A 48,343-nucleotide genomic window follows, 5' to 3' on the forward strand; every position below is an offset into this window, starting at 1 on the left:
CCGCCATAACCGCTGCCCTGGCCACCACCACTAGAGCCACCACCGTAACCGCCGCCCTGATTGTAGCCATCGTCACCGCCATAGCCGCCACCCTGGCCGCCACCGCCCTGCCCGCCGCCTTCGTTGCGGCCGTCGAGCATCTGCAACTCGCCACGGAAACGCTGCAGCACGACTTCGGTGCTGTATTTCTCCTGACCCGACTGGTCGGTCCATTTGCGTGTCTGCAACTGGCCCTCGACATAGACCTTCGAGCCCTTGCGAAGATACTGTTCGGCGACCTTCGCCAGGTTCTCGTTGAAGATCACCACCCGGTGCCACTCGGTTTTCTCCTTGCGCTCACCGCTATTGCGGTCGCGCCAGGATTCCGAGGTTGCGATGGAGAGGTTCACCACCTTGTTGCCGTCCTGCATGCTCCGGATGTCCGGATCGCGTCCGAGATTGCCGACAAGAATGACCTTATTGACGCTGCCTGCCATGGTTCTATTTCCACTCTGCGAATTTGTTTGCCGGACTGTCCCATATCCGGGACAGCTAATCCAGTCGGGATCGATTGCTGCCGGCTTCTCTCCGGAATTGCTGCACCTGCAAAATGCGGGTGGTCAAGTCCGGTCGCGCGCCTTATAAATGTTTCTGTTTCGTTCTTAGTCCGGATTCCGCCAATGTCAGCCTCTTCCGAACCGAAAGATATCCGTGTCCAGGGCGCGCGCGAGCACAACCTGAAGAGCGTGGACGTCTCCATCCCGCGGAACAGCCTGACGGTACTGACCGGGCTCAGCGGCTCCGGCAAATCGTCCCTAGCCTTCGATACGATCTACGCGGAGGGGCAACGCCGTTATGTGGAGAGCCTGTCGGCCTATGCGCGGCAGTTCCTGGAACTGATGCAGAAACCGGACGTGGATCTCATCGAGGGCCTGTCACCGGCAATCTCCATCGAGCAGAAGACAACGTCCCGGAACCCGCGCTCCACGGTCGGCACGGTGACGGAGATATACGATTACCTGCGGCTGCTCTACGCGCGGATCGGTATCCCCTACTCGCCCGCGACCGGTCTGCCGATCGAGAGCCAGACTGTCAGCCAGATGGTCGACCTGATCCTGGAGATGGAGGAAGGCACCCGGCTCTATCTGCTGGCGCCGATCGTGCGCGGCCGAAAGGGCGAGTATCGCAAGGAGATGGCGGAGCTGCGCAAGCAGGGCTTCCAGCGCCTCAAGGTCGATGGCGAACTCTATGAAATCGATGATGTTCCCGCGCTGAACAAGAAGCTGAAGCACGATATTGAAGTGGTGGTGGACCGGCTTGTCGTCCGGGAGGGAATCGCCACCCGGCTCGCCGATTCCGTCGAGACCGCGCTGGAACTGTCGGATGGCCTGCTGATCGCAGAGGATGCGACCAGTGGTGAGCGCAAGACCTTCTCGGCAAAGTTCGCCTGCCCGGTTTCCGGCTTCACCATCGATGAGATCGAGCCGCGGCTGTTTTCCTTCAACAATCCGTTCGGCGCCTGCCCGACTTGCGACGGCCTCGGCAACAGCATGTACTTCGATCCGGACATGATTGTGCCGGATGGCAGCAAGAGTCTGCGCAAGGGCGCCATCGCTCCCTGGGCCGGCTCTTCCTCAAAATATTACATGCAGTCACTGGAAAGCCTGGCGAAACACCTGAACGTCTCTCTCGACACCGCGTTCGAGGATCTGCCGGAGGTGGCGCAGCGTGCCCTGCTCTACGGTACCGGCAGCGAGCGTGTGGTGATGACCTTCGACGACGGCTTGCGGAGCTACCAGACCAACAAACCGTTCGAAGGGCTGGTGCCGAATATGGAGCGGCGCTTCCGGGAGACCGATTCCGCCTGGAGCCGCGAGGAGCTTTCCAAATACCAGTCGGTGGCGCCGTGTGAGGTCTGCCATGGCCAGCGCCTGAAGCCGGAAGCGCTGGCGGTGAAGATCGAAGGCCGCAATATCAGCGAACTGACGGAACTGTCGATCTCCGAAGCGGTGAAATGGTTCACCGGGCTGAGCGAAAGCCTGACAGGCAAGCAGGCGGAAATTGCCGAGCGCATTCTGAAAGAAATCAACGAACGTCTTGGTTTTCTTAACAATGTCGGGCTCGACTATCTCACCATGTCGCGGGCGTCCGGCACCTTGTCCGGCGGCGAAAGCCAGCGTATCCGGCTCGCCTCCCAGATCGGCTCCGGCCTGACCGGTGTGCTTTATGTGCTGGATGAGCCCTCCATCGGCCTGCACCAGAGGGATAATGACCGGCTGCTGACCACTCTCGTCCGGCTGCGCAACCTCGGGAACACAGTCCTTGTGGTCGAGCATGACGAGGATGCGATCCGGGCCGCCGACTATGTGGTCGATATGGGCCCCGGCGCCGGGGTGCATGGCGGCACAGTGGTCGCCGCCGGCACGCCGGAAGAAGTCATGCGGGCACCGCAGAGTCTGACAGGACAGTATCTCACCGGACTCCGCCAGGTGCCGATCCCGGCGGAGCGGCGCAAGGCAGTCAAAAAGCGCCATATCCGGCTGACCGGTGCAACGGCAAACAATCTGGACGATGTCACCGTCTCAATCCCGCTCGGCACCATGACCTGCATCACCGGGGTTTCTGGCGGAGGCAAGTCTTCGCTGATTATCGAGACGCTATGGAAAGCCATAGCCAAAAAACTGCATGGCGCCCGCGAACACCCGGGACCCTATGATTCAATTACCGGGCTCGAGTTCATCGACAAGGTGGTGGATATCGACCAGTCGCCCATCGGCCGCACGCCGCGTTCGAACCCGGCGACCTATACCGGTGCCTTCACGCCGATCCGGGACTGGTTTGCCGGCCTGCCGGAAGCCAAGACCCGTGGCTACAAAGCCGGCCGTTTTTCCTTCAACGTGAAGGGTGGTCGCTGCGAGGCCTGCCAGGGCGACGGCGTCATAAAGATCGAGATGCATTTCCTGCCCGATGTCTATGTTCAGTGCGATGTCTGCAAGGGCAAGCGCTACAACCGGGAAACGCTGGAGATCACCTACAAGGAAAAATCCATCGCCGACGTGCTCGCGCTCACGGTCGAGGAAGGCGTGGAATTCTTCATGGCGGTGCCGTCCATTCGCGACAAGCTGGTGACGCTGGAACAGGTCGGGCTCGGATATGTCCAGATCGGTCAGGCGGCGACGACCCTTTCGGGCGGCGAGGCCCAGCGGGTGAAACTGTCCAAGGAACTATCCCGGCGGGCGACAGGCAAGACGCTCTACATCCTCGACGAGCCGACGACCGGGCTGCATTTCGAGGATATCCGCAAGCTTATGGAAGTGCTCCATACGCTCGTGGATCAAGGCAATACGGTGATTGTGATCGAGCATAATCTCGAGGTCATCAAGACCGCCGATTGGATCGTCGATCTCGGTCCTGAAGGCGGTTCCGGCGGCGGCAGGATCATCGCCGAAGGCACGCCCGAGGCTGTTGCCGAGACGGCTGGCAGCTATACAGGCAAGTATCTTGCGCCTTATCTGGCCGCTTCCGGAGCGAAGAAGTCGGCCTGAACCAGCGACCTATAGGGAGCGTGTCCAGTCCGCGGCCCAGTCGCCAAGCGGCTCCAGATGCTGGAATAGTGCGGTGCCAGCACCTGTCAGGACATATCCACTCTCTGCTTTCTCAACGAGCCCGGCAGTTCGCAATTCTTTCAGGCGCGTATTGAGCACGGTCGGCGAGACCGTGTCACAGCGGCTCTGCAATTCTCGGAACGTCAATGCCTCCGCGCTTAGGTTCCATAGAATACCCAATGCCCAGCGGCGTCCAAGCAAGTCGAACAGGACCATGATCGGCTGACCTGTGCGCGATCCGCGTACAGGTTCTCCGGGGCGTGGGATTTTTGTCAGATTTTCTCTTGTCATGTCGCTATTAAAAACGTAGCAATATCGCTATCTTTTTTGTAGCGCATTTTACTGCGCCCCGCCACCCCTGATACCGGAGGCCGCGATGCATTTGATTTTTCTTTGGATAATCCTGGCCCTGTTCTGGAGTGGTTCCTATACGGCAGTGAAAATAGGCCTGGATGGTTTCGGGCCATTCACCATGGTCGCCGCACGCCTGCTGATCGGTGCGGGATTGCTCTATCTCATCCTGCGCTTGAGATCGGGACACTTGCCACTCAACGGGCGTGCACTGCTCGCCTATACCGTTCCGGCGGTCTTCGGAAATCTGGTCCCGTTTCTTCTCATCGGATTCGGAGAGATCCACGTAGATAGCGGGCTGGCAGCCTTGCTGATGGGAATTGCACCAGTAGCAACGGTTTTCCTCGCCCCGCTCTTGATCCCAGACGAGCATCTAACACCGCGCTCCCTTTTCGGGGTTGGTTTTGGCATCGGGGGCCTGCTGGTGCTGGTCGGAGCGACTGCGCTTTCCGGCCTCGGGCAACATGTCACGGGGCAATTGGCAATCCTCGGCGCGGCACTATGTTACGCGGGGACCACACTCTATGTCCGCCGCTGGATCGCCCTGCCTCCCTTGCAAATGGCGACCGGCTCCCTTGTCGTCGGCGCAATTCCGGCAACGGTCGGGGCATTTATGCTCGAACAACCCTTCAGCGCCGTGAGCGCATACATGGCTCCCATCCTGGCCATCCTCTATCTCGGCGTCTGTTCGACAGCCATTGCGACCCTAATCTATTTTTATCTGGTGCCGCATCTCGGGGCCGGACGGATGCAGCAGATCAATTTCATGGTCCCTGCCGTGGGAACCTTGTTCGGGGTTGCCTTGCTGGGTGAGCCGCTGGAGGCGAAGAGCCTTGTCGCTCTCTCCCTAATCACCGTTGCGGTCTATCTGGTGACATCGGCCCGCCGTCACATTCCAACCGTCACCCCAAACATCCAGGAGACTTCATAAATGCTGCTCGGCGCGCTTGCGGCAACCAGTGCTTCTTTTGGCTGGGCAACGGGAATGATGCTCGCTCACGCACCGGCCCGGCGATTGGGTGCATTCGAATTCACCCGCATACAATTGCTGTCCTCCGGTTTCACGATGGGGCTCATCGCAGCCCTTCTCGGATATTGGCCAAGCGTCACTTGGGCAGAGTGGCCTGCCTTCCTCGTGAGTATTCTGTTTGGAGTGGTTCTGGGGAATCTGGCGATGATTGAATGCCTGCGCCGTTGCGGCCCGCAGGAGACCGAACTGGTCATCTCCCTGAAAGCGCCGCTTGTCGCGCTTATGGCATTTATCTGGCTCGGCGAAACACTCGCGCTACCCGACATGGCAGGCGGTGTCGTCGTGCTTTTGGGGATCGGCCTGGCTGTAACATCTGGACACAACCAAACGGGAAAGAAGCCCGGGCGGTATATCGGTGCTGCTCTGTTCTTCGGAGGAATAGCCGCAACCTTGCAAGGATTGGGATTTCTGGCATTGAAGCCAGCCATGCTGGCCGGCAGTGAGCCTGTCGCACTCGCTGCGATGAGGTTGCTCGGCGCTGCACTCCTTGTATCGCTCGCAGGCCTCTGGTCGGATGCTGTCGCCACGAAAGGCACAATACTGACCCCTGCTCTGCTTATTCGCACCATTATCCCCGGACTGCTCGGCTACGGGCTATCCACTCCGTTGCTGCTATATGCCTTCGCTCAAACAGACGCCGGGATGGCCGCAGTTCTCGGATCGCTTGCGCCAGTTCTCATAATACCGATTGCCTGGATAACCGAGGGCCGCCGGCCATCGCCTCGGGCTTTTCTTGGCGCGCTGCTTTCTGTATTGGGCTGCGCAATAATAGTTCTCTGGTAACGGTCGCGTGGCTCAGGCGATCTTGAAGACCGGTCCGAAAGCACTGAGCGCCGGAGCCACTCCGGGCCCGTCTACATAATCATAATGAACTTTGCGTGCCGTGGTTGCCGTATCGAGGTCAGGGGCTTCAAATATGAACGTCCGTTTCTGGCCGCCATTATTTTTCACGACGAAATTGCTCAGCTCCTCAACCAGGGACGGTGTGATCCCTTCGGTATCTCCAGTGCTGCAACCGGTCCCGATCAGGCCTGCCCCCTGCAATTGCTCCGCACGGGCGAATGTCCGGGAGAAGGCTCCAACAAACCCGGCGCAAAATGGTGAGATGTAGGCGAAAGTATTGTGCAGCACCGTCTGAGGGACGTCATCGTCCAGCCCCTTGATCAAAAGCATGAGTCGGCGCTCAGCCCACTCAGGGAGCAGCTTGAGTTCGGAAAGGACTGCTTCCCGGAATTGCTTGCTGGTCAATGAGCTCATGTGCAGAGGCAACAACAGCAATGGTTTTGCTCTGGGCATGTCCTTCATCATGGCCTGAGCCAGTTGAAGCGCGGCTACATCCATGGCGCATTCAAGCGCACCTGTTTCACTTCCTGCCTCCGGCATCGTGCCGTCCGGTATCGACAGCTCAGCGCGATACATTGAAACCAGGCGCTTGCGAATATTGGTGACCGGCCAATAGACCAGTTTGATCGTTTCCCGGGCCTGCTCGAATGCCTCGGTCTCTTCCGCCTGCTTTTCTTGTCGCGCTTCTTCCACTGTCTCGGTCAATGCTTTGACGTCCGCGAGCTTTTCCGGCTCGTCGCGAGGGATCTCGAAGACCATGGATTTGACTGTGACGCCGTGGAACCCGCTATCCGCACTGCTACCATGCAGGCGCCTGTTCACCTCCTTGGCGATTTGCTGTGCCTTCTTGTTGGCAGTTTCCTTGTCGCATTGGCCGAACAACACGATGAACTGCTCCGCGTTGGCGAGCACATAGACATCATTCGGCGTTATGACCTGCTTGATGATGGTCTCTGTCAGCAGATGGACCTTGCCGCGAACCTTGCCCCAGTTAGGGCCGAATTTTTCCTTCAGGCTCTCGAGGCCGAGCATCTCGACATTGCCCGCCATCAGAGCATCTGCCGCCATCGCGTTCGTGCGGCAAAAATCGATCATGGAGGATTTGAAACCGTCCTTGTCGGCCGGGTCCAATTTCTGGCGATCGAAACTCTCGAAATAGCCTGTGTTGCTCATCTGATCTTTGGCCGGTTTTCCGCAAGTCGCTAAGGCTTTGCATCGTATGGGCAATATGATGCAGAAAAGTAATAAAAACAGGGTTAACGCAGGTGCATCTCTGCTGTGCCGCGTTGATGTTGGCGCTTTTAAGGTCTATCTGTCTGCCGATTGCCACCTGCAGCCAGAATATTGGAAGTTCCATGGATAACATGCGCCCGGTTCACGTCATCGGCGGCGGTCTTGCCGGATCCGAATCGGCCTGGCAACTGGCCGAGGCCGGCGTTCCGGTTGTGCTGCATGAAATGCGCCCGGATCGCTCGACCGATGCGCACCAGACCGACGGGCTCGCCGAGCTCGTCTGCTCCAATTCCTTTCGCTCGGACGATGCGGAAGGCAACGCCGTGGGCGTTCTGCATGAGGAGATGCGCCGGGTCGGCTCCGTGATCATGACCGCGGCTGACGCTCACAAAGTACCTGCAGGATCCGCTCTCGCGGTCGACCGGGACCATTTCTCGGCAGCCGTAGAAGAGGCCCTTACCGGGCATCCGATGATTACGGTCGAGCGCGGCGAGATCGACGGTCTCCCGCCGGAGGACTGGGATTCCGTGATCGTCGCGACCGGGCCTCTCACCTCACCTGCGCTTTCGGATGCGGTGGCGAAACTGACCGGCCAGGAGTCTCTGGCCTTTTTCGATGCGATTGCCCCGATCGTGCACAAGGAAAGCATCGATTTCGACAAAGCCTGGTTCCAGTCCCGCTACGACAAGGTCGGCCCCGGCGGAGACGGCAAGGATTACATCAACTGCCCGATGGACGAGGCGCAGTACGAAGCCTTCATTCAAGCCTTGCTCGACGCGGAAAAAATGGAATTCCGCGAGTGGGAGAAAGACACGCCCTACTTCGAAGGCTGCATGCCCATCGAGGTGATGGCGGAGCGCGGATCCGAGACCCTGCGCTTTGGCCCGATGAAGCCGGTTGGCCTGACCGATCCGCGAACAGGGACAAGGGCGCATGCCGTGGTCCAGCTGCGTCAGGACAATGCCTTGGGTACGCTCTACAACATGGTCGGTTTCCAGACCAAAATGCGCTATGGCCCGCAAACTGAGGTCTTCCGAAGCATTCCGGGGCTGGAAAAGGCCGAGTTTGCACGCCTTGGCGGCATTCACCGCAATACCTTCATCAATTCGCCGCTGTTGCTGGACGGCACCTTGCGCATGAAGGCCATGCCGCGCCTTCGTTTCGCCGGTCAAATCACCGGCGTGGAAGGTTATATCGAAAGCGCGGCTATCGGCATGCTGGCCGGCCGTTTCGCCGCCGCCGAGCGCCTGAACGGCGAGCTGTCTCTGCCGCCGCAGACCACGGCGCTGGGTGCCCTGCTCGCGCACATTACCGGCGATGCCGATGTTGAGACCTTCCAGCCGATGAACGTGAATTTCGGTCTGTTCCCGCCAATTGGGCCGGAAATTACCCCCAACGGGAAAAAGCGGAAGCTGAAAGGTCGTGACCGCAAAGCCGCGATGGCCGGGCGCGCCCTGCGCGATATCGACGAATGGCTAGCGGGAAACAAGGTTGCCGCGGCGGAATAACTCAATAGCGCCGGATCAGCCGGGCCAGCCAGAAACGCCAGATATCCAGCGGGTTCTGGTCCGCGAATTCCGGTCTGAACGGATCGTAGTCCAGTTTGGCCAACAGCCGGGTTCGGGCGCGGGCCTGGCTGGCGGGAAGCAGCAAGGGCGCAAGGTGCGGGCGCTTACCTGTTTGCGATAATCCCTGCTCAATCAGGGTTTCCGCGCGCTCCGAAAGCGCCTTCATGGCCTTGCGCGCACCCTCGTCCGCCTTCAGCTCCGCAAAATTGCGGCTCTCGCCGCCATGCTCTTCAAGAACGGCACGCGGCAGAAACGGCCGCCGGACAGATTCATCAAAAGCCGCCGCGCGGAGTTTCCCGACCAAGGCATGACCGACCGCAATATCGGCAAGAGCATTTAGCTCCCGAGGCTCGACGGGGGCGAGTATGCCCGCCAGTAGAGCGACCAAGGGGGACGTTGTTGCCCGGAGATAGGCCTCCGTTTCCGCCAGATCCTCCATCGGGCGGTCTTCGAGATCCCGCTCCCGTGCATTGATCAGGCCGTCGAATGGCGCACGCGGCAACCCGTATGCCGCAATGCAGGCAGCCAGTGGCTCAATCACCTCGTGCTGGCGCGGTGTGCCGACATAGATCCCCTCGATACTGTCGCGCCACCATTGCAGCCTGATCGCGCCGATCATGGTCTCGCTTACGCTCTCACGGGTCTTCGCTACCTCGTGATTGAAGGCGTAAAGAGTGAAGACAGCCTCACGATGCCGCGCCGGTGCAAAGAGCGCGAACCGGAAACGGTCCGGATCGTGCCGCCGAACGAGAGCCGCCGGCGCGGAAAGTTGAGAAGATCGAGAGGTCATGACTCGCTTTGCGAGGGCAACAATTTCTTGCGAAGAGCCTGTTCCAAGGCCGGAGCATCGGCCATCCCCGCGAAATAGTCCGCTGAAAACCGGTCGAAAAGAGACTCGTATATACCGATCAGTCCGGACAGTGCCAATTGCTCACGCGGACCGATGAGCGGCTTCAAGGACTGCAAAACGCCCCGCCCTGCCTGAAGGTGCGAGGACGCACGCTGACGAAGATCCGCAGCCAGAGAGCCGACACCCGGGTTGCGGGATCGGATTGCGGCCGTGAGATCTGTCTTTTGCAATCCCGCCTGCCGGATCAGGGAATCGGGTACGGTGACCAGTCGCTCCGATCGTTCCGCATCTTTCGCCAAATCGCGCAGGATATGAACCAGATAACAGAAGATGCCGAGGTCGGCGGCGTAGTGCACCGGCAGTTCAGGCAGCTCCCACGAAAACCCTGTTGCGCCGGGTTTCGCGCCGAGCAAATAAATGAATATCGTCGCCGGAGCCACGGTCGCGCCCGCTGCGTAGGCGAGGAAATCCTCCCAATCCGGCATCGGTTGCTCACGCACATCACGCCGCATGGCGTCGGCGAGACCGGTCCAGGGTGTCTCACCAAGGTCGGAACAATGCGCCGTCGTCCGCAGGGCGCGATAAACCTGCGCCGGAAGAGGCCCCTCTTCCATCTCGCCGAGACATTGGCCCTGCCATTTGTCGATGTCAGCCAGCATGGCGTTGCGCTCTTGAGTGCGGACCTCGGCCGGGCGGCAGAGAAAGTCATCGTCGACCGTATCGTCGATCAGGCGCATGGCGGCATAGGTTGCGAAGAAGAAGTTCTGCCTCGTGCCCGGAAGCAAACGCGCGGCATGCAGAAGATTCGCATTCGCGCGTCCGGCGATCTCGCGGCAGAACGCGAAATCTTCCTCTGTTGCGTGGTTCGATTTGCTGGAATCAGTCAACGGGCAGCAGCGCGGCGGCGACGCGGCGCCCTTCGGCAAGCAGCACATTGTAAGTCCGGCAAGCGGCACCGGTATCCATGATATCCACAACCGGTCCCTTATCCCGAACGGCCGCGCGGATGGAAGGCAGGATGAACTCGGTGCGTGCGCCAGTGCCCAACAACAGGATTTCGGGGACCGTCTCCCGGTCCGTGACCGACGAGAATGTGGCGGCCGTCAGGTCCTCAAGACCAGCATGTTGCCAGACCAGCGTTTCATCCGGGAAGACAAAGACCGCGCTCTCATAGCGGACGCCCGTGATCCGGAACCCCCCGTCGCCATAGGCCTCGATAAGCTGAAGGCCTTCCGGGATCAGGGGCGTTACATCCATTGGATCAGTCCTTTTTGTCGGCAGCTCCCTGCCGCTCGTATTCCGGCATCTGGACCGGGGAGTCCGCGTCGTCATCCTCATCACCACGGCGCGGCTGCATGTAGAGCAGCAGCGGCACGGCAATGAAGATCGAGGAATAAGTCCCGATAAATACACCCCAGATCATGGCCAGGGCGAAGTCCGCCAGTACCGCTCCGCCAAAGAAGTAGATCGCCAGCAATGCAAGCAACGTGGTGATCGACGTCATGGTCGTGCGCGACAGGGTTTCGTTGATCGAGAGATTGAACAGATCCGCGAACGACATCTTCTTGTACTTGCGGAAGTTCTCCCGAACCCGGTCAAACACGACCACGGTATCGTTGATGGAGTACCCCGCGATGGTCAGGATGGCCGCGACGGTCGGCAGGTTGAATTCATGCCCGTTGAGAGCGAACAACCCGAGGGTCGATAACACGTCGTGGCTGAGCGCAATCAGGGCGCAGACACCGAACTGCCACTCGAACCGGAACCAGATATAGATCAGGATGGCCGAGAGAGCGCAGATAACAGCGATCAGTCCGGCTTCCTTCAACTCCTCACCCACGGTAGGCCCGACAAACTCGGTCCGGCGGTATTCGACGCCCTCACCCAGTGTCTGTTTGACCTTTTCGACCGCGGTAAGCTGTTCCGCTTCGGATCCGTCCTGTCGCTGGATACGGATCAGGACATCATCTTCGGCCCCGAATTCCTGGATGCTGACATCGCCGAGTTCGAGGCTACCGAGCGAATTCCGGAGAGACTGAATGTCGGCCGGACCATCGGTCTTAACCTCCATCAGGATGCCGCCACGGAAGTCGATGCCGAAATTCAGGCCGTTGACGAGCAGGCCGCCAAGGCTGACCAGCATCAGCACAACGGAGAAGGCAAAGGCCTTATAGCGGTTGGCAACGAACGGCAGCTTGGTGCCGTGGGGAACGATGCGAAGTGGTCTGAACATCTGTCTATTCCCTCAGATCGGCAGTTCGCTCGGCCGGCTGCGCCGCATCCAGAGCACGATGAAAAGGCGGCTGACCAGCGTTGCCGTAAAGAGCGACGTCAGAATGCCGATGCCCAGTGTTACCGCGAATCCCTTCACCGGACCTGACCCCATGAAGTAGAGGAACAGTGCCGCGAACAGGGTCGTCAGGTTGGCGTCGAAAATTGTCCGGAAAGCGCGCTGGTAGCCCGCCTCGATGGAAGCCATCGGCGTTCGGCCGTTACGGACTTCCTCGCGAATACGCTCGAAAATCAGGACGTTCGCATCCACTGCCATGCCGACCGTCAGGACAATACCCGCGATACCCGGAAGGGTCAGGGTTGCCTGCAGGCTGGAGAGTACGGCAACGATGAGAGCCATATTGAAGAACAGGGCGACATTCGCCAGCAAGCCGAAGAATCCGTAGGCGACGATCATGAAGACAATCACCAGCAGCATACCGATGACACTGGCAAACTTGCCGGCGGCGATGGAATCGGCACCAAGCCCCGGTCCGACAGTCCGCTCTTCAAGCACCTGCAGCGGCGCTGGAAGTGCACCGGCACGCAGCAGCAACGAGAGATCCTGGACTTCCTGAACGGTGAAGCTGCCGGAAATGATGCCCGAGCCGCCGAGGATAGCGGTCTGGATCACCGGCGCGCTGATGACCTTGCCGTCGAGCACGATTGCAAAGGGACGTCCGACATTTTCGCTGGTTGCCTTGCCGAAACGGCGTCCGCCAACCGTATCGAAGCGGAAGCTGACGACAGGCTGTCCATCCTGGAAGCTCGGCTGGGCATCGACGAGGTTCTCGCCACTGACCATGACCCGCCGCTTCACGACGTAATTCTGCGGCGCACCGGGACGCTCGTCCGCGGCCGGGAGCAGTTGCGAGCCCGGAGGCACCCGGCCCTGCAACGCGTCCTGAACCGAAGCGGTCGCATCGACCATCCGGAAAGTGAGTTTCGCCGTCTGGCCAAGCAGTGCCTTGATTCGTTCCGGATCGTCAACGCCCGGCAGCTGTAGCAGAATACGGTCGTCACCCTGCCGCTGGATCGTCGGCTCGCGCACACCGGTCTCATCGATGCGTCGGCGAACAATCTCGATCGACTGGGCGATCGCCCGGGCCTTGAGATCGCGCAACGCGACCTCAGTCAGCGTGATGCGGATGGTGTTTCCGGCACCGGTCTCAGTGTCCGTCTCCGGATCGATCCTGCGAACGGTATTCCGGGCTTTTTCGAGATCCTCGGGATTGCGGACGGTGAAATGGACCGCGTCTCTCGCCACGCCAAGGCCGCGATAGCCGATCCGCTCCTGACGCAGATTGCGCCGGGTCTGATCGACGATGGCTTCCAGCCGCTCGGCGACGACGACGTCGACATCGACTTCGAGAAGAAGATGGGACCCGCCCTGCAAATCAAGACCGAGATTGATCTTCTTTCCAGGAAGCCAGGAGGGAAGATCCTGGGTCAGATCGCGCTCGATCGCGTTCGGCAGTGCGTACAGCACACCCAGAGCGCAGACCAGCGCTACGAGAGCGGTTTTCCAAGGCTGAAATTGGAGCATCTTTAGGTGCCTCTAGCCATAACGGGCATCGCCAAAACGGACATCGGATATGTCTGCGGCGCCCGTGAGGGCGCCGCAAGGACTCTTACTTTTTGTCGGTCGATTCCGCCGCCGCGGGTTCGGTCTTGGCCCGAACGTCGGAGAGCATGCTGCGGGCCACACGGACCTTCACGCCTTCGGCGATTTCCACAAGGATCTCGTCTTTATCTTCGATGACCTTGGTAACGGTGCCAATCAGGCCGCCATTGGTAACAACGACGTCGTTCCGGCGGACCTTGGAGAGCATTTCCTTATGCTCTTTGACCCGCTTCTGCTGCGGGCGGATCAGCAGGAAATAAAAGACGACGAAAATCAGAACCAACGGCAGGAACGCCATCACGTCGAAGCCGCCGCCGATGCCGCCAGCCGCTTGGGCGTAGGCCGGTGAAATGAACATCAAGTTCTCCCAATCAGACGCAAAGGTCTGCGCGATCCTTACTCGTTTCCGCGCATACTTCGCTCACATAGTCGCTCCCAGGCGTCTCGGCCAGCGATTTCCGCTGAAACACCCCGAAAACTCGGAACGGCGGACTATACCGGTACAGCGAGCAATTTCAATGGCCGGAAAGAGCGTGGAAAAGACGGCCCCGGGAATTGACGGACAGACGGCGTATGATACTTTCCGGCCGCTCCGGTTTTTACAGCCGGAAGAAAGTTCGACGATTCTTCTTTTCAAGGTCCAGTGACATGTCCGACGCCCGAGAGCTTGAGATTCTCGCCCGTATTGCCGATGCCCTTGAGCGCATCGCGCCGCCGCCGGCCAAGGCTGCCGATCTCGGCGACGCCGAAGGCTTTGTCTGGAATGCTCAGGCGGGACAGGTCGATCCGGTCAGGAAGATCAATCGCGTTGATATCTCGCTCCTCAAAGGCGTCGGCCCGCAGCTGGACCAGTTGCGTGAGAATACGGACCGTTTCGCCCGTGGCCTGCCCGCCAATAACGCGCTGCTCTGGGGCTCGCGCGGCATGGGCAAGAGCTCGCTCGTCAAGGCTGTGCACGCTGAGGTCAACGAGAAGCGCGATGGCATCCTCGCTCTTGTGGAAATTCACCGCGAAGACCTTGAGACCCTGCCGCGCCTGCTCAATCTGGCGCGAGATACGGAGCGCCGCCTGATCGTGTTCTGCGACGATCTCTCCTTCGACTTCGCCGACAATTCCTACAAGTCCCTGAAGGCGGTCCTGGAGGGCGGCGTCGAAGGCCGGCCCGACAATGTGCTGTTTTATGCGACGTCCAACCGCCGCCATCTGATGGCCCGCGATATGATCGATAACGAGCAATCTACGGCGATCAATCCAGGCGAAGCTGTCGAGGAGAAGGTGTCGCTCTCCGATCGCTTTGGCCTCTGGCTCGGCTTCCATGCCTGCGACCAGGATACCTTCCTCGCCATGATCGAAGGCTACGCATCAGCCTATGACCTGCCGATCAGTTCGGAAGATCTGCGCGCCAAGGCCAAGGAATGGCAGGTCACCCGCGGCGCGCGCTCCGGCCGCGTTGCCTGGCAGTTCATTCAGGATTTGGCTGGCGATCTCGGCAAGAAGCTGGCCTGACCGGCTAAAGAGCTCAGGTTCTGTCGAGATACTGGCGCGGATCGACCGCACGCTTTTCCCTGCGCACTTCGAAATGCAGCTGCGGCTGATCCACGCTGCCGCTTGAGCCCACTGTCGCGATGGTCTGGCCGCGCCGGACGATTTCGCCGCGCTTTACCAGCAGGCGATCGCTGTGGGCGTAGGCGGTAATCCAGCCATTCGCATGCTTCAGCAACAGCAGCTTGCCGAATCCGGGAAGCCCGTCTCCGGCATAAGCCACCACGCCATTGTCGGCAGCCGTCACAGGTGCGCCGCGCGGGGCGGCGATATTGATGCCGTCATTATGAAGTCCGCCCTTTCTCGGGCCGAAATTGGCAATCACCCGTCCCCGGACCGGCCAGCGGAATTTGGAGCCGGCCCGTTGCGGCGGACGTATTTTCGCGACCTCTAGGCCTGTTTTCGCCTTGGGAGCGGGCGCCGATGACGGCTGTGCCGCGCGTGGTTTCGGCGCTGGGGGCCGCAGAACAACCGTTTGTCCAGCAGCAGGAGCCGGATTCCGTGGATTTAGCTCCGGCAAGGCGACGGTTCCCGGAGAAAGCAGTGCAGTTCTGGTGCTGTTTCCGCGAACGCCTGGGCCTTTAGGGAGCTGCGGTACGCCGAGCGACGTTCTGGTGTTGGAGCCGACGGCGCTGCCTTTCGCAATCTCACGCGACGGCAAACGCATCTCCTGCCCGACCCGGATCTGGAAAGGCGGTTTGATGTCGTTCATCTGAACGACCGTCCGCATATCGACATTAAAGCGTCGCGATATCGAGAAAACAGTGTCACCCGGCCGCACCACATATCGGCTTGGCGCCGGCAGACGGAGGTCCTGCCCGACATATAGCTTGTAAGGCGGCTGCAATTGGTTCGCGAGGATGATGTCCCGTACCGGCACACCGTAGCGCCGGGAAATCTCATAGACCGTGTCGTTCGGGCCGGCGCTGATCAGTCCACCCGATGGAATCGCAAGATGGGCCGATGACTTTCCCGATGGGCTATAGGCAAGACGTGGTCCTCCTGCGCCGCAGGCCGACAGCAGCCCCGCCACGACAAGAAGAGCCGACCAGTTTCGAAAGTGTGAAGACATCATTGCCATGGGGCGAGTTTAGGTTTTGCAAACCGCCTGCTCAAGCGGCACCCGCAGGCCCGCGCCAAGAGCCACTGAACGCTGGAACAATCAGACGCTGTCGCGTACTTCGCTTTCGACCAGAGGCACGAATCGCACAGGTAGAAGGCATTCATCCTCAATTCCGTCCTCAGTCCGGGTGAAACGATGAATATGCTGGGTACCGTCCTGCGGGCCGATCGGAACGACCATGATACCGCCCTCGCCCAGCTGCTCCAGCAAGGTTTCCGGCATGCTTTCCGACGCGGCCGTGACAATGATCCGGTCGAATGGCGCCTGTTCCGGCCACCCCTTGCTCCCGTCGCCCACACGCGTCACCACCTTGTGCAGATCAAGAGCCTCGAACCGCTCCTTTGCTTCGTCCGACAGGCTGGGGTGCCGCTCTATGGTGTAGATACGGCGAGCCAAGCGGGCCAGGATCGCGGTCTGGTAGCCGGAGCCGGTGCCGATTTCAAGAACCTTGCAGCGATCATCGAGCTTGAGAGCCTGGGTCATGAAGGCAACCACAAAAGGCTGGCTGATGGTTTGCCCCGCCCCGATTGGAAGGGCCCTGTTATCGTAGGCAAAGGTCTTGATCGGCGCTGGGATGAAGATCTCCCGGGGAACGCGCTCGATAGCCCCCAGAACTGCGCTGTCGGAGATCCCCTCGCGCCGCAGCTCCATGATCAGACGTATCTTGCTTTCCTCAAGAGTCATCGCGGCTCAATCGGTTGAATGTTCCAGTTGAAAGGCACCATGAAGCGACTTCAGCGTCTCGTAGTCTGTCATGTCCATTTTGACCGGTGTGACAGAGATATAACCTGCATCAATCGCGGCGAGATCAGTACCTTCCGCATAGGGCTTCATGCTCTGCATATGTCCAATCCAGTAGTGCCGTGCCCCGCGTGGATCTGTCACCTCCATAATATCGTCCCCGCTTTTGCGGCGCCCCTGGGAGGTCAAATGAATGCCCTTGACCTGATCTGCCGGAACCGGAGGAAAATTCACGTTTAACAGTGTGTTCTCCGGAAAACCTTCATGCAGAATTCGGCGAAGAAGATTGGGACCAAAAGTCTCCGCCGGGGTCCAGTCCGCAGCTTCACCTTCGATCAGTTCCTGGCTGAACGCAACGGCAGGAACGCCAAGTATGGTTGCTTCCATGGCTGCGGAGACCGTGCCGGAATACGTCAAATCATCCGCGAGGTTGCCGTGCCGGTTCACTCCGGACAACACAATGTCCGGGAGCTTCCCTTTCATCAGCGAGTTTACTGCGAGCAGCACACAATCCGTCGGTGTACCGTTCACCGAGAACCAGTTCGGTTGATGCTCCCGCGCGTGCAGCGGCCGCCGGAGGGTCAGGGAATGCCCTGCCCCGCTCTGCTCGCTCTCCGGCGCCACCACCCAGACATCTTCCGATAGCAACCGTGCTATCCGCACCAGGACCTGAAGCCCCGGTGCGTAATAGCCGTCATCGTTCGTAATCAGGATCCGGGCGTTGCCGACATCAAGCGGCCAGTTCATCTCGCGCTCTCCTGTCAGCTCTCGGCCGAGATCTTTTCCAGCCCGCCCATATAGGGGCGGAGCACCTCCGGAATGCTGACGGAACCGTCTGCTTCCGCATAATTCTCCAGCACAGCGATCAACGTCCGGCCGACCGCGAGGGCGGAGCCGTTCAGGGTATGCACGAATCCGGTCTGCTTGCCGCCATCGACCCGGTAACGGGCCTTCATCCGGCGGGCCTGGAAATCGCCGCAGTTCGAGCAACTGGAAATTTCCCGGTACATACCCTTGCCGTCGTCCTGCCCCGGCAGCCAGACCTCGATATCGTAGGTCTTGCGCGCACCGAACCCGGTATCACCGGAACACAGCGTCACGACGCGATAGGAAAGCCCGAGGCGCTTCAGCATTTCCTCGGCGCAGCCGGTCATACGCTCGTGTTCTTCCATCGACTTGTCGGGATGGGTAACCGAGACAAGTTCGACCTTGCTGAACTGGTGCAGCCGGATCATGCCCCGCGTGTCCCGGCCGGCCGAACCTGCTTCCGACCGGAAACATGGCGTGTAGGCCGTGAAACGCAGCGGCAGTTCCTCTTCCGCCAGAATCTCACCTGACGCAATGTTGGTCAGCGGCACTTCGGCAGTCGGGATCAGCCAGTGATCGCCTGTGGTCTTGAACAGATCCTCACCGAATTTCGGAAGCTGGCTGGTACCGTAAAGCGCTGTATCCCGCACGAGATAAGGCGGCGATACCTCCGTATAGCCGAACTCGCCCGTATGGATGTCGAGCATGTAGTTTGCCAGTGCCCGTTCCAGGCGGGACAACTGGCCGCGCAGCAACGAGAACCGGGCGCCGGAGAGTTTCGCGGCCGTCTCGAAATCCATCATCCCGAGACTTTCACCGATGGCGACATGATCCGGAGAGGCTGTGTTCGTCCGGGGAGCGTCGCCGACGGTGCGCAACAACACGTTCGCGCTCTCGTCCGGGCCATCCGGCACATCGTCATCCAGCACGTTCGGCAGACCGGACAGCACGGCATCCAGCTTTTCCGAATGGGTGCGCCCCTCTTCCTCAAGGCTCTGCATCCGGTCCTTGATATCGGCGACTTCCTTCATCAGGGCATCGGCATCGCCGCCCTGGGACTTCACCTTGCCAATTTCCTTGGAGGCTTCGTTCCGCCGCTGCTGCAGGCTCTGCAGCTCGGTTGTCGTATCGCGCCATTGCTTGTCGAGAGTCTGGATAGCGTCAGCCTGCGGGGCAAACCCGCGGCGCGCCATGGCCTTGTCGAAGGCCGCTCCGTCCTCGCGAATCCATCTGATATCGTGCATCTCACACGTCCATTCTGTTCGGAAAACCGGTTTGATCTTATAGGCAGTGCCACCCGACGGGTCCAGCGGCAGGCCCCGGTCCGTTGCCGGGGCGCCGCTCGGTCAGGTGGCGGTGCTAGACGAGGTCTCGTCTTCGTCCTCATCATCATCGTCGTCATCGGCCTGCTGGCCGCGCTTTTTCTCGATGATGCGCGCGCCGATAATCGAGATCTCGTAGAGAATCGCGACCGGAATGGCGAGCAGGACCTGGGAGATAACGTCCGGAGGAGTCAATATGGCGGCCACAACGAACGCGATGAGAATCGCATATTTCCGCTTCTTGGCGAGACCGGTGGAACTCACCATGCCTACCTTGGCCAGCAGAATGATCAACACCGGCAGCTCAAAACAGACACCAAAGGCAAAGATCAGACGCATGACCAGCGAAAGGTACTGATCGACCTTCGGCTCAAGAACCAGCGGCAGCGAGCCGTCTGTGCCCGGATGCTCAAAGCCGAGAAAGAACTGCCAGGCCAGCGGAATGACCAGGTAATAGACCATGGCCGCGCCGATTGTGAACAGGATCGGCGTGGCGATCAGAAACGGCAGGAATGCCGTCTTCTCATCCTTGTAGAGACCAGGTGCGATGAAGCTCCAGAGCTGCATCGAGATGATCGGAAAAGCCAGGCAGGCCGCAGCGAAGAAGGCGACTTTCAAATAGGTAAAGAAAGCCTCGTGCAGCGCCGTATAAATCATCCGCCGGCCGGGCTCGCCCTCGGTCAGGCTGGCCAGCGGCTCGACCAGGAACGCGAAAATCGGCTCGGCGAACGCATAGCAGATGAAAAACGCGACAATGAAAGCGGCAAAGGAATAGATCAGGCGGCTGCGCAGTTCGACCAGATGGTCCAGCAGCGGCATCCGCTTTTCTTCAACATCCTCAGTCATGGATTATTGTCCTGCAGCGGCGCTTTTCTGCGCGCTTTTATCGTCTGGTTCGGAGGGTTTAGCATCGGCCGGTTCAGCAGCACCCGGGGCTTTCGCATCCTGTATGCTCTCGGCTTCTATCTCATCCGGCGCCGATTCGACCGGGCGTGACGACGCCACATCCCGCGCCTGACCGGCGATCCGCTCCATCTCCTTCTTGGTGTCCCCACCCGGGTCCACCAACTCATTGACACGCTTCTCGATGTCGCCGCTGGTGAAGTTTTTGGCTTCCTTACGGAGATCGTCGAGCTCGGCCTCACGGGCGACTTCTTCCAGACTGTTCTGGAAATCCCGGGCCACCGAGCGTGCCTTGCGAAGATAGGTGCTGACCGAGCGCACGACGCGCGGCAGGTCGCGGGGGCCAACAACGACCACCGCGACAAACGCGATCAGCATGAATTCCTGCCAGCCGAGATCAAACATCAGCGCATACCATCATTCACGCCACGGCACCTGACGGCCCGCGCGTGGTCTGTTTCCGGCACATGGCCGGATAACCAAGAGAGGTCCGTCAGCTCTTTTGAGCTTCGTCAGCCTTCGGCTGCGCAGCAGCGGACTGTTCGGAATTCAGGGTCTTTGCGGAATCGCCTTCGGATGCCTGATCCCCGTCCTCGTCCTTGATGCTTTTCTTGAAGTTGCGCAGGCCTTTGCCGAAGTCGCCCATCAGCGAGGAAATCTTCCCGCTTCCGCCGAAAAGCACAACGACAACAAGCAGGACAACGAGCCAATGCCAGATACTACCGAAACCCATGAGCGTACGCTCCCGTCTGTCTACATTCGTTACGTCCCGGACCGGGACTTTTGCCGTATATAGGCATGATCATAGGCCCTCTGCAATGTCCGGTAGGGCTTTTCTCCTAACGAATTCAGCCTTCCTGCGCGGGAAACACGAAGATTTGCCCCAGGTCGAACTCTATCCGCAGCCGCGTACCGGCATCAGGCAGGAATATTCCGGGCATACGGGAGTGGAAATGCCACTCCTTCATGCTGCCATTCTCACCGGACTGAACATGCAAATGAATCAAGCTGCTGCGTCCCAGCAAGCGCGCTTGCATCACCCGCGCCGTGTAGTCGCTCTGACCGGCCTGCAGCGTGGTCACGCGCAGCCCTTCGGGGCGCATGATCACCGTTGCTCTCAAGCCGTCCGGAACGCCCTCCGCAGCGACCTGCCCGATCGGTGTCTCAACATGACCGTCTCTCACCAGTCCGGTGAAGCTGTTTACCTCGCCGAAGAATCCGGCGACGAAAGCGGAATTCGGATAGCAGTATAGCGTTTGCGGAGAGCCGTGCTGCACGATTCGGCCGTCGCGCATCACTGCGATCCGGTCCGCCATGAACATGGCTTCCTCCGGATCATGCGTTACCATGAGTGTCGCGGCGCCACTTTCTTTCAGCAGATGCAGAACATCGTCGCGAACCTGGGCGCGGAGCGCGCTATCAAGACCCGAATAAGGCTCGTCCAGCAGGATAATGTGTGGATTGGGGGCAAGCGCCCGCGCCAGCGCGACGCGCTGCTGCTGACCGCCCGACAACTCATGCGGATATTTTTCCGCAGCGCTGTCCATACCGACGCGGCGTAATTCCGTGAGTGCTTTTTCACGCTGGACCGGCTTGGCAAATTCCGTAAGCCCGAAAGCGACATTGTCTGCCACGCTCAGGTGCGGAAACAGCGCGTAATCCTGAAACACCAGACCGATTCCGCGCTGCTCGGGCGGGATTTGCCGATCCGGCGACGCGACCTCGGTGTCCCCCATCAGCACACGGCCGGCTTGCAGTGTCTCAAGGCCCGCCGCAATGCGAAGCGCCGTGGTTTTCCCGCAGCCAGACGGCCCCAGAAGGCAGACCACCTCCCCGCGACCAATCTCAAGGGTAAGGTCATCAACAACGCGGATACCATCGAACTGATGGCTGACGCTTTCGAGGCGAAGTACTGACGTCATTCTCTATCCCAGCCCTGAATTGCGGCTGAGCGGGATTCTGCGCGGTGAAACGCTATTCATTTGCGAAATCATGTCAGACAGGGAGGTATCAGAAGGCATTCGGGGGCTCAAGCGCGGAACCAATCAAATCTGGTAATGGTAGCTCATCAGGAAGGCGGCTTTATGCCCCGTCTTCGCTCTCCAGAAGCTCGAACTGGCCGTCATCCTCGTTATCGCCTTCCTCCGGCTCTACATCGCTCTCATCGCCCATGGCAATCGAGGTAAGCCCCGGCCGCTTGTCCAGCATGCCGGTTGCCTTCAACTCCTCAAGTCCCGGCAAATCACTGAGAGCAGTCAGTCCGAAATGATCCAGAAAATCCTCTGTCGTGCCCCAGGTCAGAGGCCTTCCCGGCACCTGGCGCCTGCCACGCGGCTGGATCCATCCGGCCTCCAGAAGCGCGTCTAGCGTCCCCTTGCTGACCGCGACCCCACGAATTTCTTCGATATCCGCGCGGGTGACCGGCTCGTGATAGGCAACGATGGACAATGTTTCGATCGCCGCGCGCGACAGCTTGCGCCGCACAGCTATCTCGACCTGCAGGGCCTCTCCCAGATCAGGGGCGGTACGAAAGGCCCAGCGGTCCTTGATCTGCACCAGGTGAACGCCGCGCGTCGCGTAGCGAAGCTGCAACTTCTGGAGAATATCTTCGGCGGAAACGCCGTCTGGCAAACGTTCGGCAATTTCAGCCGACGGCAACGGGTCCTTGCTGGCGAACAGCAGGGCTTCGACGATTCTCTCTGACCGGCTCGGTACGGAATTTTCGGGTGTTTCGGAACTCACGCATCGCCCTCCCGGGAGCGAAAATAGATCGGGGCAAAGGTGCCTGCCTGATTGATCTCGGCCTTTCCGTCCTTCACCAGTTGCAGTGAGGCAACAAAGGTCGAGGCAACGGCTGAACGCAGGCGAAGTCCTTTACGCAGGCCGCTCGGCAGAAAGGAAAACAGGGTCTGCCATTCCGGCACAGCGCCGAGCACACGGCTGAGACGCTGGACCGCATCCTCCACGGAATAAAGGTGTGTCGCCTCAATGCGTAGCGCCAGCCGGTCGTGCCGCACCCGATGATCGGCATAGGCGCGCAGCAACTCATAGAGTGTCACATCATAGATCGGACGCTTGCGGACGGAGATGCTTTCCCCCTGCCCTCTGGCGAAGAAGTCTGAACCGAACTGAGGGCGGGCCATCAGGGCTTCACCAGCCTGCTGCATGGCCTCAAGGCGCATCAGCTGGAACCGCAGGGCCTCCGCCATTTCCTCAGGACTTTGCTCTTCCTCTTCCTTCTCGTCGGGCGGCAAAAGCAGGCGTGACTTCAGATAAGCGAGCCAGGCGGCCATCACCAGATAATCGGCGGCGAGTTCAAGGTTGAGTTTCTGGGCCTGATTGACGAAGCCGAGATACTGTTCCGCTAGCTGCAGGACGGAGACATGGACGAGATCGACTTTCTGATCCCGAGCCAGTTGCAGCAAAACGTCGATCGGGCCTTCAAAGCCATCGATATTCAGGAACAGCGAAAGCTGAACCGGCTCCCGCCTACGGCGGTGTTCCGGAACAGGACTTTCGAAACCGTCGCTCATTACCTGCCTCAGAGTTGTCCCGTGAGCATCAGGATGAAGTGTAGCAGATTTTTGACGCCAAACATGACGAGCCGCATGGCGTAGCCAAGATCGATACCGATTTCCCGACCGATAAAGGGTAACAGGAACATCAGGCCGATAACGATGAAGAGGCCATAGCGCTCGAGACGCGCGTAGCGGACGGCCAGTTGATAAGGCAGCAGGCCGGTCACGATCCGGCCGCCATCAAGCGGAGGAATCGGCAGCAGATTAAAAACGGCCAGCACAAGATTAAGCAGAATTCCGTTGATCAACGTTGCTTGCCACCAGGCGGCGAACCACTCGGGAAACCAGGAGACGGTGTGCAACATGGCTGCCGCGAGGAATGCCAGCACGATATTTATGGCTGGTCCGGCCGCGGCGACCAGCATCATGTCGCGGCGCGGATTGTTAAGGCGAGACATCGCTACCGGCACCGGCTTGGCATAGCCGAAGACGAAAGGTGTCCCGGCCAGCGCCCAGCCGGAAATCAGGCACAGCATCGGCAGGATGATCGTGCCGAACCGGTCAATATGGGCGAAGGGGTTCAGGGTCACGCGCCCCATCAGGCGCGCGGTGGGGTCCCCCAGCATGTTGGCCACATAGCCGTGCGCCGCCTCATGCATGGTGATGGCTATCAGAACCGGGAGTGCCCAGACCGACGCTGTGAAGAGGACGTTGGAGATCAGGTCTTCCATCAGGAGGACGTCTGTTCAGTGCCGGAAAGCTCAGCAAAAGAGGCGAGAAGCTCCTCGCGCACCGCCGGACGGGCCTCCCTCCGGATGCGCTCAAGGAAGCCGAGTACCGTTTCCGCGCGGGAAAGAGCCTTGCCGGACAGAATTGGAGCCGCACCGGCGACCGCCCGCATCTCCGTCATATCGCCATTGCAGTGCAGCACCACATCGCATCCCGCCTCAAGCGCCCGCGCAGAGGAAACCTCCAGCGGGTCCGCCAGCGCTTTCATGGAGATATCATCGGTCATCAGCAGACCGTCGAAGCCGATCTCCTTGCGGATAACCTCGCCGATCACCGCAGGGGACACTGTGGCTGCCCGGTCCGCATCATATGCCTCGTAAACGACGTGGCCCGTCATAGCCATCGGCAGATCCTTAAGAGCCTTGAACGGGGCAAAGTCGACAGAGGCAAGTTCTTCGCGTCCCGTGTCTGCCCGGGGCAGCGCGTGATGGCTGTCTACGCCCGCTCTGCCATGGCCCGGAATATGTTTCATCACCGGCGCAACGCCGCCGGCCGCGAGGCCCTCTGCCTGCGCCCGCCCCAGACGGGCAACGACTTCCGGTTTGTAGGCAAATGCGCGATCACCGATAACGTCATGCGCACCGTCCTGCCGGACATCGAGCAACGGCAGACAATCGACATCGACGCCGCAATCCGTGAGTTCCGCGGCAATCAGCCGGGCATTGACCCGTACGGCCTGCTCCGCACGCACCGGATCTACTGCATAAATCTCGCCGAACAAGGCTGCCGGTGGCGCAGAGCGCCATTGCGGCGGCTTCAACCGCTGGACGCGGCCGCCTTCCTGGTCGATCAGAACCGGCGCGTGGCGCCCGACACAATCGCGCAGGTCTTCGGTCAGCATCCGGATCTGTTCCGGACTTTCGCAGTTCCTCTGGAACAGAATGAACCCGAAAGGATCTGTATCGACGAAGAACTGACGCTCGGCCCGGCTTAACTCCGGACCGGCACAGCCGAGGATCAACGCGCGCATTGGCGGTTCCCGTCTAGCGTTTGACTACGAGGCAGGCCTGACCCTTGGCTTTCAGGGCCGTGCAGATGTCACGCGCGGCATTTTCGCTCAACGGACCGCCCTGCACCCGGAAAAACACGCCGTTGGAGGTCGTGACCCGCTGGTAGGTCGGCCCGAGAGCGGCAAGCAAAACAATGTTTGCAGCTTTTACTCTATTCCATTCCTTCGCGGCGGCATCCTCGCTCCGCAGGGCGGCAACCTGAATGTTGAATCCTCCGGTCGCAGCCGGGGCCGGCGCTGGAGCAGGAGCCGGTTTAGGTGCCTTTGCCACAGCGGGCTTCGGCGCGGGAGCCGTTGCCGGTGTCTCGACCTTCGTAGCAGGAATAGCGGGCGGAGGAGGCACAAGCGTTTTCGTCGCACTGTCTGCCGGCTTCGTCGCAACCGGTTTTGTGGCTTCCGGTTTCGTAGCTGGCGGGATCACGGCGGTTGCCGAGGGGGCCGGGGCCGGAGTTGGTGTTACAGCCGGTGCACTGGGTGCCGGCGCTTCCGCCGTCTGAGTCGCGTCATTCGTCGGGATCGACAGGGGCTCCGGCGGCGGCAGCGGTGTCTCCGGAGGCGGCAACAGCCGCTCCACCCGGCTCTCGCCGTTCTGGGCTCCTCTTCCGGAACCGAGATCGTCGAGCACCAGCTTGTCCTGATGCGGAACTTCCATCCCGCCCGGAGAGTCCGGCCGGACTTTGGTCGGCGCGGTATCGGCCTTGATCAGCGGTGCGGCAGTTTCGCTGCCTATCCGGCGGCCCTGGTCGTAGGCGTACCAGACGATCCCCGCGAAGGCTGCGACCGCAAGTGTCGCGGCAAGGATGGTCAATCCCCTGCCCTTGGTCTTTTCTTCGGACATGAGCGGCGGCGGGCCGGGACGGTCCTCTTCCTCGATCATCCGCGGCCGTTCCGGCGCTCCCGAATGCAGACTCATGCGCGCAGCTCCTCCACGGGCTCAACCCCGATGACCGAGAGGCCGGACGCAATGACCGTCTGTGTAGCCCGGACCAGAGCCAGCCGGGCCATGGTCAATTCGCGATCATCATCGACCAGGAACCTCAAAGTCGTGTCTTCCTTGCCTTTGTTCCACAAACCGTGGAAACCGGCAGCGACCTCGCCGAGATAGAAGGCGATCCGATGCGGTTCGTGCGCTTCGGCAGCGCCTTCAACCGTGCGAGGCCATCCAAGTAACAGTTTCATGAGACCAAGCTCGGCCGGATCGGTCAAGCCGTCGAGCACTACCGGTGCCAGCCCGTTGGTCGAAAGATCGGCCCCATCAAGCGCTTCAGCGGCATGCCTCAAGACGGAATGGCAGCGCGCATGGGCATATTGCACATAAAAAACCGGGTTTTCCCGACTCTGCTCCGTCACTTTCTTGAAATCGAAATCCATCGTCTGATCGTTGCGGCGGGTCAGCATGATGAAACGCAACACGTCCTTGCCGACCGAATCGATGACATCGCGCAGGGTCACGAAGGTTCCCGCACGTTTGGACATCTTCACCGGCTTGCCGTCATCCATCAGATGGACAAGTTGGCAGAGCTTGATGTCGAGGTCGCCCTCGCCGCCGGTTACCGCCTTCACCGCAGCCTTCATGCGTTTCACGTAACCGCCATGATCCGCGCCCCAGACATCGATCATCTCGGCAAAGCCACGATTGTACTTGTCGAGGTGATAGGCGACGTCATTGGCAAAGTACGTCCAGCTGCCGTCCGATTTCTGGATCGGCCGGTCGACATCGTCGCCAAACTGCATTGCCTTGAACAGGCGCTGCGGGCGCGGCTCCCAGTCATCCGGAGTCTTGCCCTTCGGCGGCTGCAGCACGCCGGTATAGAGCAGGTCGCGCTCCTCCAGTGTCTGCATCACGGCATCGACCGCACCGGCATCGACCAAAGCCTTCTCGGAGCTGTAGATCTCCATATCGACGCCGAGACCGGTCAGGTCTTCCTTGATCCCTTCCATCATCATGGAGATGGCAAAGGACCGCACTTCAGGTAGCCATTCCTCGTCCGGCGACTGCATCCATTTCCCGCCGTCGCGCGCCGAAAGCGCCTCACCGACATCCTTCAGATATTCGCCCGGGTAAAAGCCTTCCGGAATGGTGCCGATATCCTCGCCCCGGGCCTCGCGGTAGCGGAGATAAGCGGAACGGGCCAAAACGTCTACCTGAGCACCTGCATCGTTGACGTAATACTCCCGCGTCACATCGAAACCGGCCTTGGTAAGAAGCGAGGCCAGCGCATCGCCAACCACAGCACCGCGGGCATGGGCCGCATGCAGAGGTCCCGTCGGGTTGGCGGAGACATATTCCACCATCACCTTCTTGCCAGCGCCAACATCCGACTGGCCGTAATCCAGGCCTTCCTTCAGCAATCCGGCAATGGCATTGCGCCAGAAACCGTCGACGATCCGCAGATTGATGAAACCGGGCCCGGCGATTTCGGCCTCGCTCACCTCTTCCCAGTCGCGCATCTTGGAGATCAGCAACTCGGCGATGTCGCGCGGTTTCATTTTCGCGGGCTTGGCCAGCACCATAGCAGCGTTCGTGGCAATGTCCCCATGGCTCGGATCGCGTGGAGGCTCAACGCTCGCCCGGCTGATATCCAGGCCGGCGGGTAGTGCTCCCTCGGCGGACAGAGCCTCTATTGCTGCATCAAGTTTGTTCTGAAAGTATCTGAAAACGTTCATTTAAGTCTTCGCGTTTAGATCAAAGAGACGGGCATGCTCAATCACCGCAAAGCGGTCGGTCATGCCTGCGATATAGTCGGCGACAAGGCGCGCTTGCTTGGTATCGTCAATCTGCCCCGGCTGATCGTTGCCGGTGCGCTGCCATTGTGCCGGAAGACAGTTCGGTTCCGCCATCAGCAGCTCGAACATGTCCGTTACCACCCGGCGGGCCTTGCTGGCCATGCGATTCACTTTGTAGTGACGATACATGTTGTGAAACAGAAACGCTTTCAATGTGCGGTTCTGTTCCTCCATTTCGGCGGAGAAAGCAATTAGCGGAACAGGCGCGCTGCGGACTTCATCGGCTGAATTCGGTCGGTATTCCGCTAGTCTTCGCCGAGTTTCCCCAAGCAGATCCTCGACCATCGCACCGATCAGTCGTCGAACAATTTCCTGCACCATCTTGGCGCGGGAGAGCGTACCGTAACTATCCATCACTTCGGATACGATAGGGCCGATAAGCGGCACATCGAGCATTATTTCGATATCGAACAGATCGGCATGCAGCGCGTCGTCAATATCATGAGCGTGATAGGCGATATCGTCGGAAAGTGCCGCAATCTGGGCTTCCGCGCTGGCAAAACCACTTAACTGCAATGAAAGTTTCGAATCTAACTCGGTAATAATCGGGGGTACATCACTGGTTCCGTCCCTGTCTGTGAGCGGCCCGTTATGTTTGATGATCCCCTCAATGGTCTCCCAGGTCGGGTTAAGGCCGTCAAAGGACGCGTAGCGCTGTTCCAGCAGGGTCAGGACCCGAACCGTCTGCACATTGTGATCAAAGCCCCCATAAGGCTTCATCACCGCGTCCAGAGCATCCTCGCCGGCATGGCCGAACGGGGTGTGGCCGAGATCGTGCGCCAGGGCCAGAGCTTCCGCCAGATCCTCGTTCAAGCCGAGCGAGCGGCTGATAGACCGCGCGATTTGCGCCACCTCAAGGCTGTGGGTCAACCGGGTACGGTAATAATCACCCTCGTGATAGACGAAGACCTGCGTCTTGTATTCCAAGCGCCGGAAAGCGCCGGAATGCAGAACCCTGTCCCGATCTCGCTGGAACGGCGTGCGCTCGCGCGCTTCCGGCTCCGGGAACTGCCGGCCGCGGCTGTTCCTGAAATCCGCAGCATAGGGCGCGAACTGCTGTTTGAACGTCCAGTTTTGAGACTCGGGCATATACAGGGACCAAGTGCGATTCGAACTGCGCGGAACCTACTCTCGGGCGCCCTTCCGCGCAATGCCAAGGGCCCGAAAACAGTTGAATTCAGGGCCTGAAGCATTACTTTTCCTTCAGGGATCGTATTATGATCACGGTCAGAAATTCGAACGCGACGAATGGAGCGGCGATGAGCCTCGCTGAAAACCATGACGACAGTGGTGCCGCAGTACCTCCGGGTGCCGGCGAACGAAGCTTCGGATTGAGCGAAAGCGCGGCCAAGCGGATCAAGGTCCTGCTTGAGCTGGAAGAGAACAGCGACGGTAAATTCATGCGCGTCGGCGTCGAAGGTGGCGGCTGCTCCGGTTTCCAATACGATTTCGGTTTCGACGATGTGATGAAAGAAGACGACCACGTCTTCGAAAGCCACGGCATGAAGGTTATCGTCGACGATACGTCCCTCGATTTGCTGAATGGCGGCGTGCTCGATTATGTCGACGAATTGCTCGGCGCCTATTTCCAGGTCACGAATCCGAACGCCTCGTCTTCCTGTGGCTGCGGTACCTCTTTCTCCCTCTGACAGACGCTAACGCGCCAATTTCCTAGATATCCGGCAAAGTGTCTTGGCCGCGCGATGCCGCGCGGGCAGACTGCCTGCTCGTCACACTTCAAGCTCTTCGCGGAACGGACTCCCCATGAAAGCGGCCACCTGGAACGTCAATTCGATCAAGGCGCGGCTCCCGAACCTGCTGGAATGGCTCGACAGCTTTCAGCCGGACGTCGCCATGCTCCAGGAAACCAAGACCGTGGACGAGAATTTCCCGCGCCTCGAAATCGAGGAACGCGGCTACAAGATCCTGGCGCACGGCCAGAAGAGCTATAACGGCGTTGCCATCCTCTCAAAGCACGAGATAAAGGATCCGCTGGTTGGACTTCCCGGCGATGACGCTGATGAGCAGGCCCGTTATGTTGAGGGCACCATCGGCGGCATCCGCTTCGCCTCGATCTATCTGCCGAATGGCAATCCGATCACGACCGAGAAGTTCACCTACAAGCTCGGCTGGATGAAGCGCCTGAAGGCCCGGGCTGAAACCCTGCTGCAAAGCGAGGGGCCGGTCGTGCTGGCGGGCGATTACAATGTCGTGCCAATGGATGAAGACGTGCATGACCCGGCCGGCTGGGCCGATGACGCGCTGTGCCAGCCGGAATCCCGCGCCGCGTACCGCTCCATCCTCAATCTCGGCTATGCGGACGCCTACCGGATTTTCAACACCGCGCCGCACCGCTACAGCTTCTGGGACTATCAGGGCGGTGCCTGGCAGAACGATCACGGCGTTCGTATCGACCATCTGCTGCTCTCGCCGCAGGCGGCCGACCGGCTGAAGGCGTCCGGCATAGATTCAGGCCCACGCGGCAAGCCCAAAGCCTCGGACCATACCCCGGTCTGGATCGAACTCGCGGCGTAATTAAGTTGATAATTTAAGTAAACGTCATCCCGGCCGGAGAGCCGGGACCTAGTCGATCATGGAGCGCGTTCTGACTTCCCTGGGTCCCCGCTTGCGCGGGAATGACGGTTTGAGGGACGTTTCTCACCCCGCTTTAAACGGCTCTCCCAGCGGCCGTGTCCGCAGCCCTTCGCGCAGATGTTTCCACGGTAGCGCCGCGGGATCGGCCAAAACCGGCCCCGGAGACGCACATTCGATGATTTCCGCGGCAATCGGTGCAAAATCGGCGCGGTAGTGCACCGAGCTTTTATTCACCAGAATCTTCATTTGTTCCGGCTCGACGCCGAGGAAACGATACATCATCCGGTCGGCCATCTGCACCTTGCGGGAGCCGACCAGAACCTGCACCCCATTGATGCTGAGCCGGGCTGACGGGCCAAGCCGCATGTGGGAGCCGGAATAGAACGGTCCGGTCGCCGTGAATTCTCCATTCGACAACGCCTCGACCCGGAACGTGCCTTCAAAGGGTGCATCTCCCGGCACGCGTGACTTGCCGCCGAGAGCCAGCCTGATCTCCGCCCCCTCACCGGCTTCATGCGCAGCCAAGGCAGCCTCGGCATCGACCAGAAGGCCAATCGCCGCTCCCTCGGCAGCGTTACTGACCAGGGCCCGTAATAGCCCCGTCGTGTCGCTGTCGGCGCCGCCGCCGGAATTGTCCTGCACATCCGCTATGACAACCGGACGGTCCGCTGTGGCGGCGATGCGCATCGCTTCACGTACTGCCGCGTCCGGATCGGGCAGCACGGCCGCAAATTCCGATTCCTTGGCGCAGATAGCATCAACCAACTGTTTCACCGACTGTTTCACGCTCTTCTCGTCGTCTCCATATGCGAAAACAGAGGCCCCGCAATGATGTATATCGGCTGCAGGGAAGCCCGTTGCGAACGAAAGCGAGACGTTATGCGCCGCCTCCAACTCCGGAATCATCGCGTAGAGACCTGCGGCAGGTTCGGCCATCGTGCATTGCCGGACCAGCGGCATCAGGAACGGGATTTGCTCGAAAGTATGGACAGGCTTGCGGCCAGATTTGATGAGAGCATCCAGCCGGCGTGCTACTCGGGCGCCGGTATCGGCCATATCGATATGCGGATAGGTCCGGTAGGCATCGAGGCCATTCGCCCATGAAACCATTTCCGGAGTGACGTTCGCGTGCAGGTCGAGGCTGGCCAGAAGCAGGAAGTCGTCTCCGACAAGCGCCCGTACCCGGCGCAGCAACTCGCCCTCGCCATCCTCATAGGTCTCCGTCGCCATCGCGCCATGCAGGCAGAGATAGATCGCGTCGGCCGGCAGGGCAGCCTCGATGCCCTTCAGGATCAATCCGGCGATATGCTCGTAGGCTTCGTCTGTTACATGAGCTGAAGGGGACGCCGCGGCCCAACTCGTCGGCACCAACTCATGCCCGAGCGCCCGGGCCTGCTCGATGAAACCCGCGACAGAAATATTGATCCCCTTGACCGCTTCGAACAGGGGCGCACCGGTGACCAGTGCCGGCCAACTCCCGGGGCTGGTGAAGGCGTCGAGTGCCGCCTTGCTAGGGCCGAATGTGTTGGTCTCGTGCTGAAAGCCGCCGATGATAATCCGCGCCATTCGGGCTCTCCCGTCCGAAGGTTATGTCTAAGCTAGTTGATGCCGATGGCGCCGCAGAGCGAAACCCAGACATCCTGGAGGATGTAACTGTCCCGCACGAAAGGCAGAACGGCCACGCAGATGAGAATAAAGACGACAAGACCGACGAACTCGGCGCTGCGCCAGCGGCGCGGCTCCTGCTCAGTCCCGGTCCTGCATTTGTATTGTATCATTCAGATTCCGTGCCCTCGGAGATGAGGGGGCGTTGGCAGAGGGTGCATCTGCCTGTAATCAATGCCTGACATCTTACTCATGGGCCATGCGCGATGGCAATTTGCCCGGATGAATTCTTCTGGAACCGCTCCGGTTCCAAAATCCGATCGAATGAAGGACTGACAGGCATGTGCGCGAGGGAATATCTGACGTTCGACGATAGCTGGGCCGGATATCTGCGCTGGGCGCACCGGCTGCCTCCCGCACCGCCGCCTGTCACGCCGCGCCGTATATCCGGAATTGCCGAGATCATCGAAGAATTCGATGCTGTCATCCTCGACAATTTCGGGGTGCTCAGCCTCGGCCCGCCGGTCATCCCCGAAGGTCCGGCGGCTTATGATTGTATCCGCAAAGCGGGCGTTGCCGTCCGCGTCGTCTCGAACGACGGCTCAAAGAGCATCGCGGCGATGTGTGAAAGCCATCGCGCGCGCGGATATCTGTTCGAGGAATCTGAGATTTTCGCTGGTGTCAGTCTGCTGGAAGATATGCTTGAGAGCGGCAAGGACGGTTTCTGGGCCGCGATAGGTCTTGATTCCCGCCTCATTCCTCCGGGGGGCCATGACATCCGAGCCTGGCCGGATGACACCGTCGAAATTGATGAGGCAGCCGGTCTTCTACTGCTGGATTGCGATAATTTCTGGAGAAAGGATTTCGCGCCGATCCTCGAAAGCTTCAAGCGCCACCCCCGCCCCGTCATTGTCGGAAACCCGGACCTGACAGCCCCCTATACCGAAGCAATGAGCCTGGAGCCCGGGTATCTGGCGCATCAGCTTGCGGACGAAGCCGGGATCGAGCCGGTCTTTCTCGGCAAACCCTTCGGCCCGGTTTATGAGATGGCCATGCGTGACCTGGCCCATATTCCCCCGGAGCGGGTACTCTGCGTTGGCGATACGCTCCATACGGACGTGCTCGGCGGACGGGCCCGGGGCATGAAGGCCCTGTTGGTCGAAACCGGCTTCACACGTGGAAAAGATCCCCTCACCCTTGCAGAAGAAAGCGGAATCTGGCCTGATTTCATCGCACCGTCGATTTAATCATGGAGCGACCGCATGCATGCGCCAGTCCTCTTGCTATCGATGCTCCTCTGTCTGACCGGCTTTTCAAACGCCGCAATGGCAGCGGACAAGAAGCCGATCGTCATCGAAGGCGAAGCCCGCGTTATTGATGCCGGAACCATCCAGATAGACAGAAGCGTAATCCGGTTGTTCGGGATCGTTGCACCGAGCCCCCGTCAGAAATGCCTGCGCGGCGCCCTGCCCTGGCTCTGCGGCGCCGCCGCAAAGAAGCATCTGCAGGAACTGGCGGACCGAAAGCAGGCCCGCTGCGTGGCCGTGGAAACCTTTAACGCCCGCTGTATCGTCAATAAGAAGGATCTGTCGAACGAGATGGTGCTGTCCGGCTGGGCCGTTGCCGATGAAGCGGGCGATGCCTACAGGCCGGCCGAAGAAAAAGCCCGCGCCGGGAAGCGCGGGCTTTGGGAAAGCGTTCTGGATTAGGTTGTTAACACCCTAGAGTGCGGCGATCCGTTCCAGCGCGGCAGACAGCTTGTCCCGTCGGGCCTTCTCGTCAGCCAGCCGTTCACGGTTTTCTTCGACCACTTCGGCCGGAGCCCGGGAGGTAAAGCTCTCGTTCGAGAGCTTCTTGTCCAGCTTCATGATCTCACCGTCGAGTTTGCCGAGATCCTTTTCCAGCCTCACGCGTTCCTGGGCCAGATCGACCACATCGGCGATCGGCAGAACAATCATTGCCTCGTCGATCACACCCTGAACAGCGCCGGTCGGAATATCGTCCGTCGCCGAAATATTCTCCAGACGGGCCAGACGAATGATCACATCCCGGTTCCGCTCCAGACGTTCCACTGTTTGAGCGGACATGTCCTTCAACAGCAGATCGATTTTCGCAGCGGCAGGGACGTTCATTTCCGAGCGGATGGAGCGCACTTCGGAAATCAGCCGAACCACCCAGTCCATCTCGGCGATGGCATCCGCGTCCGAAGCTTCCCGCAATCCCTCCGGCCAGGCCGTGGTGATCAGCTGACCCTCGCCACCAAAGGCAGACCACAGCTCCTCGGTAATGAACGGCATCAGCGGGTTCAGCAAGTTGATGGCCTGCATCAGCACCCATGCCGTTGCCTTCCGGGTTTCTTCCGCGGCCGCCTTGTCGGCGCCAGAGAGAATCGGCTTGGTGAATTCCAGATACCAGTCGCAGTAGGTGCCCCAGATAAAGTGATAGAGCGCGCCCGCTGCCTCGTTGAACCGATAGTCGTCGATGGCCTTGGAGACCTTGGCTTCCGTTTCCGCCAGCTCGGAGATGATCCAGCGGTTCACTATCTGCGTCGCGGCTTTCGGCTCGAAAGACGCGTCCCACTGGCATTCGTTCATTTCAGCGTAGCGGGCCGCGTTCCAGAGCTTGGTGGTGAAGTTCCGGTAACCTTCGATCCGGCTCTCAGCGAGCTTGATGTCACGGCCCTGCGCCGCCATCGCGGTCAGGGTGAAACGCAGCGCGTCCGTGCCGAATTTCTCGATCAGGTCGAGCGGATCCATCACGTTGCCCTTGGACTTGGACATCTTGGCGCCTTGTTGATCGCGGACCAGGGCGTGGATATAGACCGTCGAGAACGGCACCTCGCCCATGAAATGAATGCCCATCATCATCATCCGGGCGACCCAGAAGAAAATGATGTCGAAACCGGTGACGAGTACGTCGCCCGGATAATAACGATCCAGTTCCCGCGTCTTTTCCGGCCAGCCGAGGGTCGAGAATGGCCAGAGCGCCGAGGAGAACCAAGTATCAAGCACGTCTTCGTCGCGGGTGATCTCGGTCGGCGCACCATAGTGGGCATCCGCTGCAGCCTGCGCTGCTTCTTCCGATTCCTCGACGAAAATGGTGCCGTCCGGGCCGTACCAGGCCGGGATCTGATGCCCCCACCAGAGCTGACGCGAAATGCACCAGGGCTGGATATTACGCATCCAGTCGAAATAGGTGTTCTCCCAGCTCTTCGGCACGAACTGGGTTTTTCCGCTCTCAACAGCTTCAATGGCGGGTTTCGCCAGGGTTTCGGCGTCGCAGTACCACTGGTCAGTCAGCCAGGGCTCGATCTCGACACCTGAACGGTCGCCGTGAGGGACCGTGTGCTGGATATCCTCGATCTGCTCCAGCAGACCGGCCTCTTCCATGTCCGCGACGATCTTCTTGCGGGCGTCGAACCGGTCTAGCCCCTGATAAGCCTCCGGCGCGTTCTCGTTGATGCGCGCATGGCTATCGAAAATGTTGATCTGTTCCAGGTCGTGCCGGCGGCCGACCTCGAAATCGTTGAAATCATGGGCTGGCGTCATCTTGACCGCGCCTGAACCCTTTTCCGGATCGGAGTATTCGTCGGCAACGATCGGGATGCGGCGGCCAACCAGCGGCAGGATGGCGAATTTCCCCACCAGATCCTTATAGCGTTCGTCATCCGGATGCACCGCGATGCCGCTATCACCAAGCATGGTTTCCGGGCGGGTCGTTGCGACAGTGATATACCGGCTGGGATCGTCTTCCAGCGGATAGCGGAAATACCAGAGATGCCCCTTGCTCTCGACTTGCTGCACTTCCAGATCGGAAATCGCCGTATGCAGCTTCGGGTCCCAGTTCACAAGGCGCTTGTCCTTGTAGATCAGGCCCTGCTTGTGCAACTCGACAAAGACCTTCGCAACCGCTTCCGAACAGCCTTCGTCCATCGTGAAACGCTCGCGCGGCCAATCTGGCGATGCACCGAGAGCACGGAGCTGGTTGGTAATGGTTCCGCCTGATTCGGCTTTCCATTCCCAAATTTTCTCGACGAAAGCCTCCCGGCCTATGTCCCGCCGATCAATCTGCTTTGCGGCGAGTTGCCGTTCGACGACAGACTGGGTGGCGATGCCGGCATGATCCGTTCCCGGCTGCCACAGCGTGTCCTTGCCGGTTTTCCGTTTATAGCGAACCAGGATGTCCTGAATGGTGAAGGTGAGCGCATGCCCCATATGCAGGCTGCCGGTAACGTTCGGCGGCGGCATCATTATGGTGTACGGAACCTTGTTCGAGCTCGGATCGGCGGCGAAAGCGCCAGCCTTTTCCCAGTTCTCGTAATGGGTCCGCTCAACCGCGGCCGCTTCGAATGTCTTTCCAAGCATGGTGATGCCCTTGGCCTTGTCGTGAAACCGGTTTCAGGAAACAAGCAATAAACCTGCTCCCCGGAAGGAGAGCAGGTTTAGGGCATCATCGGTTGGAATTCCAGCCCGGAAAGCCCGGACAGAACGGTTCTTACCAGGGATCGCGGCGCTGGGACTGCATCACCAGCCGCTCGATTTCCTCACGAACCAGCCGTTCGACCATCATCGGCAGATGCTGATCGAGCCATTCCTTGAGCATCGGACGCATCAATTCGCGCGTCAGCCGTTCAAGCGTGATGGCCCCGTTGCCGATCGGCAGCTCGTGGTAATCCTCGTTCAGCTTCTCATTCAGACGGCTGAACGCATCGACCGTTTCCGCGGCCTGAGGCGGAGAAACCAGCCCTTCGCTCGGCGGCGCTTGCTGCGGCTCTTGCAAAGGCGGCGGAGGTGGTGGCGGAGGCGGCGCGGGAGCAGGTTCCGGCTCGTCTTCGGCAAATTTCTGCTCGTCGAACAGCGGCTCTGGCTGTTCTTCCTCCATATCCGTCAGGTCGAGGACGTCTTCTTCTTCCTCGAAATCAGGTTCCGCTTCGGGCTCCGGTTCGGCCTCTACTTCAGGCTCCGGTTCGGGTTCAGGCTCTGCTTCAGCCTCTGGCTCCGGTTCGGGCTCGGGTTCAGGTTCAGGCTCCGCTTCAGGCTCGGCCTCCGGTTCCGGAGTCGGCTCTGGCTCGGCAGCTTCTTCGGGGGGTGGGGCTTCCTCGCCCTCCTCACCGTCTTCGGAAATGATTCGCCTAATCGAGGCGAGGATTTCCTCCATCGACGGTTCTTGCGCCGTATCACTCATCCAGACTCAAACCCACAAGGAATCAAGAGGCTTAAAGGGTATCCTACAAGTTTATGAAACGCCAGCCTGTCGTCCCGCCAGTAGTTCCGGGCGGTCAGGGTAGCTTTCCGGACACATCTGTTCCCCAGACGCGATCGATAGTATCCCGGTAGTGCTTGTCGTAATCGTAGAATTCGACATCAAGGTCGAGATCGGCCGCTGTAAGTTTGCCCATTGCGAGCAGAAGCGTATACGCAGCCACCACTTCGTCCCGGTTTGCGCTGACAAGACTGACCTGCGAGTCGAGCAGCTCCTGCTCGGCATCGAGCACATCAAGCACTGTCCGGGCACCCACGGTAGCTTCCTGCTGAACACCGTCGAGCGCGATTTCGGCCGCATCGACACTGGCATTAAGAGCCGAAATTTGAGCTACTGACGTCTGCCAAGCTTCATAAGCGCGCGCCGCGAGATCGACCGTATCGCGGCGAATCGACTCAACAACGATCCTGGAGCGGTTCGCGTTCTCCTTAGCAGCACGGACACGCGCGGAGACCTGCCCCTTCTGATAGATCGGAATAATGACCTGAGCCCTAACGGAAACTTCGGTCGTTTTGTCGTCGTTAAAACCACTGTCCTCGGCATATTCGGCAGCACCGACAAGATTCACGGTCGGCAGCAACTCGCCGAACACCAGATCAATCGTCTCGCCAAGGCGCCGCTCGTCAAATTTGGCGGCGATCAGGGAAAAGTTATTGATAACCGATTGCTCGACAGCCTCTTCCCGGCTTTCAGGCAGGAAGGTATCGATGTCCGGCTCTTCCAAATCAATCGGGACAGAACCGACGATCCTTTCAAAGGCCACACGGGAGCTGATCAGATTGCCTTCAGCCTGGATCAAATCGGCTTCGGCAACGGCGACCCGAGCTTCCGATTGGGCGACGTCGGTACGTGTCACTTCACCGACTTCGAAACGATCCCGCGTAGCCTGAAGCTGGGTTTCCAGGCGCGCCCGGTTCTTTCTCTGAAGTTCCAGAACGGACTGGTCTCGAATGACGTTCATGTAAACGGTAAGTGCATTGAGCAGCGTGTTTTGTTCCGTATCGAACATGTTGGCGCGCTCTTGCTGCACACTATATTCGGCCGAATTGACGTCCGCTTCCGTTCGCCCACCACGGTAGATAGGCTGAGTGACCGTAACGACGGCCGATTTCGGCGTCGTGCTGCCGTCGTTGGACGATACGTTGGTGTCCACGTCGGTTTTCGCGAAGCCGGCAGTTAGTGTCGATGAAACAGACGGTAGCCACCCACCCTTTGCCCGCGGAACGCCTTCATCGACGATACGCAAGTTCGCCCGGGCGGCATTGAGAGTTGGATTGGTTCGGTACGTATAGGCAAGCACTTCAGAAAGCGTTTCGGCGGTGACTGGCGGTGCAGAAACGCCAAGAATGCATGCTGACACTGTCAGCATCGCGGCCATGCGATGCAGTTTTTTCATACCCGTCACCCGTGTCATCCGAGATCTTTCCGCTTTAACAAAAGCAAACGTGAGAGTCTAAAAAACGAACTTCGGCTCATTCCGGAATTCCGGGAGCAACGGCACGGACGCATCGAAAACCACCCGCTTGGAAACCGTAGACCCGAATTTTTCGACGAGCACGGCGTTACCCTGCCGCGCACCGTTCTCATATAGTATCGTGACCAGCCTTCCGCCATCGGCAAGTTGATCAATGATCGATTCCGGGATGCGCTCGACCCCGCCACCGATAACGATCAGGCTGTAAGGTGATTTCTTGGTGTATCCGCCGAGCGGATCGCCCGCGACGATCGCAGCATTGTCGACATCCAGCGACCCAAGCCGTTCGTTGGCGCTGCTGACAAGCTCCTGATCCTGCTCAATGCCATAGACCGTCCCGGCCAGGCGCGACAGGATGGCCGTCGAATAGCCGCAGCCACAAGCGACATCGAGCACTTCGTCAGTCGCATCCGGCAAGGCGATCTGAAGCAATCGGGCGAAAACCATCGGCTCCATCAGAACCCGACCGTTGCCAAGGTTCAGATCCTCGTCGACATAGGCGACGCCCATCAACTGTTTGGGGACGAACAGCTCCCGGGGAACGCCTTCGAAAGCGTCAATGATCGCCGTATCGGTGACCTTGTTCGTCCTGATCTGACTCTCGACCATGTTGTGGCGTGCAGTGGCGAAGTCCGTCATTTCGCGACAGTGCTCCAGCATGTGAAAAGGCAGGCCGTTAGTCGGCCTTGCGGCAGTTATACTTTGAGGGGTTTTTGAACACAATCCAGATACCACCCAAGGGAGGAACGGCCGGTCATCGGTCGCAACGATAATCGCCATGAAAAAATATCAAATTGCCGCTGTCCCCGGTGATGGCATTGGCCCGGAAGTTATCGATGCCGGCGTCGAAATTCTCGAAGCGCTCGCCTCAGGCAGCGAAGAATTCGAGCTATCGTTCGAACATTTCCCGTGGGGCGGCGACTATTATCGCAAGCACGGCGAGATGATGCCGGAGGACGGGGTCGATACGCTGCGCCGATTCGACGCAATCCTGTTCGGATCAGCCGGCGACCCCGATATTCCTGACCACATCACGCTGTGGGGCTTGCGCCTGAAGATCTGTCAGACCCTCGATCAATACGCCAATGTCCGCCCTGCCCGCCTGCTCCCTGGCATCAAGGGCCCCCTCGCAGGCGTCACGGCAGAAGACCTGGACTGGGTTATCGTCCGCGAAAACTCGGAGGGCGAATATGCCGGTGCCGGCGGTCGCGCTCACATTGGCCTGCCCGAGGAAGTCGGCCTCGACGTTTCCATCTTCACGCGGGTCGGTGTCGAACGAATCCAGCGCTTTGCGTTTGAGCTCGCGCAATCCCGCCCGCGGAAAAAACTGACGCTTGTGACGAAATCCAATGCCCAGCGGCACGGCATGGTGTTCTGGGACAGCGTGTTCGAGCGAATCAAATCCGATTATCCGGATGTCGAGACAGACAAGATGCTGGTCGACGCGATGACCACGCGAATGGTGCTCGACCCGAAAAGCCTGGATACGGTCGTCGCTACCAATCTCCACGCCGATGTGCTCTCCGATCTCGCCGCCGCCTTGACCGGTTCGCTCGGTATCGCACCGACGGGGAATTTGCGGCCTGAGCGGGATATGCCCTCCATGTTCGAGCCGATTCACGGCTCTGCCTTCGACATCACCGGCAAAGGCGTGGCGAATCCGATCGGAACATTCTGGAGCAGCGCCATGCTGCTTGAACATCTCGGGGAAACTGACGCAGCGTCGCGGCTGATGTCCGCAATAGAACGGGTTACGGCGGACGGCTCGGTTCTGCCGCGCGATCTCGGCGGGACCGCGACAACACGTCAGGTGACCGACGCAGTGCTTGCCGCATTGTCGAAAGGGAATGTGTGATGCAGGCCTTTTGTTTCACACAGTGCACATCCCCATGAAAAGACATTGACGGACGTGGAGCGGGGGGCTACCTATCGCGCCCTGTTGGCCCGGTGGCAGAGTGGTGATGCAGAGGACTGCAAATCCTTGTACGTCGGTTCGATTCCGGCCCGGGCCTCCAGCTTCCTTCCATAAAATTCACGCATGATCTCCATGACTTGCGCTCCATCGGAGCCTCTCATGGCAGTTTCAGTGCGTGAATTGGGCACCCTATAAAACGCGCGTACGAAAATTGCCTGACTGTCACGTTTCGGGTTTGCACTCGCCGAAAAGCGCTGCTATATACCGCCACCTCGTCGGGGCACACCCCCGGCGGGCCGCTGATCCCCGGTAGCTCAGCGGTAGAGCAAGCGACTGTTAATCGCTTGGCCGGCGGTTCGAATCCGTCCCGGGGAGCCAATTAAAAACGGTCGAAACTTCGGTTTCGGCCGTTTTTTTGTTGTTCAGCGCAAGCCTCCCCGCCATTGCCGCGCGCGGCCTTTCCAGCGACCATGTAACCCCCTTCCCGAGCCGCTGGATGCCGCACATGCTGTCTGATGTCCGTATCATCGAGATCGAGGCCCTCGGCCCCGCTCCATTCGCCGCCATGCTGCTTGCCGACCTTGGCGCCGATGTAATCACGGTGCATCGCAAGACCGCTTCTGATGTTCCAGGCAAAGGCGAAAGCAACCTGCTCGATCGCGGCAAACGGTCCATAGCTCTCGATCTCAAGGCGCCGGAGGACGTCTCAGCACTGAAGGCCTTACTGAAAACCGCCGACGGGCTGATCGAGGGGTTCCGTCCCGGAGTGATGGAGCGATTGGGACTGGGGCCGGACGAATGTCTCGCGGTACAGCCCCGCCTTGTCTACGGCCGGATGACAGGCTGGGGACAGGACGGCCCCAAAGCCCGGGAGGCCGGTCATGATCTGAACTATATCGGGCTATCGGGGGCGCTCTGGTATGCCTCCCCGGCAGGAACAGCCCCCTTCCCGCCCCCGACCCTGGTCGGGGACATCGGTGGCGGCGCGCTCTATCTGGTAATCGGCATGCTCTCGGCCCTGCTGAAAGCCCGCACGACCGGACAAGGCACTGTGGTCGATGCGGCGATTGTCGACGGCTCGGCGCATATGATGAATTTGCTGATGTCGCTGCGCGCGGCAGGCTCCTTCAATACCGAACGGGGCCACAGCCTGCTGGACGGTCCGCACTGGAGTCGCACATACCAATGCGGCGACGGCCTCTATCTCTCTGTTCAGTGTCTGGAGCCGAAATTCTACCGGATCTTTCTAGAGCGCCTGGAGCTTGAAGGCGATTCGGCGTTCGAACAGCAGTTCGAAGAGGCCCTTTGGCCGGATCTAGGCAGCAAGCTCGCAACCCTGTTTGGCAGCCAACCGCGGGCGCACTGGCTCGCTTTGTTCGATGGCAGCGATGCCTGCGTTGGGCCGGTGCTTTCGCCAGATGAGGCCGTAACCGACCCCCATATGGCTGCGCGCGGGGTTTGGCAGGATGTCGATGGCCGGCTGCAAGCGGCAGCGGCACCGCGATTCGACGGCAAGAAACCGGCACCGGCACCAGAAAGCCCTTACAGAGGACAGCACACCGACGAGATTCTCGCCGAGCTCAGAGGTGGCGCATCAGCTCGCTGAACGATGTGGTTTTGGCCAGAACCGTCCGGCATCCAGAAAACGATTCCACGCATCTTCAATGTCCTGGTCGGCGCGTGCCATCTCAGCGCCGTGCCACCCTATGACTATTCCCGATGCTTTCATGAGAGCAGGCATGTTCGCTCCGGTCTCCGGGGCAACAAGAGACTCCATTTGCTCAATGCATACGGCGTAGTCGTTCGCGTAGCCGAGCAGATCCTGCAAGCGGGCGGCAGTCTTGGAAAAGATCTTGGCTTTCTTTGGCTCGAACAGGGACGCGAAGAATTCCGACGCATAGCGCATCTTTTTCATTTCAAGCCGGAGCTCATGCTTCGCCGCAGTGTTGCCCTTGAGAGCCGTTCTCCCCATTTTCCGGACCTTGCGGTACCGCTTCTCCAGCTTCGAGGCGGCGAATTCCTCGCTCCGGGCCAGGTGGTCGAAAGCGCCCTTTCCCTGGGAGTATGTCAGCGTTTCTATCAGCAGACCCAGTTGCAGCTGGAACGACGTGAAACGGGCCGATGCAACGGCCGCCCGGGCGTCTCTGTAACCAGCCTCCTGTCGAGCCTGAGCAAGGGCCCGAAGTTCCTTCAGGGCCGGTATGTCGACGCCGAGAGCGGCCTCAACCGGGTCGTGCAGCTCCGCAATGTAGACGTCCCACTCCCTGGCTTGGCCGAGGGAGCCGGCAAGCCATTTCCCCTCCTCTCTGACACGCTCAGTCAAATCAATGTCACCGAATGCCCGGAACATTCCGAGTGCAGCTCTTAAACGCCGGACCGCCACCCTCATCTGGTGCGGCCCTTCAGGAGCCATCGTGTCGAGAATTGGAAACTCGTTTGCCGCGATCTGTGTCTGGCAGGCTTTCAGAATAGCAACGGCCGATTCATTGATCCTGCTTCCCCGAACCAAAGGAGGACGTCGCCCTTTGGTCGGCTGTGGCTCCGAGGGAGCTTGCAGCTCCTCCGCCCGCAGGGCCTTGCCGCGATATTCGATTCGGACCGGCACGTCGTCATTTATGGCACTTGCCAGCTCGAAGATCGCAGTCGGCTGACCGTCCTTTAGCTCGAGTTCCAGTTCACATATTGCCGTTTTGCGGGCGCCCGAGCGAATCTCTCCGATATCCAGATCGGCGGAAATAACGGCATCTCCGAACCGGCCCGCGTATTTCACGAGCCGGCTGGTTCTCCGGAAGTCGGTAACGAAGGACGGTTGTAGGCGGTCCCATAGCCCGTCCCGGATGAGAAGATCGCGAATTTCCTGCGCATGAATAAGATCAAGGGTCGGTTCGTCCCCGTTGACCCAGCCTTCAATCTCGATCCGCTCCGTGATACCGGCTTGCCAGCCGCTACCAATCTTGAGGGTCTGCAATTTCCGGCGCCCCATCTCCCGGATGCGCAGATTTACGCCCGCAGCGGCAAGCTGTTTATCCGGCGTGTCGAAATATGTCGATTTAAGGTGGGTCGTCTTCGCCCGCTCGCTTGCGGATTTTACCAATAGCGGCAGCCGTTTCAGCCGATTGACCCATTTCTCCGAAATCGCGAGCCGCAATTCCGATTCTGTCGGCAGGGGCTCCGGCTTCTTGCTCATACGAGATCCTTCGGTGCCACAAACTGCTGTAACCGTCCCTTACCGGGAGCGATGTCCTTCCAGGCGTCGATATCGAGCTCGATCGTCGCCAAAGCCCCGGTCGGAAACTTCTCCTGCACCCGTGCCAGCGCATCGCCCCCGGCCGCGCTGCAGAGAGCGAAGGTCAAATGAGCCAGGCCGGGATTGTGCCCGATCAGTAGAGGCTTTTGAACAGTGTCGGGAAGCTCGGACAGTACGGAGAAGATATCCTCGACACTCGCTTCATAGATCCGCTCGGTTTCCTCAACCGGGCAATTACGAGGCAGATAAGGTCGAATAATGTCCCTGGTCTGTAATGTCCGCCGCGCCGATGAACAGAGAACGAGATCGGGAGCAACCTTCTCCTGCTTCATCATGATGCCGACAACCGCAGCCGCCCGTTCGCCGCGCCGGTTCAATGGCCGCTCGAAATCATTATGGGCGGGGGAACTCCAGCTGGACTTGGCATGACGCAGCAACAACAGGGTTTTGCTCACCAGGCGGCTCCCGTTTTCTGATGAGTATGGTCAGTCATTCTTCGGCGCCATCTCAACTTCAGCCCGTTTTTCCACGCGCTAAATTGACAGCGTCGGCCTCTGCCGCCAAGGTCAAACGAAGCGGTTGGCACGAACCGCATTATGTTTGTCCTTTGGAATTGTATATGAGCGCCGAAACTACCCCCCGACATGCTGCGCTCATCGACCCGGCGACAAACGGCAGTAAAGCTGGCTCCGGAAAAGCCGCAGATATCCGTCCGCTCGAACCAAACGATGTCGACGGGCTTGCATTGCTCGCACAGGAGCTCCTCGCATTTTATGGCCTGCCGGCGCGAAACCAGCGCTCTTACATGGCTCATATCATGGCTGCGGAACTGTTCGAACGGGACAGCAATCTCAAGGTGCTGGTAGCCGAGACGTCCAACGGGCTGCAAGGATTCATCGCCTATACCGAAGTCTTCGCGCTCGCCAGCTGTCAGCGCAGTTTTTTCATTCAGGATCTTTTCGTAACAAGACGGGCCCGGACATCCGGCGTCGGCGGGGCCCTGATGGCTGAGCTGGTACGCCAGGCAGAAGAAAGCGGCGTCGAACAGATCGACTGGACAGCCGACCCCTGGAACGAGAAAGCGACGGCCTTTTACGAAAAACTCGGTCCGTTGCTGAAGAGCGAGAAAATTCTTTATCGTCTCGCCGGGGCTTCCCTGCGTCGATCCATGCAGGAAAAGAAACTGTGAAATCCGCACGCCCCCGAACACATTAAAGTCAAACGAACTGGTAAGCGGACGGATCGAACACTAAGTTCGGGGCCTGATGGCCCGCACGTAATACCGGAGAAAAAAGAATGCAAATTCGCGATGGCTTCGTCGGCACAATCGGCAATACCCCGCTGATCAAACTGAAGCGCGCGTCGGAGGAAACCGGCTGCACCATCCTCGGCAAAGCCGAGTTCCTCAATCCGGGCGGGTCGGTGAAAGATCGCGCAGCACTCGCGATCATCCGCGACGCTGAAGAGCGCGGAGCGCTGCGCCCCGGCGGCGTCATTGTCGAGGGAACAGCCGGCAATACGGGCATCGGCCTTGCCCTGGTCGGCAATGCGCTCGGATACCGCTCCGTGATCGTGATGCCGGAAACCCAGAGCCAGGAGAAGAAGGACATGCTGCGCCTCGTCGGCGCGGACCTTCGGCTGGTTCCAGCGGCCCCCTACAAGGACCCGAACAATTACGTGCGGTATTCCGGCCGTCTTGCGGAAGAAATCAACGCGAGCGAGCCTAACGGCGCAATCTGGGCCAACCAGTTTGACAATGTCGCCAACCGCCATGGCCACTACACCACAACAGGGCCGGAAATCTGGGATCAGACCGATGGTACAGTCGACGGTTTCATCTGCTCGGTCGGCAGTGGCGGGACCATTGGCGGGGTCAGCATGGCTTTGAAGGAGCGCAATCCGGACATCACCATCGGCCTTGCCGACCCGATGGGCTCTGCGATCTTCAATCACTATGCCCACGGTGAGCTGAAATCCGAAGGCGGCTCGATCACCGAAGGTATCGGCCAGGGCCGGATCACGAAGAACCTCGAAGGCATCACTGTCGATGCGCCGTTCCAGGTGACGGACGAGGAAGCACTCGATGTGATCTTCAAGTTGCTGATGGAAGAAGGTCTCTGTATGGGCGGCTCGACCGGCATCAATGTCGCGGGCGCTGTAAAACTCGCCAAAAAGATGGGCCCCGGCCACACCATCGTGACGATCCTGTGCGACTGGGGGCACCGCTACCAGACCAAGATCTTCAATCCGGAGTTCCTGAAAGAAAAAGGACTGCCGGTGCCGAGCTGGCTCGCCTGAAGACGCTGAACGGGAGGAAAAACAATGGAATACACGAACCCAAAAGCGCTCGTGGAGACAAGTTGGCTGGCAGAGAATATCGACAGCCCGACGGTCAAGCTCCTCGATGCCAGCTATCACCTGCCAAACGTGGACCGGGACGCGAACGCCGAATATCTCGAAAAGCATATTCCGGGCGCCGTACGTTTCGATATCGACGATGTAAAAGACCCTGCGGCCAGCCTGCCTCACATGATCCCGGATGCAGCGACTTTTGCGGCCAAGGTCGGCGCGCTGGGCATCTCGAACGATGATTTCGTCGTCGTTTATGACGTGTACGGCATGATGAGCGCCGCGCGGGTCTGGTGGATGTTCCGCTTGTTCGGTCATGACAAGGTCGCTGTCCTGAATGGCGGCTTGCCAAAATGGCTGGCGGAAAAGCGTCCAACGGCCTCAGGCGCTGAGACAAAGCCGGCAGCCGCCTTCAGCGCGACTTTCCGTGAGGCGCTGGTAACCGACCTGCCGGCTCTCAAGGCCAATATTGGCAGCGGGACCCGCTCTGTTCTGGATGCGCGGGCGGCCGACCGTTTCGCGGGAACCGCCCCCGAACCTCGGGCCGGACTCCGCAGCGGGCATATTCCCGGCAGCATCAGTCTTCCGTATGGAAATCTGCTGAATGCGGACAAGACTTTCCTTCCGGCAGATGCCTTGCGCAGCCGCTTCGAAGCCGATTTTGGTCTTGATTTCGGGCAGCCGGTGTCAACCACCTGCGGGTCCGGCGTAACGGCCTGCATTCTCTCGCTCGGCCTCTACCTGCTCGGCAAGGAAGATGTGGCCGTTTATGACGGCTCCTGGAGCGAATGGGGTGCACACCCCGAGACACCAGTCGAAACATCCTGAAGGAGGCTTTGGTGACTTTGCGCGTGCGCCCAATTGCGGGCGGCGACATCGATTCCGTTGTCGCCCTCTGGAAAGCTTCCGGTCTGACCGTGCCGCACAACGATCCCTATGAGGACATCCGGTTCTGCCAGCGCAGTCACAATGCAGAAATTTTGCTCGGCTTCGACAACGCCGGTTTAGCAGCCGCAGCCATGGTCGGTCATGACGGACATCGTGGCTGGTACTATTACGTCGGTGTGGCGCCCGACCGACAGACAAGCGGCCTCGGCCGAGAGATCATGGCCGCCGCCGAGAATTGGCTGAAAGAGCGTGGCGTCGGTAAGGCCCAGCTCATGATCCGGCCAACAAATTCCAAGGTAAAGGCCTTCTACGAGCGTCTTGGTTATGACGAGGAAGAGCGCCTTGTCATGGCAAAGAGATTCCGGCCGGCGCCGGACTGGCAAGTAGGGCAAACCGAGACGATGGTTATCCACCTCGAGATGCTGGCACGCCCGGACCGGGAACCGGCACGACCGCCGGAGATCGGAAAGCGGGTAACGCTGGAGCCCATGGCCACTCCAAGCGTGCGTTTCTATCGGTTCCTCTATGACGGGGTTGGCGGGGACTGGGTCTGGGTTTCTCGCCGGATCATGGATGACGACACACTGGCAAAAACGCTCTCTCGCTCCGGAGCGGAGTATTATCTGCTGCAAGTGGATGGAGAGCCGGCCGGCTTCTGCGAACTAGAGCGCAGCGAAGACGGCAAAAACGTGGAACTGTCCTATTTCGGCTTGCTGCCCGGCTTCATCGGTCTGGGTATAGGACGCTACTTCATCGATGCGGCGATAGATCTGGCCTGGCGGCCCGAGACCAAGCGAGTCTGGGTTCATACCTGTGACCTCGATCACCCGCGCGCTCTCGGTAACTACCAGAGGGCCGGTTTCGTGCCCTACGCACGGGAGGTCGAGATCCTGCCCGATCCCCGGCTTGCCGGGCTGCCGCTTCCCCCACACTCGTCCGAGCGCGGACATGCGCCGAACAGCCTGTTCCGGGATCAAGAGGCTGCGGAAAAACTTCCATTGGCCGACGGTGTGATGCACTGAACCAGGATCCCTGAATCAGAAATGCGAAGGGCGCGCGCGATATCTCGCAGCGCGCCCTTCCGGAGGGTCCCCCGTTAGTCCCCCCCCCCCC

47 protein-coding genes and 2 tRNA genes are annotated in these 48,343 nt (G+C 59.8%); 17 read left to right on the forward strand and 32 right to left on the reverse strand.

Going from position 1 to position 48,343, the window contains the following annotated elements; translation table 11 throughout:
* Positions 1–476, reverse strand: a 476-nt coding sequence (gene ssb / locus IG629_RS04615; protein WP_193170814.1) for a single-stranded DNA-binding protein, incomplete at its 3' end; no start/stop codon positions are given.
* Positions 477–659: 183 nt separating this feature from the next.
* Between ssb and uvrA the strand changes: the two genes are divergently transcribed.
* Positions 660–3,524, forward strand: coding sequence for an excinuclease ABC subunit UvrA (uvrA, locus tag IG629_RS04620; RefSeq protein WP_193170815.1), 2,865 nt, complete (start codon positions 660–662; stop codon positions 3,522–3,524).
* 9 nt (positions 3,525–3,533) lie between these two features.
* Here the strand turns inward: uvrA and IG629_RS04625 are convergent, their stop codons facing one another.
* A complete protein-coding gene (locus IG629_RS04625; RefSeq protein WP_226886457.1) occupies positions 3,534–3,800 on the reverse strand; it encodes a winged helix-turn-helix transcriptional regulator in 267 nt (88 codons plus the stop codon).
* Between the two features lie 160 nt (positions 3,801–3,960).
* Between IG629_RS04625 and IG629_RS04630 the strand changes: the two genes are divergently transcribed.
* Both IG629_RS04630 and IG629_RS04635 read left to right on the forward strand, forming a co-directional pair.
* Positions 3,961–4,866, forward strand: a complete 906-nt coding sequence (locus tag IG629_RS04630; RefSeq protein WP_193170817.1) for a DMT family transporter — start codon at positions 3,961–3,963, stop codon at positions 4,864–4,866.
* Positions 4,867–5,748: a DMT family transporter gene (locus tag IG629_RS04635; RefSeq protein ID WP_193170818.1), complete on the forward strand. Its 882-nt coding sequence runs from the start codon at positions 4,867–4,869 to the stop codon at positions 5,746–5,748.
* A gap of 12 nt (positions 5,749–5,760) precedes the next feature.
* Here IG629_RS04635 and IG629_RS04640 read toward each other — a convergent pair whose 3' ends face one another.
* Positions 5,761–6,981, reverse strand: coding sequence for a hypothetical protein (locus tag IG629_RS04640; protein ID WP_193170819.1), 1,221 nt, complete (start codon positions 6,979–6,981; stop codon positions 5,761–5,763).
* A gap of 182 nt (positions 6,982–7,163) precedes the next feature.
* Here IG629_RS04640 and trmFO point away from each other — a divergent pair, with 182 nt between their 5' ends.
* Positions 7,164–8,549, forward strand: a complete 1,386-nt coding sequence (gene trmFO, locus IG629_RS04645; protein WP_193170820.1) for a methylenetetrahydrofolate--tRNA-(uracil(54)-C(5))-methyltransferase (FADH(2)-oxidizing) TrmFO — start codon at positions 7,164–7,166, stop codon at positions 8,547–8,549.
* A gap of 1 nt (position 8,550) precedes the next feature.
* Here trmFO and IG629_RS04650 read toward each other — a convergent pair whose 3' ends face one another.
* The 6 genes from IG629_RS04650 to yajC all read right to left on the reverse strand — a co-directional run bounded on the left by IG629_RS04650 (position 8,551) and on the right by yajC (position 13,712).
* Entirely contained in the window at positions 8,551–9,399 is an 849-nt protein-coding gene (locus IG629_RS04650; protein WP_193170821.1) for a phytoene/squalene synthase family protein, read from the reverse strand.
* Positions 9,396–10,346: a phytoene/squalene synthase family protein gene (locus IG629_RS04655; protein WP_193170822.1), complete on the reverse strand. Its 951-nt coding sequence runs from the start codon at positions 10,344–10,346 to the stop codon at positions 9,396–9,398. The genes IG629_RS04650 and IG629_RS04655 overlap by 4 nt, the downstream gene beginning before the upstream one ends.
* Positions 10,339–10,716, reverse strand: coding sequence for an Mth938-like domain-containing protein (locus IG629_RS04660; RefSeq protein WP_193170823.1), 378 nt, complete (start codon positions 10,714–10,716; stop codon positions 10,339–10,341). Before IG629_RS04660 ends, IG629_RS04655 begins: the two co-directional genes overlap by 8 nt.
* A gap of 4 nt (positions 10,717–10,720) precedes the next feature.
* A complete protein-coding gene (gene secF / locus IG629_RS04665) occupies positions 10,721–11,692 on the reverse strand; it encodes a protein translocase subunit SecF (RefSeq protein ID WP_193170824.1) in 972 nt (323 codons plus the stop codon).
* Between the two features lie 12 nt (positions 11,693–11,704).
* The gene (gene secD / locus IG629_RS04670; RefSeq protein ID WP_193170825.1) at positions 11,705–13,276 is read right to left on the reverse strand and encodes a protein translocase subunit SecD; all 1,572 of its coding nucleotides are present in this window, start codon (positions 13,274–13,276) and stop codon (positions 11,705–11,707) included.
* Positions 13,277–13,361: 85 nt separating this feature from the next.
* Positions 13,362–13,712 carry a preprotein translocase subunit YajC gene (gene yajC, locus IG629_RS04675; protein WP_193170826.1) on the reverse strand — a complete coding sequence of 117 codons (351 nt, stop codon included), beginning with the start codon at positions 13,710–13,712 and terminating at the stop codon, positions 13,362–13,364.
* 290 nt (positions 13,713–14,002) lie between these two features.
* On the opposite strand from yajC, the gene IG629_RS04680 reads away from it, so the two are divergent.
* Positions 14,003–14,860, forward strand: a complete 858-nt coding sequence (locus IG629_RS04680; protein ID WP_193170827.1) for an ATP-binding protein — start codon at positions 14,003–14,005, stop codon at positions 14,858–14,860.
* Between the two features lie 13 nt (positions 14,861–14,873).
* Here IG629_RS04680 and IG629_RS04685 read toward each other — a convergent pair whose 3' ends face one another.
* The 15 genes from IG629_RS04685 to IG629_RS04755 all read right to left on the reverse strand — a co-directional run bounded on the left by IG629_RS04685 (position 14,874) and on the right by IG629_RS04755 (position 28,984).
* On the reverse strand, positions 14,874–15,977 hold the full coding sequence (locus tag IG629_RS04685) for a LysM peptidoglycan-binding domain-containing M23 family metallopeptidase (RefSeq protein WP_226886458.1): 1,104 nt from the start codon (positions 15,975–15,977) through the stop codon (positions 14,874–14,876).
* An 81-nt stretch (positions 15,978–16,058) separates the two neighbouring features.
* Complete coding sequence (locus tag IG629_RS04690) at positions 16,059–16,703, reverse strand: protein-L-isoaspartate(D-aspartate) O-methyltransferase (RefSeq protein ID WP_193170828.1); 645 nt, start codon at positions 16,701–16,703, stop codon at positions 16,059–16,061.
* A 6-nt stretch (positions 16,704–16,709) separates the two neighbouring features.
* On the reverse strand, positions 16,710–17,507 hold the full coding sequence (gene surE / locus IG629_RS04695; protein WP_193170829.1) for a 5'/3'-nucleotidase SurE: 798 nt from the start codon (positions 17,505–17,507) through the stop codon (positions 16,710–16,712).
* A gap of 14 nt (positions 17,508–17,521) precedes the next feature.
* Entirely contained in the window at positions 17,522–18,811 is a 1,290-nt protein-coding gene (gene serS, locus IG629_RS04700; protein ID WP_193170830.1) for a serine--tRNA ligase, read from the reverse strand.
* 102 nt (positions 18,812–18,913) lie between these two features.
* Complete coding sequence (gene tatC, locus IG629_RS04705) at positions 18,914–19,735, reverse strand: twin-arginine translocase subunit TatC (RefSeq protein WP_193170831.1); 822 nt, start codon at positions 19,733–19,735, stop codon at positions 18,914–18,916.
* 3 nt (positions 19,736–19,738) lie between these two features.
* Positions 19,739–20,197, reverse strand: a complete 459-nt coding sequence (tatB, locus tag IG629_RS04710) for a Sec-independent protein translocase protein TatB (protein ID WP_193170832.1) — start codon at positions 20,195–20,197, stop codon at positions 19,739–19,741.
* A gap of 88 nt (positions 20,198–20,285) precedes the next feature.
* A complete protein-coding gene (gene tatA, locus IG629_RS04715; RefSeq protein WP_193170833.1) occupies positions 20,286–20,525 on the reverse strand; it encodes a twin-arginine translocase TatA/TatE family subunit in 240 nt (79 codons plus the stop codon).
* A 115-nt stretch (positions 20,526–20,640) separates the two neighbouring features.
* On the reverse strand, positions 20,641–21,714 hold the full coding sequence (locus tag IG629_RS04720) for an ABC transporter ATP-binding protein (protein WP_193170834.1): 1,074 nt from the start codon (positions 21,712–21,714) through the stop codon (positions 20,641–20,643).
* A gap of 160 nt (positions 21,715–21,874) precedes the next feature.
* On the reverse strand, positions 21,875–22,534 hold the full coding sequence (gene scpB / locus IG629_RS04725; protein WP_193170835.1) for an SMC-Scp complex subunit ScpB: 660 nt from the start codon (positions 22,532–22,534) through the stop codon (positions 21,875–21,877).
* Positions 22,531–23,325 (reverse strand): segregation and condensation protein A, encoded by a 795-nt coding sequence (locus IG629_RS04730; RefSeq protein ID WP_193170836.1) that lies wholly within the window; start codon positions 23,323–23,325, stop codon positions 22,531–22,533. The genes scpB and IG629_RS04730 overlap by 4 nt, the downstream gene beginning before the upstream one ends.
* Positions 23,326–23,333: 8 nt before the next feature.
* A complete protein-coding gene (locus IG629_RS04735; RefSeq protein WP_193170837.1) occupies positions 23,334–24,041 on the reverse strand; it encodes a site-2 protease family protein in 708 nt (235 codons plus the stop codon).
* The gene (gene nagZ, locus IG629_RS04740) at positions 24,041–25,069 is read right to left on the reverse strand and encodes a beta-N-acetylhexosaminidase (protein ID WP_193170838.1); all 1,029 of its coding nucleotides are present in this window, start codon (positions 25,067–25,069) and stop codon (positions 24,041–24,043) included. The genes IG629_RS04735 and nagZ overlap by 1 nt, the downstream gene beginning before the upstream one ends.
* A gap of 13 nt (positions 25,070–25,082) precedes the next feature.
* Positions 25,083–26,021, reverse strand: a complete 939-nt coding sequence (locus IG629_RS04745) for an SPOR domain-containing protein (RefSeq protein ID WP_193170839.1) — start codon at positions 26,019–26,021, stop codon at positions 25,083–25,085.
* Positions 26,018–27,775 carry an arginine--tRNA ligase gene (argS, locus tag IG629_RS04750; protein ID WP_193170840.1) on the reverse strand — a complete coding sequence of 586 codons (1,758 nt, stop codon included), beginning with the start codon at positions 27,773–27,775 and terminating at the stop codon, positions 26,018–26,020. The genes IG629_RS04745 and argS overlap by 4 nt, the downstream gene beginning before the upstream one ends.
* Positions 27,776–28,984, reverse strand: coding sequence for a deoxyguanosinetriphosphate triphosphohydrolase (locus IG629_RS04755; RefSeq protein WP_193170841.1), 1,209 nt, complete (start codon positions 28,982–28,984; stop codon positions 27,776–27,778).
* Between the two features lie 128 nt (positions 28,985–29,112).
* Here IG629_RS04755 and erpA point away from each other — a divergent pair, with 128 nt between their 5' ends.
* On the forward strand, positions 29,113–29,544 hold the full coding sequence (erpA, locus tag IG629_RS04760; protein WP_226886459.1) for an iron-sulfur cluster insertion protein ErpA: 432 nt from the start codon (positions 29,113–29,115) through the stop codon (positions 29,542–29,544).
* A 115-nt stretch (positions 29,545–29,659) separates the two neighbouring features.
* Entirely contained in the window at positions 29,660–30,430 is a 771-nt protein-coding gene (gene xth / locus IG629_RS04765; protein WP_193170842.1) for an exodeoxyribonuclease III, read from the forward strand.
* 123 nt (positions 30,431–30,553) lie between these two features.
* Here xth and IG629_RS04770 read toward each other — a convergent pair whose 3' ends face one another.
* Complete coding sequence (locus IG629_RS04770; protein ID WP_193170843.1) at positions 30,554–32,056, reverse strand: M81 family metallopeptidase; 1,503 nt, start codon at positions 32,054–32,056, stop codon at positions 30,554–30,556.
* Between the two features lie 32 nt (positions 32,057–32,088).
* A complete protein-coding gene (locus IG629_RS04775; protein ID WP_193170844.1) occupies positions 32,089–32,268 on the reverse strand; it encodes a hypothetical protein in 180 nt (59 codons plus the stop codon).
* 168 nt (positions 32,269–32,436) lie between these two features.
* Here IG629_RS04775 and IG629_RS04780 point away from each other — a divergent pair, with 168 nt between their 5' ends.
* Both IG629_RS04780 and IG629_RS04785 read left to right on the forward strand, forming a co-directional pair.
* Entirely contained in the window at positions 32,437–33,342 is a 906-nt protein-coding gene (locus IG629_RS04780; protein WP_193170845.1) for an HAD-IIA family hydrolase, read from the forward strand.
* A 15-nt stretch (positions 33,343–33,357) separates the two neighbouring features.
* Positions 33,358–33,804, forward strand: coding sequence for a thermonuclease family protein (locus IG629_RS04785; RefSeq protein ID WP_193170846.1), 447 nt, complete (start codon positions 33,358–33,360; stop codon positions 33,802–33,804).
* A 12-nt stretch (positions 33,805–33,816) separates the two neighbouring features.
* Here IG629_RS04785 and IG629_RS04790 read toward each other — a convergent pair whose 3' ends face one another.
* The 4 genes from IG629_RS04790 to IG629_RS04805 form a co-directional block, all read right to left on the reverse strand.
* Entirely contained in the window at positions 33,817–36,459 is a 2,643-nt protein-coding gene (locus IG629_RS04790; RefSeq protein ID WP_193170847.1) for a valine--tRNA ligase, read from the reverse strand.
* Positions 36,460–36,589: 130 nt separating this feature from the next.
* Positions 36,590–37,279 carry a DUF2497 domain-containing protein gene (locus tag IG629_RS04795; protein ID WP_193170848.1) on the reverse strand — a complete coding sequence of 230 codons (690 nt, stop codon included), beginning with the start codon at positions 37,277–37,279 and terminating at the stop codon, positions 36,590–36,592.
* A 94-nt stretch (positions 37,280–37,373) separates the two neighbouring features.
* The gene (locus IG629_RS04800; RefSeq protein WP_193170849.1) at positions 37,374–38,735 is read right to left on the reverse strand and encodes a TolC family outer membrane protein; all 1,362 of its coding nucleotides are present in this window, start codon (positions 38,733–38,735) and stop codon (positions 37,374–37,376) included.
* 75 nt (positions 38,736–38,810) lie between these two features.
* A complete protein-coding gene (locus IG629_RS04805; protein ID WP_193170850.1) occupies positions 38,811–39,470 on the reverse strand; it encodes a protein-L-isoaspartate O-methyltransferase family protein in 660 nt (219 codons plus the stop codon).
* Positions 39,471–39,609: 139 nt separating this feature from the next.
* Between IG629_RS04805 and IG629_RS04810 the strand changes: the two genes are divergently transcribed.
* The 4 genes from IG629_RS04810 to IG629_RS04825 all read left to right on the forward strand — a co-directional run bounded on the left by IG629_RS04810 (position 39,610) and on the right by IG629_RS04825 (position 42,352).
* Complete coding sequence (locus IG629_RS04810; RefSeq protein WP_193170851.1) at positions 39,610–40,686, forward strand: tartrate dehydrogenase; 1,077 nt, start codon at positions 39,610–39,612, stop codon at positions 40,684–40,686.
* An 86-nt stretch (positions 40,687–40,772) separates the two neighbouring features.
* Positions 40,773–40,846 (forward strand) — tRNA-Cys (locus IG629_RS04815).
* 203 nt (positions 40,847–41,049) lie between these two features.
* Positions 41,050–41,124: transfer RNA gene (locus tag IG629_RS04820), tRNA-Asn, on the forward strand.
* A gap of 127 nt (positions 41,125–41,251) precedes the next feature.
* Positions 41,252–42,352: a CaiB/BaiF CoA transferase family protein gene (locus tag IG629_RS04825; protein WP_193170852.1), complete on the forward strand. Its 1,101-nt coding sequence runs from the start codon at positions 41,252–41,254 to the stop codon at positions 42,350–42,352.
* Here the strand turns inward: IG629_RS04825 and IG629_RS04830 are convergent.
* Together IG629_RS04830 and IG629_RS04835 are read right to left on the reverse strand one after the other, a co-directional pair.
* Positions 42,341–43,933: a CYTH and CHAD domain-containing protein gene (locus IG629_RS04830; RefSeq protein ID WP_193170853.1), complete on the reverse strand. Its 1,593-nt coding sequence runs from the start codon at positions 43,931–43,933 to the stop codon at positions 42,341–42,343. The genes IG629_RS04825 and IG629_RS04830 overlap by 12 nt on opposite strands.
* Positions 43,930–44,448, reverse strand: coding sequence for a SixA phosphatase family protein (locus tag IG629_RS04835; RefSeq protein ID WP_193170854.1), 519 nt, complete (start codon positions 44,446–44,448; stop codon positions 43,930–43,932). Before IG629_RS04835 ends, IG629_RS04830 begins: the two co-directional genes overlap by 4 nt.
* A 164-nt stretch (positions 44,449–44,612) precedes the next feature.
* On the opposite strand from IG629_RS04835, the gene IG629_RS04840 reads away from it, so the two are divergent.
* The 4 genes from IG629_RS04840 to IG629_RS04855 all read left to right on the forward strand — a co-directional run bounded on the left by IG629_RS04840 (position 44,613) and on the right by IG629_RS04855 (position 48,252).
* Positions 44,613–45,182, forward strand: coding sequence for a GNAT family N-acetyltransferase (locus IG629_RS04840; protein ID WP_193170855.1), 570 nt, complete (start codon positions 44,613–44,615; stop codon positions 45,180–45,182).
* A gap of 107 nt (positions 45,183–45,289) precedes the next feature.
* Positions 45,290–46,291 (forward strand): cysteine synthase A, encoded by a 1,002-nt coding sequence (locus tag IG629_RS04845; protein ID WP_193170856.1) that lies wholly within the window; start codon positions 45,290–45,292, stop codon positions 46,289–46,291.
* Between the two features lie 24 nt (positions 46,292–46,315).
* Positions 46,316–47,170: a 3-mercaptopyruvate sulfurtransferase gene (gene sseA, locus IG629_RS04850; RefSeq protein WP_193170857.1), complete on the forward strand. Its 855-nt coding sequence runs from the start codon at positions 46,316–46,318 to the stop codon at positions 47,168–47,170.
* Positions 47,171–47,181: 11 nt separating this feature from the next.
* A complete protein-coding gene (locus IG629_RS04855; RefSeq protein WP_319025012.1) occupies positions 47,182–48,252 on the forward strand; it encodes a GNAT family acetyltransferase in 1,071 nt (356 codons plus the stop codon).
* Positions 48,253–48,343: the final 91 nt, after the last annotated feature.

Origin of the sequence: Nisaea nitritireducens, from assembly GCF_014904795.1 — a bacterium.
Lineage (GTDB): Bacteria > Pseudomonadota > Alphaproteobacteria > Thalassobaculales > Thalassobaculaceae > Nisaea > Nisaea nitritireducens.

Coding starts and splice junctions, on each gene's coding strand:
- uvrA (WP_193170815.1), top strand. CDS start 660: ATGTCAGCCTCTTCCGAACCGAAAGATATCCGTGTCCAGGGCGCGCGC.
- IG629_RS04625 (WP_226886457.1), bottom strand. CDS start 3,800: ATGGTCCTGTTCGACTTGCTTGGACGCCGCTGGGCATTGGGTATTCTA.
- IG629_RS04630 (WP_193170817.1), top strand. CDS start 3,961: ATGCATTTGATTTTTCTTTGGATAATCCTGGCCCTGTTCTGGAGTGGT.
- IG629_RS04635 (WP_193170818.1), top strand. CDS start 4,867: ATGCTGCTCGGCGCGCTTGCGGCAACCAGTGCTTCTTTTGGCTGGGCA.
- IG629_RS04640 (WP_193170819.1), bottom strand. CDS start 6,981: ATGAGCAACACAGGCTATTTCGAGAGTTTCGATCGCCAGAAATTGGAC.
- trmFO (WP_193170820.1), top strand. CDS start 7,164: ATGGATAACATGCGCCCGGTTCACGTCATCGGCGGCGGTCTTGCCGGA.
- IG629_RS04650 (WP_193170821.1), bottom strand. CDS start 9,399: ATGACCTCTCGATCTTCTCAACTTTCCGCGCCGGCGGCTCTCGTTCGG.
- IG629_RS04660 (WP_193170823.1), bottom strand. CDS start 10,716: ATGGATGTAACGCCCCTGATCCCGGAAGGCCTTCAGCTTATCGAGGCC.
- secF (WP_193170824.1), bottom strand. CDS start 11,692: ATGTTCAGACCACTTCGCATCGTTCCCCACGGCACCAAGCTGCCGTTC.
- secD (WP_193170825.1), bottom strand. CDS start 13,276: ATGCTCCAATTTCAGCCTTGGAAAACCGCTCTCGTAGCGCTGGTCTGC.
- yajC (WP_193170826.1), bottom strand. CDS start 13,712: ATGTTCATTTCACCGGCCTACGCCCAAGCGGCTGGCGGCATCGGCGGC.
- IG629_RS04680 (WP_193170827.1), top strand. CDS start 14,003: ATGTCCGACGCCCGAGAGCTTGAGATTCTCGCCCGTATTGCCGATGCC.
- IG629_RS04685 (WP_226886458.1), bottom strand. CDS start 15,977: ATGGCAATGATGTCTTCACACTTTCGAAACTGGTCGGCTCTTCTTGTC.
- IG629_RS04690 (WP_193170828.1), bottom strand. CDS start 16,703: ATGACTCTTGAGGAAAGCAAGATACGTCTGATCATGGAGCTGCGGCGC.
- surE (WP_193170829.1), bottom strand. CDS start 17,507: ATGAACTGGCCGCTTGATGTCGGCAACGCCCGGATCCTGATTACGAAC.
- serS (WP_193170830.1), bottom strand. CDS start 18,811: ATGCACGATATCAGATGGATTCGCGAGGACGGAGCGGCCTTCGACAAG.
- tatC (WP_193170831.1), bottom strand. CDS start 19,735: ATGACTGAGGATGTTGAAGAAAAGCGGATGCCGCTGCTGGACCATCTG.
- tatB (WP_193170832.1), bottom strand. CDS start 20,197: ATGTTTGATCTCGGCTGGCAGGAATTCATGCTGATCGCGTTTGTCGCG.
- tatA (WP_193170833.1), bottom strand. CDS start 20,525: ATGGGTTTCGGTAGTATCTGGCATTGGCTCGTTGTCCTGCTTGTTGTC.
- IG629_RS04720 (WP_193170834.1), bottom strand. CDS start 21,714: ATGACGTCAGTACTTCGCCTCGAAAGCGTCAGCCATCAGTTCGATGGT.
- IG629_RS04730 (WP_193170836.1), bottom strand. CDS start 23,325: ATGAGCGACGGTTTCGAAAGTCCTGTTCCGGAACACCGCCGTAGGCGG.
- IG629_RS04735 (WP_193170837.1), bottom strand. CDS start 24,041: ATGGAAGACCTGATCTCCAACGTCCTCTTCACAGCGTCGGTCTGGGCA.
- nagZ (WP_193170838.1), bottom strand. CDS start 25,069: ATGCGCGCGTTGATCCTCGGCTGTGCCGGTCCGGAGTTAAGCCGGGCC.
- IG629_RS04745 (WP_193170839.1), bottom strand. CDS start 26,021: ATGAGTCTGCATTCGGGAGCGCCGGAACGGCCGCGGATGATCGAGGAA.
- argS (WP_193170840.1), bottom strand. CDS start 27,775: ATGAACGTTTTCAGATACTTTCAGAACAAACTTGATGCAGCAATAGAG.
- IG629_RS04755 (WP_193170841.1), bottom strand. CDS start 28,984: ATGCCCGAGTCTCAAAACTGGACGTTCAAACAGCAGTTCGCGCCCTAT.
- erpA (WP_226886459.1), top strand. CDS start 29,113: ATGATCACGGTCAGAAATTCGAACGCGACGAATGGAGCGGCGATGAGC.
- xth (WP_193170842.1), top strand. CDS start 29,660: ATGAAAGCGGCCACCTGGAACGTCAATTCGATCAAGGCGCGGCTCCCG.
- IG629_RS04770 (WP_193170843.1), bottom strand. CDS start 32,056: ATGGCGCGGATTATCATCGGCGGCTTTCAGCACGAGACCAACACATTC.
- IG629_RS04775 (WP_193170844.1), bottom strand. CDS start 32,268: ATGATACAATACAAATGCAGGACCGGGACTGAGCAGGAGCCGCGCCGC.
- IG629_RS04780 (WP_193170845.1), top strand. CDS start 32,437: ATGTGCGCGAGGGAATATCTGACGTTCGACGATAGCTGGGCCGGATAT.
- IG629_RS04785 (WP_193170846.1), top strand. CDS start 33,358: ATGCATGCGCCAGTCCTCTTGCTATCGATGCTCCTCTGTCTGACCGGC.
- IG629_RS04790 (WP_193170847.1), bottom strand. CDS start 36,459: ATGCTTGGAAAGACATTCGAAGCGGCCGCGGTTGAGCGGACCCATTAC.
- IG629_RS04795 (WP_193170848.1), bottom strand. CDS start 37,279: ATGAGTGATACGGCGCAAGAACCGTCGATGGAGGAAATCCTCGCCTCG.
- IG629_RS04800 (WP_193170849.1), bottom strand. CDS start 38,735: ATGGCCGCGATGCTGACAGTGTCAGCATGCATTCTTGGCGTTTCTGCA.
- IG629_RS04805 (WP_193170850.1), bottom strand. CDS start 39,470: ATGACGGACTTCGCCACTGCACGCCACAACATGGTCGAGAGTCAGATC.
- IG629_RS04810 (WP_193170851.1), top strand. CDS start 39,610: ATGAAAAAATATCAAATTGCCGCTGTCCCCGGTGATGGCATTGGCCCG.
- IG629_RS04825 (WP_193170852.1), top strand. CDS start 41,252: ATGCTGTCTGATGTCCGTATCATCGAGATCGAGGCCCTCGGCCCCGCT.
- IG629_RS04830 (WP_193170853.1), bottom strand. CDS start 43,933: ATGAGCAAGAAGCCGGAGCCCCTGCCGACAGAATCGGAATTGCGGCTC.
- IG629_RS04840 (WP_193170855.1), top strand. CDS start 44,613: ATGAGCGCCGAAACTACCCCCCGACATGCTGCGCTCATCGACCCGGCG.
- IG629_RS04845 (WP_193170856.1), top strand. CDS start 45,290: ATGCAAATTCGCGATGGCTTCGTCGGCACAATCGGCAATACCCCGCTG.
- sseA (WP_193170857.1), top strand. CDS start 46,316: ATGGAATACACGAACCCAAAAGCGCTCGTGGAGACAAGTTGGCTGGCA.